The organism is Dactylosporangium maewongense (assembly GCF_039531485.1).
GTDB classification, from domain to species: Bacteria; Actinomycetota; Actinomycetes; order Mycobacteriales; family Micromonosporaceae; genus Dactylosporangium; species Dactylosporangium maewongense.
This window is the reverse complement of the sequence record NZ_BAAAQD010000029.1, coordinates 1-56,348: the sequence shown is the minus strand read 5'-3', so window position 1 is coordinate 56,348 and position 56,348 is coordinate 1. Positions and strand designations below refer to the sequence as shown.

General features: G+C 71.5%; 51 protein-coding genes, 4 tRNA genes and 1 riboswitch (1 of these 56 running past the window's edge). Of the genes, 14 read left to right on the top strand and 41 right to left on the bottom strand.

Annotation, left to right across the window (positions count from 1 at the left end; genetic code table 11):
- A protein-coding gene (gene asnB / locus ABD332_RS48120; protein ID WP_344511738.1) for an asparagine synthase (glutamine-hydrolyzing) crosses the window boundary here: on the top strand, window positions 1-1,338 show its 3' portion. It extends 513 nt beyond the left edge of the window; only the last 1,338 of its 1,851 coding nucleotides appear in the window; its start codon lies beyond the left edge, outside the window; its stop codon occupies window positions 1,336-1,338.
- Here asnB and ABD332_RS48115 read toward each other — a convergent pair.
- The 13 genes from ABD332_RS48115 to ABD332_RS48055 all read right to left on the bottom strand — a co-directional run bounded on the left by ABD332_RS48115 (window position 1,311) and on the right by ABD332_RS48055 (window position 15,751).
- The gene (locus ABD332_RS48115; protein WP_344511736.1) at window positions 1,311-2,063 is read right to left on the bottom strand and encodes a hypothetical protein; all 753 of its coding nucleotides are present in this window, start codon (window positions 2,061-2,063) and stop codon (window positions 1,311-1,313) included. The two genes, asnB and ABD332_RS48115, sit on opposite strands and share 28 nt — an antisense overlap.
- Window positions 2,064-2,141: 78 nt before the next feature.
- Window positions 2,142-3,158: a 4-hydroxy-2-oxovalerate aldolase gene (gene dmpG / locus ABD332_RS48110; protein WP_344511734.1), complete on the bottom strand. Its 1,017-nt coding sequence runs from the start codon at window positions 3,156-3,158 to the stop codon at window positions 2,142-2,144.
- Complete coding sequence (locus ABD332_RS48105) at window positions 3,155-4,072, bottom strand: acetaldehyde dehydrogenase (acetylating) (RefSeq protein WP_344511732.1); 918 nt, start codon at window positions 4,070-4,072, stop codon at window positions 3,155-3,157. The genes dmpG and ABD332_RS48105 overlap by 4 nt, the downstream gene beginning before the upstream one ends.
- Window position 4,073: 1 nt before the next feature.
- The gene (locus tag ABD332_RS48100) at window positions 4,074-4,847 is read right to left on the bottom strand and encodes a 2-keto-4-pentenoate hydratase (RefSeq protein WP_344511730.1); all 774 of its coding nucleotides are present in this window, start codon (window positions 4,845-4,847) and stop codon (window positions 4,074-4,076) included.
- Window positions 4,844-5,692, bottom strand: coding sequence for an alpha/beta fold hydrolase (locus ABD332_RS48095; protein WP_344511728.1), 849 nt, complete (start codon window positions 5,690-5,692; stop codon window positions 4,844-4,846). Before ABD332_RS48095 ends, ABD332_RS48100 begins: the two co-directional genes overlap by 4 nt.
- Window positions 5,693-5,732: 40 nt before the next feature.
- A complete protein-coding gene (locus tag ABD332_RS48090) occupies window positions 5,733-6,950 on the bottom strand; it encodes an ABC transporter substrate-binding protein (protein ID WP_344511726.1) in 1,218 nt (405 codons plus the stop codon).
- 44 nt (window positions 6,951-6,994) lie between these two features.
- The gene (locus ABD332_RS48085) at window positions 6,995-7,714 is read right to left on the bottom strand and encodes an ABC transporter ATP-binding protein (protein ID WP_344511724.1); all 720 of its coding nucleotides are present in this window, start codon (window positions 7,712-7,714) and stop codon (window positions 6,995-6,997) included.
- Window positions 7,711-9,555 (bottom strand): branched-chain amino acid ABC transporter ATP-binding protein/permease, encoded by a 1,845-nt coding sequence (locus tag ABD332_RS48080; RefSeq protein ID WP_344511722.1) that lies wholly within the window; start codon window positions 9,553-9,555, stop codon window positions 7,711-7,713. The genes ABD332_RS48085 and ABD332_RS48080 overlap by 4 nt, the downstream gene beginning before the upstream one ends.
- Window positions 9,552-10,415 (bottom strand): branched-chain amino acid ABC transporter permease, encoded by an 864-nt coding sequence (locus ABD332_RS48075; RefSeq protein ID WP_344511720.1) that lies wholly within the window; start codon window positions 10,413-10,415, stop codon window positions 9,552-9,554. Before ABD332_RS48075 ends, ABD332_RS48080 begins: the two co-directional genes overlap by 4 nt.
- Entirely contained in the window at window positions 10,412-11,245 is an 834-nt protein-coding gene (locus ABD332_RS48070) for a coniferyl-alcohol dehydrogenase (protein ID WP_344511718.1), read from the bottom strand. The genes ABD332_RS48075 and ABD332_RS48070 overlap by 4 nt, the downstream gene beginning before the upstream one ends.
- Window positions 11,242-12,957, bottom strand: coding sequence for an FAD-dependent oxidoreductase (locus tag ABD332_RS48065; protein WP_344511716.1), 1,716 nt, complete (start codon window positions 12,955-12,957; stop codon window positions 11,242-11,244). The genes ABD332_RS48070 and ABD332_RS48065 overlap by 4 nt, the downstream gene beginning before the upstream one ends.
- On the bottom strand, window positions 12,950-14,635 hold the full coding sequence (locus tag ABD332_RS48060) for a bifunctional 3-(3-hydroxy-phenyl)propionate/3-hydroxycinnamic acid hydroxylase (protein WP_344511714.1): 1,686 nt from the start codon (window positions 14,633-14,635) through the stop codon (window positions 12,950-12,952). Before ABD332_RS48060 ends, ABD332_RS48065 begins: the two co-directional genes overlap by 8 nt.
- A 177-nt stretch (window positions 14,636-14,812) precedes the next feature.
- A complete protein-coding gene (locus tag ABD332_RS48055; protein WP_344511712.1) occupies window positions 14,813-15,751 on the bottom strand; it encodes a 3-carboxyethylcatechol 2,3-dioxygenase in 939 nt (312 codons plus the stop codon).
- A 181-nt stretch (window positions 15,752-15,932) separates the two neighbouring features.
- Between ABD332_RS48055 and ABD332_RS48050 the strand changes: the two genes are divergently transcribed.
- On the top strand, window positions 15,933-16,622 hold the full coding sequence (locus ABD332_RS48050; protein WP_344511710.1) for an IclR family transcriptional regulator: 690 nt from the start codon (window positions 15,933-15,935) through the stop codon (window positions 16,620-16,622).
- A 74-nt stretch (window positions 16,623-16,696) separates the two neighbouring features.
- Here the strand turns inward: ABD332_RS48050 and ABD332_RS48045 are convergent, their stop codons facing one another.
- From ABD332_RS48045 to ABD332_RS48030, 4 genes are all read right to left on the bottom strand, one after another.
- On the bottom strand, window positions 16,697-17,497 hold the full coding sequence (locus tag ABD332_RS48045; protein ID WP_344511708.1) for an SDR family NAD(P)-dependent oxidoreductase: 801 nt from the start codon (window positions 17,495-17,497) through the stop codon (window positions 16,697-16,699).
- On the bottom strand, window positions 17,494-18,363 hold the full coding sequence (locus ABD332_RS48040) for an alpha/beta fold hydrolase (RefSeq protein ID WP_344511706.1): 870 nt from the start codon (window positions 18,361-18,363) through the stop codon (window positions 17,494-17,496). The genes ABD332_RS48045 and ABD332_RS48040 overlap by 4 nt, the downstream gene beginning before the upstream one ends.
- Window positions 18,360-19,988, bottom strand: coding sequence for an FAD-dependent oxidoreductase (locus ABD332_RS48035; protein ID WP_344511704.1), 1,629 nt, complete (start codon window positions 19,986-19,988; stop codon window positions 18,360-18,362). Before ABD332_RS48035 ends, ABD332_RS48040 begins: the two co-directional genes overlap by 4 nt.
- A gap of 355 nt (window positions 19,989-20,343) precedes the next feature.
- Window positions 20,344-21,303, bottom strand: a complete 960-nt coding sequence (locus tag ABD332_RS48030) for an EamA family transporter (RefSeq protein ID WP_344511702.1) — start codon at window positions 21,301-21,303, stop codon at window positions 20,344-20,346.
- 77 nt (window positions 21,304-21,380) lie between these two features.
- Between ABD332_RS48030 and ABD332_RS48025 the strand changes: the two genes are divergently transcribed.
- On the top strand, window positions 21,381-21,935 hold the full coding sequence (locus ABD332_RS48025) for a CGNR zinc finger domain-containing protein (RefSeq protein ID WP_344511700.1): 555 nt from the start codon (window positions 21,381-21,383) through the stop codon (window positions 21,933-21,935).
- 287 nt (window positions 21,936-22,222) lie between these two features.
- On the opposite strand, the gene ABD332_RS48020 is transcribed toward ABD332_RS48025, so the two are convergent.
- The 6 genes from ABD332_RS48020 to ABD332_RS47995 form a co-directional block, all read right to left on the bottom strand.
- Window positions 22,223-22,834, bottom strand: coding sequence for a hypothetical protein (locus ABD332_RS48020; protein ID WP_344511698.1), 612 nt, complete (start codon window positions 22,832-22,834; stop codon window positions 22,223-22,225).
- On the bottom strand, window positions 22,824-24,578 hold the full coding sequence (treS, locus tag ABD332_RS48015; protein ID WP_344511696.1) for a maltose alpha-D-glucosyltransferase: 1,755 nt from the start codon (window positions 24,576-24,578) through the stop codon (window positions 22,824-22,826). Before treS ends, ABD332_RS48020 begins: the two co-directional genes overlap by 11 nt.
- Before the next feature lie 92 nt (window positions 24,579-24,670).
- Window positions 24,671-25,588, bottom strand: a complete 918-nt coding sequence (locus tag ABD332_RS48010; protein WP_344511694.1) for a carbohydrate ABC transporter permease — start codon at window positions 25,586-25,588, stop codon at window positions 24,671-24,673.
- Window positions 25,585-26,856 carry a carbohydrate ABC transporter permease gene (locus tag ABD332_RS48005; protein ID WP_344511693.1) on the bottom strand — a complete coding sequence of 424 codons (1,272 nt, stop codon included), beginning with the start codon at window positions 26,854-26,856 and terminating at the stop codon, window positions 25,585-25,587. Before ABD332_RS48005 ends, ABD332_RS48010 begins: the two co-directional genes overlap by 4 nt.
- Entirely contained in the window at window positions 26,856-28,160 is a 1,305-nt protein-coding gene (locus ABD332_RS48000; RefSeq protein WP_344511692.1) for an ABC transporter substrate-binding protein, read from the bottom strand. The genes ABD332_RS48005 and ABD332_RS48000 overlap by 1 nt, the downstream gene beginning before the upstream one ends.
- A 10-nt stretch (window positions 28,161-28,170) precedes the next feature.
- On the bottom strand, window positions 28,171-28,665 hold the full coding sequence (locus ABD332_RS47995; protein WP_344511691.1) for a TOBE domain-containing protein: 495 nt from the start codon (window positions 28,663-28,665) through the stop codon (window positions 28,171-28,173).
- Window positions 28,666-28,934: 269 nt separating this feature from the next.
- Here ABD332_RS47995 and ABD332_RS47990 point away from each other — a divergent pair, with 269 nt between their 5' ends.
- The 6 genes from ABD332_RS47990 to ABD332_RS47965 all read left to right on the top strand — a co-directional run bounded on the left by ABD332_RS47990 (window position 28,935) and on the right by ABD332_RS47965 (window position 33,013).
- A complete protein-coding gene (locus ABD332_RS47990; protein WP_344511689.1) occupies window positions 28,935-30,038 on the top strand; it encodes a uroporphyrinogen-III synthase in 1,104 nt (367 codons plus the stop codon).
- Between the two features lie 346 nt (window positions 30,039-30,384).
- A tRNA-Glu gene (locus ABD332_RS47985) sits at window positions 30,385-30,456 on the top strand.
- Between the two features lie 3 nt (window positions 30,457-30,459).
- Window positions 30,460-30,532 (top strand) — tRNA-Thr (locus ABD332_RS47980).
- Window positions 30,533-30,535: 3 nt separating this feature from the next.
- Window positions 30,536-30,607, top strand: a tRNA-Thr gene (locus ABD332_RS47975).
- Between the two features lie 13 nt (window positions 30,608-30,620).
- A tRNA-OTHER gene (locus ABD332_RS47970) sits at window positions 30,621-30,693 on the top strand.
- Between the two features lies 1 nt (window position 30,694).
- Window positions 30,695-33,013: a hypothetical protein gene (locus ABD332_RS47965; protein ID WP_344511687.1), complete on the top strand. Its 2,319-nt coding sequence runs from the start codon at window positions 30,695-30,697 to the stop codon at window positions 33,011-33,013.
- Window positions 33,014-33,128: 115 nt separating this feature from the next.
- On the opposite strand, the gene ABD332_RS47960 is transcribed toward ABD332_RS47965, so the two are convergent.
- Complete coding sequence (locus tag ABD332_RS47960) at window positions 33,129-34,376, bottom strand: metal-dependent hydrolase family protein (protein WP_344511685.1); 1,248 nt, start codon at window positions 34,374-34,376, stop codon at window positions 33,129-33,131.
- Between the two features lie 192 nt (window positions 34,377-34,568).
- Window positions 34,569-34,745 (bottom strand): hypothetical protein, encoded by a 177-nt coding sequence (locus ABD332_RS47955; RefSeq protein WP_344511683.1) that lies wholly within the window; start codon window positions 34,743-34,745, stop codon window positions 34,569-34,571.
- Between the two features lie 761 nt (window positions 34,746-35,506).
- Between ABD332_RS47955 and ABD332_RS47950 the strand changes: the two genes are divergently transcribed.
- A complete protein-coding gene (locus tag ABD332_RS47950; protein WP_344511681.1) occupies window positions 35,507-37,666 on the top strand; it encodes a LamG-like jellyroll fold domain-containing protein in 2,160 nt (719 codons plus the stop codon).
- A gap of 250 nt (window positions 37,667-37,916) precedes the next feature.
- Here the strand turns inward: ABD332_RS47950 and ABD332_RS47945 are convergent, their stop codons facing one another.
- From ABD332_RS47945 to ABD332_RS47935, 3 genes are all read right to left on the bottom strand, one after another.
- Window positions 37,917-38,651 (bottom strand): DUF305 domain-containing protein, encoded by a 735-nt coding sequence (locus ABD332_RS47945; protein WP_344511679.1) that lies wholly within the window; start codon window positions 38,649-38,651, stop codon window positions 37,917-37,919.
- A 194-nt stretch (window positions 38,652-38,845) separates the two neighbouring features.
- Window positions 38,846-39,028 (bottom strand): hypothetical protein, encoded by a 183-nt coding sequence (locus ABD332_RS47940; protein WP_344511677.1) that lies wholly within the window; start codon window positions 39,026-39,028, stop codon window positions 38,846-38,848.
- A 58-nt stretch (window positions 39,029-39,086) separates the two neighbouring features.
- Window positions 39,087-39,737, bottom strand: a complete 651-nt coding sequence (locus tag ABD332_RS47935; protein WP_344511675.1) for a C39 family peptidase — start codon at window positions 39,735-39,737, stop codon at window positions 39,087-39,089.
- A 439-nt stretch (window positions 39,738-40,176) separates the two neighbouring features.
- A riboswitch (cyclic di-AMP (ydaO/yuaA leader) is annotated at window positions 40,177-40,319 on the bottom strand.
- Window positions 40,320-40,460: 141 nt separating this feature from the next.
- Between ABD332_RS47935 and ABD332_RS47930 the strand changes: the two genes are divergently transcribed.
- Together ABD332_RS47930 and ABD332_RS47925 are read left to right on the top strand one after the other, a co-directional pair.
- Complete coding sequence (locus ABD332_RS47930) at window positions 40,461-41,945, top strand: RNA-guided endonuclease InsQ/TnpB family protein (protein ID WP_344511673.1); 1,485 nt, start codon at window positions 40,461-40,463, stop codon at window positions 41,943-41,945.
- A gap of 203 nt (window positions 41,946-42,148) precedes the next feature.
- On the top strand, window positions 42,149-42,556 hold the full coding sequence (locus ABD332_RS47925; RefSeq protein ID WP_344511670.1) for a DUF6855 family protein: 408 nt from the start codon (window positions 42,149-42,151) through the stop codon (window positions 42,554-42,556).
- 225 nt (window positions 42,557-42,781) lie between these two features.
- Here ABD332_RS47925 and ABD332_RS47920 read toward each other — a convergent pair whose 3' ends face one another.
- The 8 genes from ABD332_RS47920 to ABD332_RS47885 are packed head-to-tail and all read right to left on the bottom strand — an operon-like array spanning window position 42,782 to window position 50,087.
- Complete coding sequence (locus ABD332_RS47920; RefSeq protein WP_344511668.1) at window positions 42,782-43,570, bottom strand: class I SAM-dependent methyltransferase; 789 nt, start codon at window positions 43,568-43,570, stop codon at window positions 42,782-42,784.
- Window positions 43,567-44,289 carry an ABC transporter permease gene (locus ABD332_RS47915; protein WP_344511666.1) on the bottom strand — a complete coding sequence of 241 codons (723 nt, stop codon included), beginning with the start codon at window positions 44,287-44,289 and terminating at the stop codon, window positions 43,567-43,569. The genes ABD332_RS47920 and ABD332_RS47915 overlap by 4 nt, the downstream gene beginning before the upstream one ends.
- A gap of 1 nt (window position 44,290) precedes the next feature.
- Window positions 44,291-45,262: an ABC transporter ATP-binding protein gene (locus tag ABD332_RS47910; RefSeq protein WP_344511664.1), complete on the bottom strand. Its 972-nt coding sequence runs from the start codon at window positions 45,260-45,262 to the stop codon at window positions 44,291-44,293.
- Window positions 45,263-45,276: 14 nt separating this feature from the next.
- On the bottom strand, window positions 45,277-46,038 hold the full coding sequence (locus ABD332_RS47905; protein ID WP_344511662.1) for a CPBP family glutamic-type intramembrane protease: 762 nt from the start codon (window positions 46,036-46,038) through the stop codon (window positions 45,277-45,279).
- On the bottom strand, window positions 46,035-46,694 hold the full coding sequence (locus ABD332_RS47900) for a CPBP family glutamic-type intramembrane protease (RefSeq protein ID WP_344511660.1): 660 nt from the start codon (window positions 46,692-46,694) through the stop codon (window positions 46,035-46,037). Before ABD332_RS47900 ends, ABD332_RS47905 begins: the two co-directional genes overlap by 4 nt.
- A gap of 1 nt (window position 46,695) precedes the next feature.
- The gene (locus tag ABD332_RS47895) at window positions 46,696-48,051 is read right to left on the bottom strand and encodes a YcaO-like family protein (RefSeq protein WP_344511658.1); all 1,356 of its coding nucleotides are present in this window, start codon (window positions 48,049-48,051) and stop codon (window positions 46,696-46,698) included.
- The gene (locus ABD332_RS47890; RefSeq protein WP_344511656.1) at window positions 48,048-49,139 is read right to left on the bottom strand and encodes a TOMM precursor leader peptide-binding protein; all 1,092 of its coding nucleotides are present in this window, start codon (window positions 49,137-49,139) and stop codon (window positions 48,048-48,050) included. Before ABD332_RS47890 ends, ABD332_RS47895 begins: the two co-directional genes overlap by 4 nt.
- Window positions 49,140-49,142: 3 nt before the next feature.
- A complete protein-coding gene (locus tag ABD332_RS47885) occupies window positions 49,143-50,087 on the bottom strand; it encodes a SagB/ThcOx family dehydrogenase (RefSeq protein WP_344511654.1) in 945 nt (314 codons plus the stop codon).
- Between the two features lie 194 nt (window positions 50,088-50,281).
- Between ABD332_RS47885 and ABD332_RS47880 the strand changes: the two genes are divergently transcribed.
- Complete coding sequence (locus ABD332_RS47880; RefSeq protein ID WP_344511652.1) at window positions 50,282-50,410, top strand: hypothetical protein; 129 nt, start codon at window positions 50,282-50,284, stop codon at window positions 50,408-50,410.
- Between the two features lie 224 nt (window positions 50,411-50,634).
- On the opposite strand, the gene ABD332_RS47875 is transcribed toward ABD332_RS47880, so the two are convergent.
- Genes ABD332_RS47875 through ABD332_RS47860 form a run of 4 tightly spaced genes read right to left on the bottom strand, consistent with a single transcriptional unit; the run spans window position 50,635 to window position 54,486 of the window.
- The gene (locus ABD332_RS47875) at window positions 50,635-51,447 is read right to left on the bottom strand and encodes an ABC transporter permease (RefSeq protein ID WP_344511650.1); all 813 of its coding nucleotides are present in this window, start codon (window positions 51,445-51,447) and stop codon (window positions 50,635-50,637) included.
- A complete protein-coding gene (locus tag ABD332_RS47870) occupies window positions 51,444-52,289 on the bottom strand; it encodes an ABC transporter permease (protein WP_344511648.1) in 846 nt (281 codons plus the stop codon). Before ABD332_RS47870 ends, ABD332_RS47875 begins: the two co-directional genes overlap by 4 nt.
- A complete protein-coding gene (locus ABD332_RS47865; protein ID WP_344511646.1) occupies window positions 52,286-53,476 on the bottom strand; it encodes an ABC transporter substrate-binding protein in 1,191 nt (396 codons plus the stop codon). Before ABD332_RS47865 ends, ABD332_RS47870 begins: the two co-directional genes overlap by 4 nt.
- 23 nt (window positions 53,477-53,499) lie before the next feature.
- Window positions 53,500-54,486: an ABC transporter ATP-binding protein gene (locus ABD332_RS47860; RefSeq protein WP_344511644.1), complete on the bottom strand. Its 987-nt coding sequence runs from the start codon at window positions 54,484-54,486 to the stop codon at window positions 53,500-53,502.
- Between the two features lie 120 nt (window positions 54,487-54,606).
- Here ABD332_RS47860 and ABD332_RS47855 point away from each other — a divergent pair, with 120 nt between their 5' ends.
- Complete coding sequence (locus ABD332_RS47855; protein ID WP_344511642.1) at window positions 54,607-56,046, top strand: PucR family transcriptional regulator; 1,440 nt, start codon at window positions 54,607-54,609, stop codon at window positions 56,044-56,046.
- A 109-nt stretch (window positions 56,047-56,155) separates the two neighbouring features.
- Here ABD332_RS47855 and ABD332_RS47850 read toward each other — a convergent pair.
- Window positions 56,156-56,348 (bottom strand): dienelactone hydrolase family protein (locus ABD332_RS47850; protein ID WP_344511640.1); only part of this gene is annotated, 193 nt, incomplete at its 5' end.

Sequence of the window (56,348 nt, the reverse complement as noted above, 5' to 3'; positions counted from 1 at the left end):
CCGGACGTGTCGGCCGAGGTGGATTTTGACGGGCTGCGGGAGCTGCTGGCGCTGGTGAAAACGCCGGGGCACGGCGTCTATCGCGGGGTGCGCGAGGTCCGGCCGGGTCACGTTGTCGTCGTTGACCGGGATGGAACTCGGACGCGCCGCTACTGGGGGCTGTCGGCGCGGCCGCATACGGATGACCTCGACACGACCGTACACACCGTGCGAGACCTGCTGGAAGACATCATCCGTCGGCAGTTGATAGCGGATGTACCGCTGTGCACCCTGCTGTCCGGTGGGCTCGACTCGTCGGCGGTCACCGCGCTCGCCGCTCTCGGGTTGCGGGAACAGGGGCTCGGGTCGGTGCGCTCGTTCGCGGTCGACTTCGTCGGGCAGACTGAGCACTTCCACCCGGACGCGATGCGGCCGGAGCCGGACACGCCCTACGCCCACGAGGTCGCCAAGCACGTCGGCTCCCAGCACGCCGACATCGTGTTGAACAGCGGCGATTTGACGGATTCGTTGTACCGCACGGAGGTCATGGTCGCCAACGACATCCCGACCAGCCTCGGCGACCTGTACACCTCCTTGTTCCTGCTCTTCCGCGCGGTGCGGGAGCACTCGACCGTCGCGTTGTCCGGCGAGTCGGCGGACGAGGTGTTCGGCGGGTACCGCTGGTTCCACGACCCCACCGCGGTCAACGCCGACGGGTTCCCCTGGCTGACCGCGCTGCCGGATCGACCGGGCAGCGCACAGGGGCTGTTCGCCCCGGAGTTGGAGCGCGCGCTGGATCTGGACGGGTACCGGGACGCCGCCTATCGGCAGGCACTGGCCGAGGTCGATCACCTGCCCGACGAGTCGCCGGCCGAGCACCGGATGCGCGAGATCTCCTATCTGCACCTGACCCGATTCCTGCAGATCCTGCTGGACCGCAAGGATCGGATGAGCATGGCGCACGGGCTGGAGGTCCGGGTGCCGTACTGCGACCACCGGCTGGTGGAGTACGTCTACAACACGCCGTGGTCGATGAAGGCATTCGACGGCCGGGAGAAGAGCGTGCTGCGCGCCGCCGTCGCCGACCTGCTGCCCGAGTCGGTTCTGCGCCGGCGGAAGAGCCCGTACCCGTCGACGCAGGATCCGGTGTACGAACAGACGTTGCGCCAGTCGTTGATCGAGGTCGTCGACGACCCGCAGGCACCGATCGCGGACCTGATCAACCCGCCGCGGATCCGCGAGACGCTGGCCGCCCCGCTGGAGGAGAGCGGGTTCGGGATGAGCCGGCGGTCGGTCGAGCTGCTGCTCGGCCTCAACCTGTGGCTGCGCCGCTACCCGGTCCGGCTGGCGCTCACCTGATCGAGGAGAGCCGCGAGCGCAGGGCCGTGCCGACGGGCGGCGAACCGGGACAGTTCCCGCGCCACCAACGGCCGGTACCGGGCGGGCTGTTCGGTGAGCATCCTGTGCAGTCCGGCCAAGGCCCGCCGGCGCACCGGCTCGACCCACTCGACGGCCCGCTCGGCGAGGAACGGTACGTACTCGGGCCGCGGTCGTTCGACCATCGCCGACACTGCGGCTTCGCACACGTGGCCGTCGGGGTGCAAGCTGGCGAGGGCCCGGGTCACCGGGTTGGGACACTTGCGTAGCCGGTCGGCGAAGGGTTGCAGCTCGCGCCGGAGGTCACCGCGCCGGGCGTGGAAGAACAGCCCGTCGATCAGCGCCGGCCGGCTGCTCAGTTGCGCGAGCGCGATCGGTGACCGTCGGCGCAGCGCGGCCAGCAGTTGCCGGTAGCCGTCGAGGTCGTGCCGGGCGGGGCGTTCCGTGAGCCGCCGGAACCGGTCGGCTCGATCCTGCCGGCGTGCGGCGACCCACCTGTGTGCCTGCATGGGGCCCAGCACGACGACGGCGCCGATCGCCAGACAGACCGTGGCGAGTCCCGGGTCGTTCACCCAGATCCGGGCGAACCTGATGACCTGCCACAGGCCCGCCGACATCACCACCCCGATGAGCACCACCGCGACCGCCACCGCCGCCCGGTCTCCCCAGGACGACCTCGCGGCACCGGATCTCGTGCGGGCAGGCATGCGTCGGACCGTACGCGACACGAACTCCCTCAGTCGACAGCCGCCACCTGAGCGCCGCCCGGACCGGACGCCCAGGCGTCAGGCTGACGTGCGGACAGCCGTCATCTCCAGCGCGATGTCGACCAGCATGTCCTCCTGTCCGCCGACGAGCCCGCGCCGGCCCGCCTCCATGAGCAGGCTGCGCGGGTCGACGCCGTACGTCGTCGCCGCCGCTTCCGCGTGGCGCAGGAAGCTCGAGTACACCCCGGCGAACCCCAGCGTCAGGGTCTCCCGGTCGACCCGCACCGGCCGGTCCTGCAGCGGCCGCACGAGGTCGTCGGCCGCGTCCTGCAGCGCCAGGAGGTCACAGCCGACGTCCCAGCCCCGCAGCGTGGCCACGGCGACGAACGGTTCGATGGGGCAGTTGCCCGCACCGGCGCCCTGGCCTGCCAGGGACGCGTCGACGCGGTACACCCCCTCCTCCACCGCGGCGAGGGAGTTCGCGACCGACAGCGACAGGTTCTCGTGCGCGTGGATGCCGACCTGCGTGCCGGCGCCGAGCACCTCCCGGTAGGCCCGGACCCGGGCCCGCACGTCCTCGGTGGTCAGCCGGCCGGCGGAGTCGGTGATGTAGACGCAGTGCGCGCCGTAGGACTCCATCAGCCGGGCCTGGGCGGCCAGCTCGGCCGGCTCCAGCATGTGGCTCATCATGAGGAAGCCGGAGACGTCCATCCCGAGGTCGCGGGCCGCGCCGATGTGCTGGGCGGCGACGTCGGCCTCGGTGCAGTGCGTCGCGACCCGCACCGAGGTGACGCCACGGGCGTGGGCCTCGCGCAGGTCGGCGACGGTGCCGACGCCGGGCAGCAGCAGCGTGGTGATCGTCGCCCGGGACGCGGCGGCGACGGCGGCGTCGATCCACTCCCAGTCGGTGTGGCTGCCGGGGCCGTAGGTGAGGCTCGACCCGGCGAGTCCGTCGCCGTGGGTCACCTCGATCGCTGCCACGCCGGCGCGGTCCAGCGCGCCGACGATCGCGCCGACCCGCTCCGGGCTGATGCGGTGGCGGATGGCGTGCATCCCGTCCCGCAGGGTCACGTCCTGCAGATACATCCCGGTCACGCCGCCACCCCCAGCGCGATGCGCTCGGCGACCCGCATCGCGGCCGAGGTCATGATGTCGAGGTTCCCGGCGTACGCCGGCAGGTAGTGCGCCGCGCCCTCGACCTCCAGGAACACGCTGACCTTCCAGCGGGCCCCGTCGGGCGCGAGGAGGCGCACCTCGTCCGGGTCGACCGCGGTGAACTGCACCGCCTGCTTGAGCCGGTACCCCGGAACGTACGCGGCGACGTCGGCGACCATCCGCTCGATCGACGTGCGGACCTCGTCGTGGTCGGCGTCGCCGATGAGGCACAGCACGGTGTCGCGCATGATGAGCGGCGGGTCGGCCGGGTTGAGGATGATGATCGCCTTGCCGCGGCGGGCCCCGCCGACCGACTCCAGCGCGTGGGCGGTGGTCTCGGTGAACTCGTCGATGTTGGCCCGGGTCCCGGGGCCCGCCGAGCGCGACGCGACGGTGGCGACGATCTCGGCGTAGGCGACCGGTGTGACCCGGGAGACGGCCGCCACGATCGGCACCGTCGCCTGGCCCCCGCAGGTCACCATGTTGATGTTCGGCGCGGCCAGGTGCTGCTCGAGGTTGACCGGCGGGATGACGAACGGGCCCAGCGCCGCCGGGGTCAGGTCGATGATCCGCCGGTTGTGCGGTGCCAGGGCCGCGGCGTTGGCGAGGTGCGCGGCGGCGCTGGTCGCGTCGAGCACGATCTCGACCGAGCCGAACTCCGGCATCCGGATCAGGCCGTCGACCCCGTCGGAGGTGGTGGCCACGCCCATCCGGCGGGCGCGGGCCAGTCCGTCGGACCCGGGATCGATGCCGACCATGGCCGCCACCTCCAGCGGTCCCCCGGCGCGCTTGATCTTGATCATCAGGTCGGTGCCGATGTTGCCCGATCCGATGATCGCTACGTGGTGAGCCATCTCAGCCTTTCTTCGTGAACGTCGCGGACACGCGGCCGAGCGGGCCGATCTCGGCCTCGATCCGGTCGCCGTCGCCGACGGCGACCATGGGCCCGAGTGCGCCGGAGAGCACGATGTCGCCGCGGCGCAGCGGCGCGTGCAGTTCGAGCGCGGTGCGGGCCAGCCAGGTCAGGGCGTTGAGCGGGTCGCCGAGGCAGGCCCGGCCGTCGCCCTCGCTGGCCAGTGCCCCGTTGTGGTACATCCGCATCGGCACGTCGGCGGGGGTGAACTCCTCCAGCCGCAGCGGGATGTCGCCGAGCACGAACACGCCGCTGGAGGCGTTGTCGGCGACGGTGTCGGTGATCCCGATGCGCCATCCGGCGATCCGGCTGTCGACCACCTCGATCGCCGCGACGGCGTGCCCGACCGCCGCCGCCACGGCCACCGGGTCGGCGTCGACGATGTCGGCGGCGAGGACGAAGGCGACCTCCGCCTCGGCCTTGGGCTGCAGCAGCCGCTCCATCGACACCGAAGGCCCGCACAGCATGTCGTCGAAGAGCACCCCGAAGTCGGGCCGGTCGACGCCGACCTGCCGTTGGACGGCCGCGGAGGTCAGGCCGATCTTCCGCCCGACGATCCGTGCCCCGCCGGCCAGCCGCCGGGCGGTGAGGATCGACTGCACCGTGTAGGCGACGCCGATGTCGGTGCCGCCGATGAGGTCGGTGACCGGCTCGCACGGCACGCCGGTGCGCGCCGCCTGCTCGAGCCGGTCGGCCGCCGCGATGACCGGGTTCATGCGGCGACCGCCAGGTGCTCCAGGACGATGCGGTGGAAGGCGTCCGGTTGCTCCCACTGCGGCCAGTGCCCGGCCCGGTCGATGAGCGCGAAGCGGCCGTGCGGCAGCTGTTCGGCCATCTCCAGGCCGGCCGCGGCGGGCCCCGACGGGTCGTCGCTGGTCCACACGACCACGGTCGGCGCCGTGACCGCGCCGAGCTCCGCGGGCGTGATGAGGTTGCGCCGGCGGATGTCGGGGTCCTGCAGGCACAGCAGGTGCCGCATCGACGCGGCGAACCCGGGCTGGGCGTAGATCGCCTGCCGGATCGCCACGAGCTCCTCGGTCACCGACGCCGGCTCGGCCATCAGCCACGCCAGCCGCGCCCGGATGCGCTCCGGGGTCGGGTCGTCGGCCGCGGCCTGGCTGAGGGTCCGGATGCGCTCCATCACCTCCGGCGTCGCCATCGTCCCTCCGGGGGTGTTCAGCACGAGGCGGGCGACCCGGTCCGGGTGGGCCGCGGCGAACTTGACCGCGACCCAGCCGCCCAGCGATTCGCCGCTGAGGTGCGCGCGCTCGACGCCGAGGGTGTCGAGCAGGCTGTGCAGGTGCGTGGTGTAGTCGGCGATCTCGAGGTCACGGGTGGCGAGGGTGGTGCGCCCGTGGCCGGGGAAGTCGTAGGCGATCACCCGGAAGCGTCCGGCGAGCGCCGGCACGTTGCGTGCGTACGCCTCCAGGTGACCGCCCGTGCCGTGCATGAGGACGAGCGGCTCACCCGTGCCGGCCTCCAGCACGCGCGTCGACCACGCTCCGACCTGGACGGTGTGGACGCGGAAGGCGGTCGTGGCAAGGTCGGTCCAGAGTGTCATCGCTGTCCTTTCCGGGCTCTTCGACGGGGACGGAAAGTGGCTAGGAACCGACCTGGTACTGGCCGTTGACCTGGGCGGAGGACGGAATGAACGGGAAGTCGTCCGGCGTCGGCGTCGGCGTGTGCTTGTCCTTCGTGAACGTGTACTGCTTCTCGGTGAGCCAGTACCCGTCGGGGACCTTGAGGTTGTAGACGGCCTGGACCAGCGAGGTGGGCAGGTCCTTGAGCGCGCCGTCGCTCGACGCGGCGGCCGCGATGAGGCGCAGCTGGTCCCAGGCCAGGGACGGCGTCGACAGGCTGTTCTGGATCGGCTGGCCGCCGGAGTACCGGGTGAGGAAGTCCTTGAAGACCGGGGACTGCTGCGCCTCGGGCACGGCGACCTCGACCTTGAACACGAGGATCTCGAGGTTCTTGTTGGCCTCCGGGGAGCCGTACTTGAACGGACCGCCCGCGGTGAGCGACATGCCGCTGCCGGCGATCGTCGGGATGTTCACGGCGCCGGTCTGGACCCGCGCCTGCAGCAGCCGGGTCGCCGCGTCGCCGGTGGTGTCGATGTAGGCGAAGTCGGGGTTGGCGTCGAGCATCCGCCGGTAGGAGACGGACAGGTCGATGTCGGTCGGCACGAACTCGAAGTTCTTCACCTCGATGCCGCTGCCCTCCAGCTGGGTCTTGACCGCCTGGACGACGCCCTTGCCGTACTCGTCCTGGGAGACGAGCAGGCCGAGGCGCTTGGCGCCCTTGGACTCCAGGTGCTTGCGCAGCCCGGTCAGCTGGGCCGCGCTGTTGGGCACGCTCTGGAAGTGGTACGGGTACTTCTGCGGGTCGTTGAGCAGCGGGCTGGCGCCGAAGGCCACGGACGTGATCTTGCTGCGGGTGAGCAGCGGCACCATGGCGAGCGCTTCGGCGCTGGTGCCGCTGGGGATCACGACGTCGGGCAGGTTGTTGCCGGAGAGCTCCTCCTGTAGGAGGCTGACGGCGCGGCGCGCGTCGCCCTGGGAGTCCTTCACCTTGATGACCACGTTGCGGCCCTTGACGCCGCCGTTCTCGTTGATGGACTTGGCGGCCGCGTCGAGCGCCTTGGTGGTGGCCGCGACCGTCGTCGCGGCAGGGCCGGTGACGCCACCGATGAACAGCACGTCGAAGTTCTCGGTGGCGCCCTTGTCGGCGGCGTCGTCGCCGCAGCCCGCGGTGAGCAGGACGAGCGCCGCACCGGCGGCGAGGAGCGAGCGGTATCTGCTGGACCTTCCGGATGACTGCATGACCTTGCCTCTTTCGGGGGGAATGGGGGCGGGGGTGTGGCCCGTCACAAGACGTCCTCGGCCATGTAGGCGCGCTGGATCGCCTCGCGAAGGCCCGTATCGGTGGCGTGACCGGAATGGACGGTGCGGCCGAGGTTGAGGACCACGACCCGGTCGGCCGCGGCGAGCGCGAACTCCACCGCCTGCTCGACCAGCAGGACGGCGAGCCCGCGCGTACGCAGGTCGCGGATGACGTCGAGGACCTGCCCGACGATCGCGGGTGCGAGGCCCGCGGACGGTTCGTCGAGCAGCAGGACCCGGGGGTCGGCGATCAGGGCCTGTGCGATGGCCAGCATCTGCTGCTGGCCGCCGCTGAGCTGCGCGGCCCGGAGCTTGCGCCGCTCGGCGAGCAGCGGGAACCGCTCGTACATCTCCCCCATGAGCTCGCGGCCGCGCGTGGTGCTGCTGGCCGCGTACGTGCCCAGGAGCAGGTTCTCCTCGACCGTGCGGGACCGGAAGATGCGCTTGCCCTCCTGGACGTAGGCAATGCCGGCCCGGGCCCGGCGGTAGGCCGGCATGGTGGCGAGGTCGGCGCCGTCGAGCGTGGCGCGGCCCGACGTGATCCTGTTCAGCCCGGCGATGGCCCGCAGGGTCGTGGTCTTGCCGGCGCCGTTACGGCCCAGCAGCGCGGTGACACTTCCGGCGTCGACGCTGAGGGTGGCGTCGGTGACGACGCGCAGGTCGCCGTAGCCGCAGGCGATGGCCTGCACTTCCAACGTGCTCATGCCTGGCCCGCCTTCTCGCCGGCGGTGCGTTCGGCCGTCACCCGCGTGCCGGTGATCTCGCCGCCCGCACCCAGGTAGGTCCGCACGACCGTGGGGTCGGCGGCGATCTGCGCCGGTGTGCCGGTCGCGATGACCTGCCCCTCGGCCAGCACCACGATGCTGTCCGCGACCGCTTTGACGAGTGAGAAGTTGTGTTCGACGAGGACCACCGTGACGCCGGCGGCCCGCATCTTCGTCAGGACCCGCACCAGGCCCTGGATGTCCTCCTCGTCGAGCCCGGACGCGACCTCGTCCAGCAGCACGAGCGCGCTGCCGCCGGCGATCGCCCGGCCGAGCTCCAGCAGCCGGCGGGTGCCGAGCGCGAGCTCCGCGGCCGGCAGGTCGGCATACCGGTCCAGCCCGAGCGCCCGCATGATCTCGCGGCTGCCGCGGCGCTCCTCGGCGAGCGCCTTCCAGTGCCGCGGCAGCCGCAGCGCGGTGGCCAGCAGGGACACCGGGTGGCTGCCGAGCCGGCCGGTGATGATGGTGTCGGCGACGGTCAGGCCCTGCGGGATCAGCGGGGTCTGGAACGTCCGGCCGACGCCGCGCCTGGCCACCCGGTGTGCGGGGAGGCCGGAGACGACCCGGTCCCCGAGCGTGACCGTGCCCGCGTCGGCGCTGTAGTACCCGGAGATCAGGTTCATGATCGTGGTCTTGCCGGATCCGTTGGGCCCGACGAGTGCCGTGATCTGGCCGGGGAGGGCGTCGAACGACACCCCGTCGACGGCGAGGTTGCCGCCGAACCGTTTGGTGACGCCCCGCACCGCCAGCGGCTGACCGTCGACGGCGGGCAGGTCCACCGCCGTGCCGTCGGCCGCGTGCGGGTCGGCGGTCGCCGCCTCGCGGCGCCGGCGCACCTTGAGCCGGCCGACGAGCCTGGTGGTGACGCCGGCGAGCCCGTTGCGCAGCAGCAGCCCGCCGATGATGAGGAAGACGCCGTACGCGACGAGGGCGTACTTGTCGAAGACGGTCACCCGCAGCGGCCCGATCTGCATGATCGCCGCGCCGATGATCGCCCCGTACACGCTCGTCGGCCCGCCGAGGATGCCGGCGGCCAGGATGATGATCGACAGTTCGAGCCCGAAGGTCAGCGGCGACAGGTAGGCGTCGACGTAGGCGGCGAAGCAACCGGCGATCCCGGCGGGGACCGCGCCGATCGCATACGCGACGATCTTGGTGCCGTGCGGCGAGGTGCCGACGGCGGCGGCGAGGATCGGGCTCTGCTTGAGCACGAGCAGCGACGCGCCGTGCCGGGACACCGCGATGTTGCGGAAGATGACGAACCACAGCGCGGTGACGGCGATGACGACGACGTAGAACGCCGGGCCGTCGAGGTCGATGCCGAAGACCGCCGGTGCCGGGATGCCGATCATTCCCTCGTAGCCGCCGAGGCGGTCGCCGAACGCGTTGACGATCGACGGGATGAGCAGGACCACGAAGAAGGACGTGATCGCGAGGGTCCAGCCGCCGAGGCGCAGCCCGGGCAGCCCGGTGACCACGCCCACGAGCACGGCGACGAGGACGGAGGCCGCCATCGCGACGAGCAGGTCGTTGATCACCGCCGTCGCCAGGTAGCCGGTCGCGTAGGCGCCGGCCGCGTAGATCGGGACCTGCGCCAGTGCCAGTTCGCCGGCGTACCCCAGCGTGAGGTTGAGCCCGCTGACGACCAGGGCGAGGATCGCCACGAGGGTGACGAGCCGCAGTGTCGCGCCGCTCGCGCCGAGCCAGGGCAGGGCGATGATCAGCCCGACCGCGACGGCCCACGCACCGGCCAGGGGGCGTACCGCAGTGCCCTGGGTCATACCGCTCTCACCTTCCGATCGCCGAAGAGTCCTTGCGGGAACGCCAGCAGCACGACCGCGAACACACCGAAGACGACGACGTCGCGGTAGAGCGGCCCGATGTAGCGGGCGCCGAACGCTTCGATGAGGCCGATGCCGAAGGCGGCGATCAGCACCCCGCGGTGGCTGCCGACCCCGCCGAGCACCAGCACGACGAAGCCCTTGACGGCCAGCACCAGCGCCAGCGAGGTCGCGGCGAAGGTCTTGGAGACCAGCAACGGTCCGAGCAGGCCGCCGGCGGCCGACGCCACCGCGAAGCCCCACATCGACAGTCCGCCGACGTTGATGCCGCGCAGCTGCGCCGCTTCGCGGTCGTCGGTCTGGGCCAGTGCCGCAAGGCCGACCCTGGTGCGGTGGGTGATCAGGTGCAGCCCGGCCGCGAGGACGATGGCGGCCGCGACGATGATCAGGTCGAGCGGCTGTGCCCGGCCGCCGAGCAGGACGACGGTCTGTTCCGGTCCGAAGAACGGCACGCGCAGCGCGTCGGTGCCGAAGGCGACGGCGATGACCCCGGTGATGACGGTGGCGACGCCGATCATGGTGACCAGTTCGGCACTGCCGGACGTGTTGCGCAGCGGCCGGATGGCGAACCGTTCCTCGACCAGCCCGACGGCGCCGGCGATGAGTAAGGCGATCAGGAACACCAGCACCGTCGGCAGGCCGCCGATGCTGTGCGCCCAGTACGCCACGAACATCCCGAGGACCATGAGGTTGGCGTGCGCGAAGTTGAGCACGCCGGACGCCAGGAAGGTCACGTTGTAGCCGAGGGCGACCATCGCGTAGATCGCGCCCGTGGTCAGTCCAGCGATGATCTCGGTCAAGGTCGGTCTCCTGACGGTGCGGCGGTGCCGACGCTTCCTGTGCGGTGCGGCAGTTGCCCGGTGGCGACGCCGGCCAGGTATCCGCCGTCGGCCCAGATCACCTGCCCGCTGACGTAGCTGGCGTCGTCGCTGTTGAGGAACGCCAGGACGCTCGCCTGCTCCTCGGGCTCGGCGACCCGGCCCAGCGGCTTCGGGATGGCCTCGAGGAAGGCGTCGCCGCGGGCCGCCCGGGAGGCGTCGAGGATCGGGGTCGCGGTCAGCCCCGGCGCGACGCAGTTGATCCGGATGCCACCGGCGGCGAGCGCGACGGCGCGGGTCATCGTGTACCAGACGATCGCGTCCTTCGAGACGGCGTAGCCGGTGCCGATGTCGGCCGCGTGGTCCCGGCACCAGCGGGTGGCCTCGGCCCGGTCCCGCGTGGCGAGCAGCCCCGCGACCAGCTCGCGCCGCTCCAGGTAGTGCGAGGCGGCGATCGACGCGGTGCTCACCACCGCGGCGCCGGGCTCCATCCGCTCCAGCAGCGCCTCGGTCAGCTCCCTCGTGCCCACGAAGTTGACCCCGACGATCGTTGCCGGGTCGGCGGCGCCGGACAGGCCGGCGACGTTGAACAGCGCGTCGACGGGACCGCCGACCGCCTCGACCGCCGCGCCGATGGAGGCGGAGTCGGCGAGGTCGACGCGGACGAACCGGGCGACCGGCGCTGTCGTCGGGGTCCGGTCCAGGCCGGTCACCCGGGCGCCGCGCCGGTGCAGCAGGTGGACGAGGCGCTCGCCGATGCCCGACGCGCAGCCGGTGACCACGACACTCCGTCCGGCGTATCCCCGGCTCATCCGGTCACCCCGTGCACCGCGATGTCGTTGGCCGCGACGTACGCGAACGTCATCGCCGGGCCGAGGGTGGCGCCCGCTCCCGCGTAGCTGCGGCCCATGATCGTGGCGGCGACGTTGCCGGTCGCGTACAGGCCGGGGATGGCCGCACCGCCGGTGTCCAGTGCGCGGGCGCGCTCGTCGGTCAGCACGCCGCCGTTGGTGCCCAGGTCGGACAGGATCAGGGCGAAGGCGTAGTAGGGGCCGGCGCCGAGGGGTCTGAGGTTGGGCACGGGCAAGGTGATGTCGCTGTAGTAGCGGTCGTACACGCTTTCCCCTCGGTGGAAGTCGTCGTCGCGGCCGGCCTCGGCGAGCGTGTTGTAGCGCTCGGTGGTGCGGCGGAGCCGGTCGGCCGGCACCCCCATCCGCTCGGCGAGCTCGTCGATGCTCCGGCCGGTCACCACCGAGCCCGACGCGAGCCAGGAGCGGGGCAGCTTCCGTCCGGTCGGGACCGGCGCGAAGGGGATTCTGGGCAGCGGCAGGTGCCCGAAGACGACGTAGCGCCGCCAGCACCAGTCGTCGGTGATGAGCCAGGACGGGATGTGCCGGACGCCGGCCGCCTCGCCGGCGATCATCGCGTGGCCGAAGTCCTCGTAGGGTGCGGCCTCGTTGATGTACCGGTCGCCCGCGCCGTTGACGATGAACTGGGCCGGCATCATCCGCTCGTTGAGGCTGAACTGCACCCGCCCGCCGCCCCAGGCCACCGCCGGGTACCACCAGGCGTTGTCCATGAGCGCGGTGTCCGCGCCGGCAGCCTGGGCGGCGACGATGCCGTCGCCGGTGTTGGTGGTGGCACCGAGGCTCAGGGTGGGGTCGGCGAATGGCTGGTGCGTGCGGCGCAGCGCCGGGTCGTGGTCGAACCCGCCGGAGGCCAGGATGACGCCGCCCCGGGCGCGGACCCGCCGCACCGTCCCGCGGTGGCTGACCTCGGCGCCGACGACCCGGCCGGTCCCGTCGGTGATCAGCGACGTCATCGGTGCTTCCAGCCACAGGTCGAGCCGCTTCTCGCGGAACGCGAGCATCAGCCGGGCCATCAGGGCCTGGCCCATGGTCACGACCCGCTCGCCGGACAGCCGCGCGCGCACCATCCGCCAGAGCAGGCGGAGGAAGACCCGCTTGCCCTTCCAGGTCTGCCGCAGCCGGTAGAAGTCGACGAGCTCGTTGGGCCCGATCCAGAAGCCGCTCGGCGCGACGGCGTGCGGGGGCAGCAGGAGCGCGGCGTCCGCGCCGAGCCGACGCAGGTCGATCGGCGGGATGTTGATCACGCTGCCCTCGGTGGAGCCGCCGGGCGCCTCGGGGTAGTAGTCGGGGTAGCCGGGCTTCCACACGAACTGGAGGTGTTCGCTGGTGCCCTCCAGGAAGGTGAGCATGGCGGCGGCGTGCTCCAGGTAGGCCTGGAGCCGGGCCTCGCTCACCGTGCCCTCGGTGATGTGCCGCAGGTAGGTGAGGGCGTCGTCGCGGTCCAGGTGGACGCCGGCCCGGGTCTGCGCCGGCGCGCCCGGCACCCACAGCCCGCCGCCGGACAGTGCGCTGGAGCCACCGAACCGGTCGGCCTTCTCGACCACCAGCGTCGACAGTCCACGTGCGTCGGCGGTGAGCGCCGCGGTCAGCCCGCCGGCACCCGAGCCGACGACCAGGACGTCGACCGTGTGGTCGTACCCGTTGCGATCAGCCATGATCGGTCACCTCCACCGTGGCCCGGCGCGGCCCGCTGAGGACCAGCGCGTTCGCGAGCTTTCGCGACACCTCCGACGCCTCCTGCGCGATCGACGCGGCGGCCACGCAGCGGTCGGGGCGCAGGAACACCACCGACTCGGTGTGCGTGTCGAACCACGTCTTCAGGCGGCCGAGATCGCCGACGACGAGGACCTCCGGCGGGAAGGTGGTGCGGCCGAGCTGCTCCTTCGGCACGATCGCGACCAGCCGGGCGCCGAGCCCGCGCCACATGTGCAGCGCCTCGTCGTCGAGGATCGCCGTCGGGTCGTTGTTCCAGCACAGCACGGCGAACCAGGCGCCGAGGGCGTCGTCGAGCAACACCGTGCCCTCGAGGGTCTCCACCTGCGGCTGGATGAAGAGCCGGCCGACCGGCGACTGCGGGCTCGCCGCCGGCACGATCGCGCCGCTCTCGTACCGTGGCATGGGTTTGAAGCGCATCTCGACGATGTAGCGCTTGAGCGACGGCAGCAGCGACGCGGCGCCGGCCACCCGGTCGCGCAGCCATGCCAGGGGGCGGCTGCGGATCGAGATGATGCGGCCGACCGTGGTCGACAGGTCGATCATCGCCTTGGCGTGTCCCCGGCGCTCCGCGTCATACGTGCCGAGCAGGTCCTCGCCGCAGTGCCCGGCCACGACCGCGGCCAGCTTCCAGCCGAGGTTCATCGCGTCGCGGATGCCGCTGTTGTACCCCTGCCCCTGCCAGACCGGCATGAGGTGCGCGGCGTCGCCGGCGATCAGGACGCGGCCCTTGCGGAAGGTGCCGGCGATGCGCGAGTGGTGCGTGTAGACGCGGTGCCGGATGATGTGGACCTCCGCCGGCCGGGGCACGAACGGTGCGAGGAGCCGGTGCAGGAACTCGGGGCGCTCGACCTGCTCGTCGGTCTCCTCGGCCATCACCATGAACTCGAAGCGGCGGATGCCGTGCGCGATCGAGATGGACGCGAACGGCCGGGCCGGATCGGCGCCCACGTAGCTGTTCGGCGAGCCCAGCGGGTCGTTCTCGATGTCGACGACGACCCAGCGGGTCGAGGAGGTCGTGCCCTCGAAGGTCGTGCCGAGCAGCTGCCTGGTGCTGCTGCGGCCGCCGTCGCAGCCGACGAGGTACCGCGCCCGCACCTCCCGGGCCTCGCCGCCGGTCCCCTGCAGCCGCACGGTCACCGCGTCGCCGCCGGGCTCGTACGACTCCATCCGCAGCTGCCAGGCGACCTCGACCGACGCGTGCCGCACCAGACCGGCGAGCAGCTCCGCGTCCACGAGCGGCTGGACGAAGCCGCTGCGCTTGGGCCAGCCGAAGTCCTGGCCGCTGGGTGCGATCTCGGCGAGCAGCCGGCCTTTGCCGTTGACGAAGCGGAGAATCTGGTTGGGGATGGTGTGCCGCTGGACCTGCGTGGCGAGCCCGATGGACTGGAACGTGCGCAGGGACTCGTCGTCGATCCCGACCCCGCGGGGATAGTCGATCAGGGCGGCCCGCTCGTCGACGACGAGCACCTGGATGCCTCTCGCGCCGAGGATGTTCGCCAGGGTCAGCCCGACGGGGCCGGCGCCGACCACGACGACGTCGACGCGGCCACCGGCGGTGTCCAGCTGCGGGACATCTGCGGGCTCGTGCGTCACGGCGGGGAACTCAACGTCGCGCATCTTCACCTCGTGTATCTATCGCACATGTTGTTGCGATAGTCGAACGTTAACGAGCGACATCCCGAGCCGTCAAGGGATCATTTCGAGCCGTTCTCCGCAGGTCACGCAGGGTGCACGGGCAGCGTGAGGCGCCGCCCCACGGCCGGGCCGTGAGGCGGCTTCTCCGTCAGCCCCCGGTCAGCGGGGCAGTGCCGTGGTGGTGGCGAAGCCGGCGAACCACTCGGGGATCGCGCGGTAGTAGCGGGAGCGGACCTCGTAGGGGCCCTGCGCGGCCAGGGCGGCGTACGCGGCGATCCAGGTTCGGACCTCGTGCGCCGAATGGCCGCCCTCCTCGACGAACCAGTCGTTGCCGCGACCGTCCAGGGCGGCGAAGTCGCCCGCGGCGAGGGAGTCCAGGACGAGCGCGTCCCACGCCGGATTGAGCGGGCGGAACGGGCCACGGCCCGCCGCGAAGTCACGGGCCGCCGCAATGGTCCGGCCCTCGCGCTGCGCCCGCTGCTCCCGGGTCGGGTTGCGACCGTGCTTCAACCGCTCGACCACCTCGGGCGGCGCCTCCGCCAGCCGGGGCACCGGCGGGTCGTGCGACAGCCCGCCCGAGCCGACGACGAGGACGCGGCGGCCGAGCTCCCGCACCGCCTCCCCCACCGCGGCGCCCAGCAGCCGGGCCCGCACGGCGGGCCCGAGCGGCTCCGCGACGCAGTTGATGAAGACCGGGACCACCGGGACCGCGGTCAGGGACGCGAAGAGGAAGGTCAGCGGCTGCACGAGCCCGTGGTCGACCTGCATGTCCTCGGAGACGGCGACGTCGACGCCGGCGTCGAGCACGGCGGTGGCGATGGCGTAAGCGGTGTCGCGGTCGACGTCGAGCGGGCCCGACGGCAGCCCGTAGTCACCCACCGAACTCGCCGCCGCCCCGACGCAGAACGACGGCATCATGTCGTAGAGGAAGCCGTTGTAGTGGTCGGGGGCGAAGACGACCACCAGGTCCGGGGCGAAGCCGGTGACGAACGCGCGGGCCTCGGCGAGCACCCCGTCGACCTCGGCCCGCACCTGCGGATCCGGGTCGTGGAGGCCGATCAGCGGCGAGTGGGATGTCGTACACAGCGCGAGTGGCATGGCGGGTCCCCTCTCGACCCGAGATGGGTCGGGGTGTATCGTTATTTACATCAGCCTGCTCGTTATTTGTACGAAGGTTACGCACGGCCGGTAGAGCCGGTCAACGGCAGACACCTCCCGTGGGAAGCTGTGGGTCCGCCCGCCAGCGTCCGGCGGACCGGCTCGATCAAGGGGATGTGGCATGACGGAACAGTCGACGGGGCGCACCCAGGTGGGCAGCCAGACCCTCGCCCGCGGGCTGCGTGCGTTGCTCTCGGTGGTCGAGTCGCCCAACGGCGTGACCATCCAGCAGCTCGCCACGGAGCTGGGCGTCCACCGCTCGATCGCCTACCGGCTCCTGCAGACCCTCGCCGACTTCGGCTTCGTCAGCCAGAGCGCCGACAGCTTCTACCGGGCCGGTCCCCGCCTCGCCACCCTCGCCGACGCGTACCTGCCCACCCTGCGGGAGCTCGCGATTCCGGTCATGCGGGAGGTGGCCGACGAGCTCGGCTGCACCGTGTCCCTCTTCGTCGCCAACGGCGCGGAAGCGGTGTCGATCGAGCTGGTCGAGCCGACGACCACGTCGCACCACATCGCCTTCAAGGCCGGGATGCGCACCCCCATCAACCGCGGCGCGGCCGGCTACGCGCTGCTGGCCGCCGGGCCGCAGGTGGCCGGCGAGCCGGCCGAGGTTGCGCTGGCCCGCGAGCGCGGCTACGCCACCAGCGTCGGCGAGATCGAGATCGGCTGCTACGGCGTCGCGGCGCCAATCCCGAACTGCAGCCCGCGCGCCTGCCTCAATCTCATCACCTACCGCGAGGACCAGGCCAAGGCCGCCGAGGCGTCCATCCTCGCGGCGGCCCGCCAGGTCGGCGAGGCGCTGCCAGGCTGAGACTCGGTCCACCGCGGGTCGCCGCGGGCCCGCCGGGCGCGATCAGCGCGACCCGCGGCCGGACCACACGGCCGTCACGAAGCCGCCGGCAGCGCCAGCGGCCAGGTGTTCGTGAGACCGCCGTCGACGACGAGGTCGTGGCCCGTCACGTGGCCGGCCAGCCGGCAGGACAGGAACAGCACGGCGGCGGCGATGTCGCCCGGCTGCGCGAGTTTGCGCAGCGGCGTGCGCTCGGCGTTCGCGCGGTTCGCGCTGACGTACCGGGGGTCGGCCACCATCCGTGGAGTGAGCGTGGCGCCTGGCGACACCGCGTTCACCCGGATCCCGTGCGGTCCGAGCTCGACCGCGGCCGTGCGGACCATCGAGAGCAGCGCGGCCTTCGCCATCCCGTACAGGCCGTGGCCCGGGGCGCTGGTGAACGCGGACACGGACGCGATGTAGGTCAGCGATCCTCCGCCGGCCCGCCGCAGATACGGCACCGAGGTCCGCAGGACTCGCACGGCCTGCGCGGCGACCACGTCGCTCTGCCATCGCCAGTCGTCGTCACCGGCGTCGGGCAGCGGCTTCCACCGCACGAGGCCCACGACGTCGGTGACCCCGTCGACACGGCCGAACCTGCGCTCGGCGTCGGCCAGCACGCCGGCGAACTCATCCGGGGCGGTGATGTCGCAGACCGCGGCGGCGCCACCGACCTCCGCGGCGACCGCGGCGGCCTGGTCCTCGTCCACGTCGACGCACACGACGACGGCGCCGGCGGCCGCGAGCGCCCGGGCGGACTCCCGGCCGATGCCCGGCCCGACGCCGACGACCACGTGGACCCGGCCGTCGAGCCGGATGAGGTCCGTGTAGTCGCCGGTCTGCGGCGGCCCGCTCATCCTGGACCACCCGTGACCGCGCCGCCGCCCGGGCCGGCCAGGAAGTCGAGCAGCAGCCGGTTGACCACGGCCGGCCGCTCGATCTGCGGGCAGTGACCGGCATCCTCGACGACGACGCTGCGGCCGGCGCGGACCTGACCGGCCAGCTGCCCGGCCCAGCCGGCCGGCTTGAGCTTGTCGGCGCCACCCTCGACGAACAGGGCCGGGACGGTGATCCGGCCGTAGTCCGGCGCTCCGCGCGCAGGGGCGGCGGCGGGGGCGGCGGCGCCCGGCCGGCGGAAGCGGGCGGCGGCGATGGCCTCCCAGGCTCCGGGCGCCGTGCTGGACTCGAACCGCCGCCGCACGTAGTCGTCGTCGGCGGGGTAGGCGGGGTCGTGGAACAGCGCCGCGACCAGGCGGCGCATGGCCGGTAGGGTGGCGTCGTAGTCGTAGAGCGCGTCGACGTGCTCGTTGCTCAGGATTTCTCCCCCACCGCAGATGGCGACGATGCCCCGGGCGGGCAGCATCGGGGCGTCGGAGGTGGCGTCGGCGAGCAGGTTCACCGCGCCCATGGAGTTGCCGACGAACGTCGCGGACTCGATGCCCAGCGCCTCGCAGAGGCGGGCGACGTGCCGGATCCGCATCCGCCTGCCGTCGACGAAGTCGATCACCTTGGCGGTCCGGCCGTAGCCGAGCTGGTCCGGGGCGACCACGCGGTGCCGGTCCGCCAGCGCCGCGATGGTGCGCTCCCACCCAAGCTCGGCGTCGGCGCCGAACTCCCCGCCGTGCAGGAGCACCACGGGCTCGCCCTCGCCCGCCTCCAGGAACCCGGTCGTGAGGCCGTCCACGACGATCGTTCGGCGGTGGACCGCCGGCTGCCGCGTCATGCCATCGGCGCTTTCGAACCGGTGACGGCGTGGTGCGCGGCGCGGTGCCCCCAGGTGAGGGCCGGTCCGATGGTGCCGCCGGCGCCGCCGTACGCCATGCCGGTGGTCCCGGCCATGGCGTTGCCGGCCGCGTACAGGTTGCCGATCGGCTGCCCGTCGAGGTTGAGGACCTGCGCGTTGTCGTCGGTGCGCGGGCCGCCCTTGGTGCCCATGCAGCCGATGTCGACCCGCACGGCGTAGAACGGTGCCGAGTCGATCGGACCGAGGGTCCGCGCCGCGACGGTCGGGGCGGTGGTGTCGCCCCAGTGCCCGTCGTAGGCGCTCTGCCCGCGCCCGAAGTCCGGGTCACGCAACTGCTGGACGTGCCCGTTCCACGACTCGACGGTCGCCCGCAGCGCCGGGCCGTCGATGCCGGCGGCGCCGGCGAGCTCGGCGATGCTCGCGGACCGGTGGAACCAGGCCGGCACCGGGTCGTCGGCGGTGACGCCGAGGAACCCGTAGCGCACGAGATGCTCGTGGTCGAACACGATCCAGGCCGGCAGGTTCGGGTACTCGAACCGCGCGGGGTCGAACTGGTGGAACGCGCCGCCGAGGCTGTGGTAGTCGCCGGCCTCGTTGGCGAAGCGCCGCCCGTGCCGGTTGACCATGATGGTGCGCGGGCGGGTGCGCTCCAGCCTGACGCTGCGGTGCCGCTGCTCGCCGCCGAACGTGTCGCCCGGGATCCGCACGATCGGCACCCACCAGGCCTCGGCCATGTTCCCGAGGGCGGCCCCGGCCCGCATCGCCATCCGCAGGCCGTCGCCCACGTTGTTCGGCGGAGAGGTAGGGCCGTTCATCGGCCCCCGCAGGAACGCCTTGACGAGGGCACGATCCCACTCGAACCCGCCGGTGGCGATGACGACGCCCCGCCGGGCGTGCACGACCCGGCGCCCGTGCGGCCCTTCGACGACGACGCCGGTCACGGTGTTGCCCTGCACGACGAGGTCGACCGCGCGGGTGGAGGTCTGCGGCTCGACGCCGAGGTCCAGCAGCCCGCGCAGCAGCGCGGCGACCAGCGCGGCGCCGGCGACACGGACGTCACCGGCGACGCCGTCACTCGCGGTGGCGCGGTCGCCCCAGATCCGTGCCCGCGTCTCGGCGTCGAAGCCGACGTTGCTGTAGTCGTCGGGGAACGCGGTCACCCGGTCGACCCACTCGCCGAGGCGGGCGGCGTCGAACGGCGCGGGGCTCAGCGACCGGCCGCCTTCGGGTTTGCCGCCGGGCAGCTCGGGTTTGTAGTCGGGGAACCCGGCGGTGACCGACAGCCGCAGTGGCGTGTGCGTCTCCAGGAACTCGACGGCGACCGGGGCGGAGCGCACGAACACCTCCGCGAGGTGCTCGTCGATCGTGCCGTTGGACAGCGCGCCCAGGTAGGCCAGCGCGTCCCGGGTCGGCAGCGGCACCGGCGCGTCCGGGCGCTCGTGGGCGGGGACCCACACAACACCGCCGGACACGGCCGTGGTCCCGCCCACGGTCGGGGTCTTCTCGAACATCCCGACCGAGGCGCCCAGCGCCGCGGCCGTGACCGCGGCGGCGAGGCCGCCCGCGCCGGTGCCCAGCACCACGACATCGTAGGTGTCAGTCATATGGCGGTACTCCGTTCCCGTGTCCCGGATCAGAGGTTGTGCAACTATAGTGCGCGCAAGCGCTATATCTACACACCCTCCGTGCCGGCGCGCAGGTTGTCAACCCGGCGGGAGGCCAGACTTCCCGGCGGGGACGCGCCGGTCGATACCCGGCAACCGCTTTGACCGCAACCTGCCATCGACATGCGGCCCCGGCTACGGAACGCGACATCGTCGCCCACCACGAGCTGCTGCGAGCCGACCTGACCAGGTGGGAGAGCTCAGCCGCGCGATGGACCTGGAGCAGGACGGACGCGGCCGTGGGGCTCGGCTCAGGATCGGGGTCGGCACCGCGTCGGCATGCCGGCGTCGTCGCTCAGGCCACGGGCACCGGGTCGGTCGGCTTTGCCGACGGCGTCTGCGGCTCGGGGGTGCGGAACTCGTCGATGCGGACCAGCACGACGCCGCCGATGATGAGCAGGCCGCCGACCAGCTGGATCATGCTGGGCAACTCGCCCAGGACCGCCCAGGCGATGAGGACGGCGAACATGACTTCGGTCAGCCCGACGAATGAGGACAGTCGGGCGCCGAGGATGCGGGCCGCGCCGATGCCGGCGACGTAGGACACGACGGCCGCCACGATCGACAGCCCGGCGAGGGGTACCAGCCAGCTGACCTTGTGGTCGGCGAAGGTCACCGGGCCGAACGTGGCGTGCAGGGGCATCGCTCCGGCGGCACCGAGCGCGAGGAGTGCGAGCGCACCGGCTGCCATGCCGCCGCTGGCGAGCGCGACCGAGGGCAGTTCGTTGTCGGTGCGCGCGGAAAGGACGAAGTAGCCGGCGAGGCCGACGGCGGCGCCCAGGCCCCACAGGACACCGACCGGGTCGAGGTCGGCGTTGCCGGTGAGGTCGAGGACGAAGACGAGCCCGAGCACGGCGGTGACGGCGCCGGCGACGGTGAGCCGGCGGGGACGCTGCCCGTGCGCGGCCCACATCCAGCCGACGACGAGGATGATCCCGAGGTACTCCAGCAGCAGCGCCACCCCGATCGGCAGGTACTGCACGGCGTTGAAGAAGCAGGCCTGGGCGGCGCCGACGGCGAGGATGCCGAACAGGCCGAGCGTGCCGAGGTTGCGGCGCAGCACGTGCCAGCGGCCGCGCAGCGCGAGCACGGCCGGGACGGCCAGAATGAGGGCGGCGACCCCGACGCGGGCGGCGACGGCGGCCCCGGCCGACCAGCCGGCGTCGATGAGCGACCGGGCGAACGTGCCGGACGTCGCGAACGTGACGGCGGACAACAGGGCCAGCCCCAGCCCGGCGGTGTGTCGGCGCTGCATGACGCCCCCCTCGGTCGATGTCATGAGCTATAGCGGCTACACTCATGACACTAGGTACACGGGCGACAGGGGTCAAGATGGTTTTCGCTCATGACACCGAGATCGCGCTCATCGCTGCCGCCGCACTGATCAACACCGACGGCAGCGACGGCGAGCTGCTGGGTGACGTCGCCGCGCTCGACGCGTTCTTCGCCGAGCAGGGCTGGACCGGTCGGCACGAGCGCACCGACGCCGAACTGGCGGACGTCAGGGCGCTGCGGCCACGGCTGCGCGAGCTCTGGCATGCCGAGGAGGACCGCGTCGTCGGCATCGTCAACCAGCTGCTCCGTGCGGGGCAGGCGTTGCCGCAGCTGGTCAAGCACGACGGGTATGCGTACCACCTGCACGCCACGCCGTCCGACGCGCCGCTGGCCGACCGCATGGCCGTCGAGGCCGCGATGGCCTTTGTCGACGTGGTCCGCGGCAACGAGCTGAGCCGGCTGCGCGTGTGCGCCTACCCGGGCTGCGGCGATGTCTTCGTCGACCTGTCCAAGAACCGCTCGAAACGCTTCTGCGACAACAGCTGTGGGAACAAGGCGGCGGTCGGCGCGTACCGGGCCCGCAAGGCCGCCGCCGGCGGTGCCGACGGCTGACCTCACGTGACCGCCCGGTCCGGTCCTCCGCCAACTGGTTGCCGAGGTTCGTCAGCGACAGTGCCAGGTTGCGCCGATGGGTCCGCGGGTCCGCACCGGCGAGGACGCGATACAGCTCGGTCGCCTCCGCCACGAGCCGGTGCGCCCGCTCGCGCTGACCGTGTACCCCCGAGAACGAGGCCGAAGTGCTGCAGTGCGGCCGCCACGTGCGGCAGGTACCGGCGATCGGCACCGGACAGCTGCCGGTAGACGTCGACCGCCTCCATCGCGGCGGTGGCCGGCACCGTTCAGGACGCGGCCCGTGTGGTGGAGCGCAGCGTCACCGCGCCGCGTCCGCCGACGGAGAGGATCTGCCGGCCCCGGCCCGTGTGCGCCTCGCAGGTGACGCCGAGGACCTGCGCGGAGCGCATCAGCAGCCGCAACGACCGGCCGTCGGGTGCCCGCAGCCGCAGCCCCGCCCGGGAGTGCCGCGGCGCCCCGGTCAGCAGCGCGCACCGCCAGACCGCCACGGCCCGGGTCCGCAGGCGTGTCTCGTCCGCGGCACCGTCGCCGAGCAGCAGGTCGGCGGCCCGGGTCCACTCGTCCTGCAAGCGGGCCAGGACGCTGCCGGGTTCGGCCGCCGCGACGTCCACGACGAACGTCTCGTAGCGGCGGCGGATGCCCGCCTCCCGGCGGCCCGTCCAGCAGTCGACCTCGGGCACGGCCCGTATCACCTCGGCGAACCTGGCCGCCGCGTACTCGGCCTCGAACTCCACCCGCAGTGGCGCGCCGTCCCACGCGGCGGCGACCACCTCCCAGTCTGTGCGCCGCCGCGCCGCCGTCGCATGGCGCAGCGGCGCGGTCCCGGCCAGCAGCAGCAGGCTCGCCTCGAACAGGTCGGCGGTGTCCTCATCGGCCACGGGCACCGCCCCGGTTCCGGCCCGGCGCGACGATGCGGAACCAGTACGAGCCGTAACCGGGCAGGGTCAGCAGGTACGGCCGCCGCCCGATGCTCGGGAACGTCGTGTCGCCGGTCAGCTCCACCGGCACGTGACCGGCGAACAGGTCACCGAGCGGCAGCTGCACCGGCTGCGGGTGCCGGGACAGGTTGTGCACGCACAACAGCACCTCCTCGGCGCTGTCAGCAGCGTGACCGGCAGCGGTCCGCGTGACGGTCTCGTCGCGGTACCGGCGCAGGAACGCGAGCACGGCGCCGTTGGTGCCGGTCAGCTCGGTGAAGTCGCCGAGGGCGAACGCCGTGTGCCGCTTGCGGATCGCCAGCATCTTGCGGGTCCAGTGCAGCAGCGACGCCGGCTCCTCCATCTGCCGCTCGACGTTGACCGACTGGTAGCCGTACACCCAGCCGTTGTTCATCGGCAGGTACAGCCGGCTCGGGTCGCTGCGGGAGAACCCGCCGTTGCGGTCGACGTTCCACTGCATCGGGGTCCGCACCCCGTCGCGGTCGCCGAGGTAGACGTTGTCGCCCATCCCGATCTCGTCGCCGTAGTAGATGACCGGCGACCCCGGTAACGACAGCAGCAGCGACGTGAACAGCTCGATCTGGTTCCGGTCGTTGCCGAGCATCGGCGCGAGCCGCCGCCGGATGCCGAGGTTGAGCCGCATCCTGGGGTCCTGGGCGTACTCGCTGTACAGATAGTCGCGCTCCTCGTCGGTGACCATCTCCAGGGTCAGCTCGTCGTGGTTGCGCAGGAACGTGCCCCACTGGCAGTTGTCGGGGATCGCCGGGGTCTGCGCGAGGATCTCCGAGATCGGCACCCGGGACTCGCGGCGGACCGCCATGAAGATGCGGGGCATCAGCGGGAAGTGGAACGCCATGTGGCACTCGTCGCCGACGGTGGCGTCGCCGAAGTACTCCACGAGGTCCGTCGGCCACAGGTTCGCCTCGGCGAGCAGGACCGTGCCCGGGTACTCGTCGTCGACGATCTTCCGGATGCGTCTGAGGTACTCGTGCGTCTCCGGCAGGCCGGCGCACTCGGTGCCCTCACGGGCGAACAGGTAGGGCGCCGCGTCGAGCCGGAACCCGTCGATGCCGAGGTCGAGCCAGAAGCGCACGACGTCGAGCATGGTGTCGGCGACGACGGGGTTGTCGTAGTTGAGGTCCGGCTGGTGGTGGAAGAAACGGTGGAAGTAGAACTGCTGCCGTACCGGGTCGAACGTCCAGTTCGACGTCTCGGTGTCGGCGAAGATGATCCGGGCGTCGGGGTAGCCGGTGTCGTCGTCCCGCCACATGTAGAAGTCGCCGTAGGGGCCGGACGGGTCGGTGCGGGACTCCTGGAACCACTGGTGGGCGTCGGAGGTGTGGTTGAGGACGAGGTCGGTGATGACCCGGATGCCGCGGGCGTGCGCCTCGTCGAGCAGGGTCACGAAGTCCTCGACGGTGCCGTACTCGGGGCTGATCGCGGTGTAGTCGCTGATGTCGTACCCGCCGTCGCGGCGCGGCGAGTCGTAGAACGGTGGCAGCCAGATGCAGTCGACGCCGAGCCACTGCAGGTAGTCCAGTTTGGACACCAGGCCGAGCAGGTCACCGCAGCCGTCGTCGTTGGAGTCGAAGCACGCCTGGGTGAGGACCTCGTAGAACACGGCTCGCCGGAACCAGTCGGGTTGGACCGGCAGCCGCCGGGCGGTGCGGGTGTGCTGGTGCATCGTCGTTCCCGTCGAATGGGTGGGGTGGGGACGCAGCACGGCCGGCGGGTCGTCGTCGACCGGCCGCCGCGGGCGGGGAACAGGTGGCGTCGTTACCGGGGCGAGCCGGCCACGGTGCTTTGCAGGAAGAACCGTTGGAACAGGAAGAAGACCAGCAGCGGCACGGCCATCGAGACGAACGCACCGGGTGCGATGACGTCCACATTGGACGGGAAGGAGCGCATCTGCTCCTGCAGCGCCAGGGTGATCGGCGCGTTGTCGGGCCGGGCGAAGACCAGTGCGACGATGAGGTCGTTCCACACCCACACGAACTCGAACACCGCCAGCGACGCCAGCGCCGGCCGGGCCAGCGGCAGCACGATCCGGCGGAGGATCACGGCCTCGCTGCCACCGTCGATGCGGGCGGCCTCGATGAGGTCCGGCGGGATGGCCAGGTAGAAGTTGCGCAGGAGCAGGACGGCGAACGGAAGCCCGAACGCGACGTGGAACGCGACGACCGCGGGGATGGTGCCGGCGACACCGAACGCGTCGAACAGCCGCGCATCGGGGATCAGTGCCGTCTGGACGGGGACGGCGACGAGCCCGGCCAGGCTCAGCATGACGGCGTGCCGGCCCCGGAACGCCAGCCACGCCAGCGGGTACGCGGCGACGGCGCCGATCGCCACGACGAGGACGGTCGCCGGGACCGAGATCAGCACGGTGTTCCACAAGGCGTGGGTCAGCCGGCCGTCGGCGACGAGACCGCGGTAGTTGCGCAGGGTGAGCTGGGTGGGCTCGGTCAGGACGGTCCACCAGCCGGCGCCACTGTTGGCGGCGGGGCCGCGCAGGCTGACGGTCGCGAGCCCGACGGTGGGGACGAGCCACCACAGTCCGACGGCGAACAGGGTGACCTGCGCGGCCGTCACGGCGAAGCGGCGCGCGGCCCGGGCGGTGCGGCTCGGCGCGGGCGGGGGTGGTTCGGTCCCGGCGGGCACGAGCTCGGGTGCCTCGACCGCGGCGAACAGGCTCATGGTTCGCTCCTTCGCAGCCGGTGCACGTTGTACAGCACCCCGGGCAGCACCAGGACGAGCAGCAGCACGCCGAGGGCGCTGCCGCGGCCGATGTGGTCGAAGGACGACCGCCACATCTCCAGCGCGACGACCGACGCCGAACCCTGCGCGGACTCGGGGGCGAGCACCAGGACGAGGTCGAACACCTTGAGGACGTTGACGGTCAGGGTGACGAGGATGACCACGACGACGGGCCGCATCATGGGGACGGTGACGCGGCGCAGGATCTGCCACTCCCCCGCGCCATCGGTGCGGGCAGCCTCGAGGGTCTCCTTCGGGATGCCCGCGAGCCCCGCGGTGATCAGGACCATCGCGAACCCGGCCCAGATCCACACGTACGCACCGATGAGCGCCGGGGTGATCAGTGCCGGGCCGAGCCAGGTGAGGCCCGCGAACGGGGCGGTGAAGTTGTCCGCGGCGAGCCGCACGACGTAGCCGCCGCCGCGCAACTGCGGCACGCTGAAGGTGCCGTCGGCGGCGGTGCGGGTCCGGGCGACGACGGCGCCGTCGCGGATCACCTCGACCGCCATGTCCGGCAGTCCCCGCTCGCCGGTGTCGATGGCGCCGGACCGGCCGCCGACTGCGGTGAAGTCGGACCACACCACGCCGTGCACGCCGGCGCCGCCGTCCCCACCGGTGCCGGCCTGCCGGGCCTGCGTCGGCAGTCGCTGCGGTGCCAGCCCGACCAGCGGCAGGAGCACGTTCTCGCCGGCGGTGACCGTGCCAGCGGTCTGCAGCGCCCCGCCCGCCGGCACGAGCGCCCGTTCGTCGCGTGGGCGCGCGCCGTGGTACTGCGACGGCGGCCGCACCGCGTCGTGGGCGGTGACGACGGCGGCGTTGAGCGCACCGCGGTCGGGGCTCTCGTCGTACACGAGGCGGAACGCGACACCGGCGGAGACCAGCGAGATCGCCATCGGCATGAACAGCACCACCCGGACCGCGGTGGCACCGCGGACCCGCTGGGCGAGGAACGCGACCAGCAGCCCGACGGCCAGGACCAGGTTCGGCGCCACGACGATCCAGATGGCGTTGTTGAGCAGCGCCCGGCGGATCTGCGGGGTGGTGAGGATGTCGGCGTAGTTGGCGGCGCCGACGGCGGTTCGGCCGCCGGCGTCGTGGAAGCTCAGCCACAGTGTCTGCCCGATCGGGTAGACGAGCAGCACGGCGACGATCACGACGGCGGGCGCCAGGAACCACGCCGCGGTCGAGAACTTGGCGGTGCGCCCCATCACGCCGCCCCGTACGCCTTCGCCGCGGCGTCCTCGAGCCGGGCCGCGACCACCGCCGGGTCGCTCGCCGGTGCGGCGAGGTACGCCTGGAGCAGCCGCCACATGGACGCGCCGTTGCCGCCGCCGAAGCTGCGGGGTGTCATGTCGGACAGGTCGAAGCGCAGCGTCTCCGCGTGCAGCAGCGTCTCAGCGAGCTCCCGGGTGGTCGCGTCGGGGTAGACGGCCGTGTCCAGGTTCCGGTTCACCGACAGGAACCCGCCCCGCCCCGCCATGATCGCGGCCGCCTCCGGCGACGCCAGGTATGCCATGAGATCCATCGTCACCGGCCGGTCCGTGAACGCCACGGCGGCGTCACCGCCGGCGACGACCATGTGGCCGGTCCCGGCGAGCGACGGCCACGCGAAGTGCCGGGCGCCGCTGCCGACCCGGTACACGCCGAGCTTGGCGATCTCGGTGGTGACGAAGTCCGCCTCGTACAGCATGGCCGAGGTCGGCCTCGCGCCGAAGACGTCCGCGACCGAACGGGTGAACGTCGTCTGCAGCGCGACCTTGGGGCCGCCCTGCAGGAACTGCGGCGCCGCCCAGTAGCGGCCCATGGTGCGCAGCGCCTCGACCACGGTCGGGTCCGTCCACGGCAGTTCGTGCGCGGCCAGTTGGTCGTACCGCTGCGGGCCGGCGAGCTGCAGGTAGACGTTCTCGAACCAGTCGGTGAGCGGCCAGCCGTCGGCGCCCGGGACCGTCATCGCCGGTGTGCCGGAGTCGACCAGGGTCTGCGACACCTCGGTCAGCTCGTCGAGGGTGGCCGGTGGGCCCACCCCCGCGGCGGCGAACGCGTCGGCGCGGTACCAGATGACGGACTTGTTCGCGGCCTTGAAGTAGACGCCGTAGAGCTGCCCGCCGACGGTGCCGAGCTGCTGCCACTGCGGCGAGAAGTTCGCCCGGACCGCGGCGGCGACCGCTCCCGTGACGGGCTTCGCCGCGCCGCTCGCGGCGTACTGGGCGAGCACTCCCGGCTGCGGGATCATCGCGACGTCCGGTGGGTTGCCGCTGCCGAGCCGGGACGACACCAGCACGCTGAGGTCGCTGCCGCCGGAGGTGTACCGCACCCGCGCGCCGGTCTGGTCGCCGAAGGCCCGCAGGACCCGTTCGAAGTTCGCCTGCTCGGCGCCGGTCCAGCTGCCCACCACCTCGACCGACTGCCCGGTGTAGCGGCCCGTCGCGGCGGCCGCGCCGGCCGAGCAGCCGGCGGCGAGCAGCAGGGTGCAGCACAGCCCGGCGGCGGTGCCGCGCCACCGTCTCAGCATCGCGGCCTCGTCACCGCGGGTCGCTGTCGGCGGTGAACACCCGCAGGTGCCGGAGGTCGACGGCGAGCATGACCGCGTCGCCGGCCTCGGCGGTGCTGCGCGGGTCCACGCGCGCCGCCAGTCTCGGTGCCGGCTGCCAGCCGGCCGCGTCGGCCACCTCGACGTCCAGGATGCGGTCCGAACCGTCCACCCGGACGGCTCGGACGGTGCCGTGCAGCACTGACGCCGTCCGGCCGGCACGGCCCGCTCCGGGCGGTAGCCCGACGGACGCGTCGTGCAGGTGCTCGGGCCGGATCTCGACGAGCACGCGCCGGCTGCTGTACTGCTGCTGCAGGTGCGTCTGGTCGAGGTGGCGCCGCAGCCCCGGGACCGGCATCTGCTGGCCGCACACCTCGAGCGTGAGGCTGCCGCCGTGGTCGATGAGGACGGCGGCGAAGAGGTTCACCGGCTGCCGCGCGGCGGAGCCCAGGTCGGCCTCCCGGACCAGCAGCGTGTTGTGTCCCATCCGCACCCCCTCGATCGACGTGCCCGCGTGTCACCACGAGTGTTCGTCCTCAGCGGCGGCGCGCACCAGGGTTCGCGGCGGCGTGTGACCCTTCTGCAAAGCGCCTCACAAGATCACTAATGACCGGGCCCGCCGATCCCCGACCGCGTCCACCTGCACGGCCGGCCCGCCCCGATGATCGACACCCGACCGGATGTTGCCAAACAGTGACCTACGACCATCCGACGGCATACGATCCGGACCCGGCCGGACCCGGAAAGGAGGTCGCGGTGCAGCACCCGGCGGACCCGTCGCTGCTGGCCGGCTTCACCGTCGCCGTGATCAGCCACCGGCGCCGGCACCGCCTCGCCGACCTCCTCGAGGGCCACGGCGCCCGGATCGTCTCCGTCCAGGGTGTCCGTGCGGTCCCGCAGCCCGACCGTGCCGCGATCACCCGGGCCACGACCGAGGTCCTCGCCGGGCCTGTCGACGACGTCCTCGCCGCCTCCGCCGGCGGGATACGCGCGTGGCTGCAGGCGGTCCCCGACCCGGAGCGCCTGCTGCGGGTGCTGCGCACCGCCCGCCTGCTCGCCGCCGACGCCCGCGCCGCCGACGCCCTGCGCGGCTTCGGACTCCGGGACATCCTGTCGACCACCGCCGGGTCCGCCGACGAGCTCTTCCGCCACCTGCTGACCCACGCCCCGGCCGGGCGGCACGTGGTGGCCCAGCTCGACGCGCCGGTGCAGGCCGAGGCGTGCGAGACACTGCGACACCGGGGCGCCGCCGTGGTGGAGGTGCCGACGTTCCGGTCCGAGCCGCCGAACGACGTGGTCGGCCTGCGCCGGGCGGTCGAGCTGATCAGCCGCCGCCAGCTCGACGCGGTCGCCTGGCTGGACCCGCTCTCGACCGGACACGTGCTGCGATTCGCCGCGGACCACGGCCGGCTGCCGGCGCTGACCGACCAGCTCGGCACCCACGTCGTCACCGTCAGCCGAGGCCCGCTCGCGGCCGGGGTGCTGCGCCGGCACGGTGTGGCACCGTCGGTGCCGCCGCTGCCGTTCGACGAGGAGACGGCCGCGCTGCTGGCCAGGTCGGTGCTGGACCGGGCGGTGCACGCCACCGTCGGCGCCCTGACCCTGGAGGTGCGCGGGCACGCGATCCTGCTCGACGGCCGGCTGTACCCGGTCCAGCAGGGACCCGTCGACGTGCTGCGGGCGCTCGCCCGGGCGCCGGGCGACGTGCTGTCCAGCGCCGACCTCCGCCAGCAGGTCCCCGGCCTGACCAACGTGGACGACCATGCGATCGAGATGGCGGTGTCGCGGCTGCGCCGGTCGGTCCCCGGCGTCGAACTGATCCACACCGTGATCAAACGCGGCTACCGCCTCGCCGTCTGATCCGTCAGCCATCGGATGCGCTTCGAGCAGGCCGGGCGACGTCTCCCGCACAACTGCCGCCGCGCTTCGCTGCATGGCGGCGGGCGGGCAGGGTGCTATGCGCTGGTGCAGGTCAGCGTCGGTGTCGTCGCGGCTCCGGTGCCGAGCAGACCGAAGGTGGTCGACGCCCCGGCCGCCACGGCGCCGGTCTGGCGATGACGACCGCCGTGGCCAGGGCGGCCAGCGCGAGCCCGGACACGGCCGCCGCGATCGTGCGGGGCTTCAAGCTGTATGTCTTCACGAATGCGTCTCCGTAACGAAAACGGGACGACCGGAGAGCACCAGGCTTGTATGGTCGGGATCGCGACGACGTGGAGCTCGGCAGCAGAGCACCGGGCTCTCAACCCGGAGGGCGCGGGTGCAGGTCCCGCCGCGTCGGCCTCGACATGAAGCTCAGTCAGCAGAGCACCGGGCTTGTAACCCGGAGGGTGCGGGTGCGACTCCCGCCATGTCGGCAGCGACGTGTAGCTCAGTCAGGAGAGCGCCGGCTCGTAACCCGGTGGGTGCGGGTGCGACTCCCGCCACGTCGGCGACGCACGACGACAGCGTGTAGCTCAACGAGACAGAGCGCCGGGCTTGGCCCCGGTGGGTGCGGGTGCGAGGCCCGCCACGCTGGCATGGCCGCGAACACCGACCCCACCCCGGACCCGACCACCTCCCCCACGGGGGCACCGACCGGCGTCAACCTCGGCTACGCCGTGGACCAGCTGGCGCGGGCGCTCGTCACCGCGACGACGCACGAGGACGCTGACACGCGCCGCCGGGCCGACCGCCGCATGGAGCGGTGGGGCGCCGTGCTGCGCGGCGTCCTGGACGGGAAGCTGACGATCGGATCCCGCACACCGGTCAAGGACCTGCCGGCGTGGGTCACGCCGGGTGTCGTCCGGGGTGGCTTCGCAACCGGGTCGGCGGCCGCCGAGGGCCCGTTGCTGCCGCACGAGCAGGCGCTCGCCACGAGGATGCGTGTCGCCGCCGACCGAGCGGAGTTGTTCCGCCACCACCTGAGCAAGCACGGCCTGACCGATCTGTGGACGCTGCTGGACACCGGCGCGTACCGGGTGGACCTGCCGGAGGAGGCGGCCCTGCTCACCGTCGCGTGGCTGGTCCGGGCCGGTGACGACGAGGCCGCGTCGGCGGTCGTGGAGGAGATCGCGCCGTTCGCCGGGCGGCTGCGGTTCGCGCCGCAGCCGGCGGACTCCGCGCCGGCCGACCCGTCGATCGTGTGGCGGCACAGCGCGGGCGAGGTCCGGGAGGAGCTTGCCGCCCGCCGCCCCAACCCGCAGATCGAGGCGATGCGCGAGGCGCTCACGGTCTGGAACCCGTTCGCCGACGAACTGCTCACCCACTGGCTCGCCACCGTCGTCGACGGCCGGGTCGCCGAGCGGGCCGACGAGGCCTGGACGGCCCGTTCCCGCACGCTGCTGGCGCGTTACACCGCACTCACCGACCGGCACCAGCACTGCACGAAGCACCGCAACCGCAAGCAGAACCTCGCCATTCTGCGCAACGCCCTCGCCGAGCACCTCACCGGGCAAGGTCTCGACCCGCGCACCCGGGGATTGCTGCAGCACGCGGTCGACAGCATGGTGCGCCGTCGTGGTGCGCCCGGCTCACCGGCGCACACCGCGCTGCGCGCCGAGCAGGCTGCCATCGGCGCCGTGCCGACCCACCACGGGATCGCCCGGGTCGTCGTCGCGCGCCTGGCCGCCCTGCCGCAGGACGTCGGGGTCAGCGACGTCGACGCCGTCCTGCGGCCGGTCGAGGCCGGCGAGGCACCCGATGCGGCGATCCCGGTCGGAACAGCCGTCCCCGACGCGTTCGGCACCGCCGTGCGTCGCGCCGCCGCCGGCACCGTCGAGGAGCTCCTCGACGCCGGTGTCGTCCCGTCGGCCGAGGTCCTGGCCGTGCTCGTGCCGCAGCTGGCGGCGGCCAGCACCGCCGCCGCATACCGTGACCCGGCGCTGCAGCAGCTGATGACGGCGACCTACCGCGCCTTCCGCAACCGCCGGTCGCTGCTGCTGCTCAACCTCGAACACCAGGTGCGCCTGGAGGAACTGCCGTGGGTGCGGGCGGTGCAGGCCCACCGGCACGCCGACGCCGACACGCGCGGTGCCGCAGCCGGAGCCCTGCGCCGGCTCGGCGAACTCACCCTGGATGCGTTTCCGGCGACTGTACTGCCGAACCCGCTGGTCCGTGAGCTCAGCGCGCTCGGGGCCGAGACCGGTCTGCGGCTGCCCTGGGTCGAGGAGCTGGCAGCCGACATCTTCATGGGGACGTTCTCCGGCAAGTACCTCGCCGCCGCGCAGATCGCCGGCGGTCTGCTCACCGGCAGCCTGTACGAGCGCTACTACGGCATCGACTACGCCGCCCTCACGGCTGTCGACGACGTCCGCAACGGAAGGTACGGCGCCCGGACGTCGCCGACGTTCGACGCGCTGTGCGGCGAGCGGGCGCGGGCGAGCGGATCGACCGGTTCGGGCTCGGTCGCCGCCAACGGCACGGTGATCGAGCAGGCGCAGATCCTCACCACCCACAACCTCGCCACCCTCGTCGGGCCGGCCGGCGTCCGTCCGGCCGGCGACTGGGCGACGCTGGCGTGGCGGGCATACGTGAAGGCGAAGACCCTCGCAGCGCAGGTGCCGGCCAGCCCACATCCGCTGCCGATCGTCAAGGACATCGCGTACGCCTGGCGCCACCTCGTGTTCTACCTGTCGATGCCCGGAGCCGATCCCGCCGAGTTCGTCCGGACGGTCCGCAGCGACGCCGACGGTCTGCCGTTCCACGTGCAGATCCGGCTCCAGCCCGCGATCGGCGGCCTCGAGCACGTCGTCACCGGCGGGACGTTCCCCCCTGACGGTACGGCGGCTCCGGACCGCCGGCGGCTGCTCGGCTGGTCGACCCGCGGCCACTGGATGCTGCCTTCACGGTCCGCCTGACCACGGGCACCGCCGAGCAGTCTGACCGCAGCGAAAGAAGGCCGGCTCACAGGCCCTGTGCAGGAATTGGCACGGCACAGGGAGTTCGGCAGTGTACGTCGATCAGCCGCATGGTTCATGCCATGGCGACTGGGCGATGTACCACGCCGTCGTGCATGACGAAGTCGACACCACTGGTGGCGTCGATGTCGTCGAACGGGTTGCCGCGGACGGCGATCAGGTCTGCGGTGGCACCGGGCCGGATCCGGCCGAGATCGGGCCGTTGCAGCAGGTCGGCAGCGGTACTGGTGGCGGCACGCAGCGCCCGTAGCGGGCTGATGCCGGTGTGCACCATGGCGGGGAACTCTCTCCAGTTCCGATGATGGGGGAACATGCCGGCGTCGGTACCGAAGGCGATCTGCACGTCGCTGGCGGCGACGTTGCGGGCGCTGTCACGCAGCTGGTCCGCATAGCGTCTGAACTTCTCCCGCTCGTCGGGGTCTTTGCCCCGCCAGTAGTCCTCGTCGTCGAGGTGGTCCAGCGCGTCGGCGACCATGAACTGGGTGGGAACGAGAAACACCCCGCGCCGTTGCATCAACGACAGGGTCTCGGCAGAGGCAAGGTTGCCGTGCTCGACGGAGCGCACCCCGGCCCGGACCGCACGGGCGACACCTTCGTCGCCGTAGGCGTGCGGGGTGCACGGAACGCCCAGGTCGGTGGCGGTGGCCACCAGGGCATCCATCTCCTGCTGGGTATACGTGGCCTGCCCGGGGTCGTCGGTGGGCGTGCCGAAACCGCCGGTGGCACCGAACTTGATCCAGTCCGCGCCGGTGCGGATCTCCTCGCGCACGGCGCGGGTCAGGGCGGCGGCGCCGTCGGCAAGCACGCCGATCTCGCGGCCGTATTCGGGTGCGAGCAGGGTGGAGATGTCCCCGTGGGCGCCGCGAGCCGAGATCAGATGTGGCGCCACGAGCATGCGCGGCCCGATGATCAGGCCGTTGGCGAGGGCGTCGCGGAGGTAGATCGTGATCGGCTCGGCGGCGAAGGTGGCCAGGTCGCGCACGGTGGTGAACCCGCGGTCGAGCAGATCCCGCAGCACCGGCAGGGCCCGCAGGGTGATGACCGTGGCCGGGTCGGCCACGAACGCGGTGAGCAGTGCCGACGGATCCACCGTGGTATGCATGTGGCAGTCGATGAAGCCCGGCAGCAGCAGGCGGTCGCCGAGGTCGACCACCTGCCCGGTGCCACGCCCGACCCGGTCGCCGACCTCGACGATGCGCCCGCCGCGAACCAGGACCTCGGTGTGGCCGGACGGTGTTTCGGCCAGCCCGTCCCAGCACCGCTCCGCTACCAGTACGGTTTCGGTCGAGGTGTTCGCTTTCATGGCGTCTCCGTGGTTCGTGCGCCCGTATGACACTTCCCGCCCACTCTCGGGGTATGCGGGCCCGCGTGGCTTTTCAACCGCTGGTGTTGGTCGCCCTGGACGATCACTGTCGCCACCGTCGGGGCAGGCGAACGGTGCGGCGACCAGGGGCCGACCGCCTCGCGGAGCGACAGCGGTCGGCCCTGGAGGCCATCAGCAGTTGATGGTGAGGGTTGACGACCACTTGTAGTTGACGCCGTTCTTCTGGAGCAGCGCCCGGTAGTCATGCGTGCCGTCGCAGTCCCACCATGCGGTCTTCGAACCGTCGTTGCTCCAACGCGAGGTCCTGTCGAGCTCCTCCCAGCCGTACCAGCGGGACCGGAAGAGCACGACCTCCCATGGTCCAGTGCCGCAGCCCTGGGTCGCACCCGTGGAGTACACCCAGTAGTTGCCGGAGATCGTGCCACGGGCAGGGTTTGCAATGGTGGCACTGCAGGCAGCGCTAGCCGGAGATGCGGTAGCGACGGTGAGGCCTGCTGCGGCAAGGGCGCAGGTGATGAACGACATGACGACTCGTCGACTGACTCTTCCCACCGGGAATCCCTTTCATCGGGGCGACCGGCATCGGGCCGGTTCGCCTTGTTGTTCTTGATTCGCGGCCCCTGGTTGGTGCCGCTGGGGTTGCCCGATCAGCATGTGGGCGGCCTGGGTTGTCCGACACTGCTCGCTGCGCCAGACAAACAAGGTCGGACAATCCCGTCGCAGCAGCTGGGTGCCCGCTGGCCTCGGGCCGGTACCAGCCCACGGAGAGCTCGAACCAGTGCAGCCGTCGAGAGGCGCGCACCGGGCAAACACCGTCCACAGAGGACGGATCGGCACCGTGAAGATCGGCAGTCAAGTGGTGGGCCGGGCGATGCACCATGCGAACCGCCGCACCATCGCCATCCAGTATCTGTTCACGTATGAGAACTCGATAGATTTTGGTTCGAGTACATAGACGCAGTTCGCGCTTTTGTGTTAAGAAGTGTTCACGTTCAGTCCTACTGGTGGTGGTATCCGCCATGCCGAACCCCAAGGGATGTCTCATGAAAGTGCGCCGCTGGTCCTCCCCGTTTCCCCTCTTCGCGCATACCGATCGATGGCGGGGGCGAGTGTTCGCCCCGCTCGCTGCGGCGTTCGTCGCGTCGGTCATGCTTGCCGGATCGGCGGCGTCCGCTGCTGCCAACGCCGGCGCGCTAGCGGCTCCGGCCGACGACGGCCGGCTCACCGTGCTGCTGTTCTACAAGACCAACTTCCACGCCTCCAACGTGCAGGCCCGGCAGGCCGTGCGTGACCTGGCCACCCAGCTCGGCACGCAGTACAACCAGCCGGTCGACATCCAGGAGACCGACGACCCCGCGGCCTTCACCACCGCGAACCTCGCCACCAAGGACACCGTGGTCTTCGCGCAAACCGGTGGCGTGCTGTTCGACGCGGCCCAGCGCAGCGCGCTGGAGGCCTACATCCGCGGTGGCGGCGGCTACATGGGCATGCACTACGCCGGATGGTCGGTCGGTCAGAGCGAGCACGACGTCAACCCGTTCTACTACCGCCTCGTCGGCGCCGTCTCCGAGGGGCACCCGGAGAACCCCGGCGTTCGCCCCGGTCGCGTGTTCGTCTCGGACGCCAGCCACCCGCTGGTCCAGGGCGTCACCGCCTCGATCACCCGCAGCGACGAGTGGTACGACTGGGTGGTCAACCCCGCACCCAACGTCCGCACCCTGATCGAGGCCGACGAGTCGTCCTACGGCGGCGGCGCCAACGGCTCCCCGCACCCGCTCACCTGGTGCCAGAAGATCGACTCCGGCCGCTCCTGGTACACCTCCATGGGCCACGAGGGCACCGCCTACAGCGAGCCCTACATGCGCGCCCAGATGAAGAACGGCCTCGCCTACGCCGCCGGGCTGCTGAGCGCCGACTGCTCCCCGCCGCCGCCGGCCGCCGGTGTCCCGATCCGTTACGAGTTCGAGGAAGGCACGGGCACCACGGGCGCCAACACCGGCACCGTCGGCTCGGTCGGCGCGGCCGTCCTGACCGGCACCACCGGCTGGTCGACCAACGGCATCCTCGGCAAGGCGATCAACCTGCCCGGCGGTAGCACCGCCAACGCGGTCGACCTGCCGGACAACCTGCTGCAGAACGCGACGAACTTCACCACCGGGTTCTGGGTGCGCCCCGACACCAAGAGCAACTGGACCAGCATGTTCCACATCGGCGACGGGCTGGGCTCCGCCGGGAGCTACTTCCACATCCAGATGCAGACCCAGGCAAGCGGCAACACCGGGCTCGCCGCCACCTTCAAGGCGAAGACCGGTCCCGAGGAGCGGGTCTATGCCACTCCTGTCCGGGACGTGGTCGCCGGCCAGTGGAACCACGTGGCCTTCACCCGTCAGGGCTCGACCGGCACGCTGTACCTCAACGGCGTGGCGATCGCGACCCGCACGGACCTGACGGTCACCATGGCCGGCATCGGCCCGACAGCCAACAACTGGCTGGGCCGCAACGGGTACGGCGACGCCGCGTTCGACGGTCTGATCGACGACGTCCGGGTGTACACGTCAACGCTGAACGCCGCGCAGGTGACGGCGATGTACAACGAAGGCAGCGCCGTCCGCTACACCTTCAACGAGAACACCGGCACCGCCGCCGCGAACTCGGGCACGAAGACGTCGGTCGGTGCGGCCACCCTGCAGGGCACGACGTCCTGGGCAGCCGGCCGGTTCGGCAGCGCGGTGTCGCTGCCGGGCGGCGCCGCCAACTCGGGCAACCAGGTCAAGCTGCCCGACAACATCCAGTCCGGACTTACCAACCAGTTCGCCGTGTCCTTCTGGGCGCGTCCGGACACCCTCCCGAACTGGGTGCCGCTGCTGCAGATCGGCAGCAGCACGGACACGTTCTTCCTGCTCCAGTCGGGCACGAACAGCGGAACCACCGGCTTCGGCGCCACCTTCAAGGCGGCCGGAAACCCGGCACAGGAGCGCCTCACGCTCGGTTCCGGCCGCGACCTGCCGCTCAACCAGTGGACCCATGTGGTGTTCACGATGAACGGCTCGACCGGCAAGATCTACTTCAATGGCGTGCTCCAGGGCACCCGTACCAACTTCCCCATCGGCATCGGCAACGTGGGCGTGGGCGGCAACACCACGGCCAACCTCATCGGCGGGACGAGCTGGGGCGACCCCCGATTCGACGGTCTGATCGACGACTTCCGCCTGTACGGCTACGAGCTCAGCGCCGACCACGTGACGCAGCTGTACTCGGGTCGCCGGTGAGCACGCTGTTCTAGTGGGAGCATCCACGCCCGCGCCCGGTCGGACTGACGGCTCCCGTCTGAGCGATGGCACCCGCCAGCGAACAGCCGGGTCACAATCCGAGTGAGCGTGGAATACATGACGACGTGGGCCCCAGGATCTCTCCCGGGGCCCACGTTCGTACTGATCGGGTATGAGCCGCATCGCGAGGTGGGTCTCCACGTGCTGGGAGAGCAGGAGGACGCCGACGTCGGGGAAAGCGGACGAGGCTTTACTGCGACTGGCCGGCCATCTGCCGCATCGCAGCGATCTCGGCCTGCTGTGTCTTCACGATACGGCCGGCGAGAGCCTTGGCGTCCGGGTTGGTTCCATGGGTCAGCTCCGCCTGGGCCATCGTGACCGCTCCCTGGTGGTGAACGATCATCATCTGGAGAAACAGCTTGTCGAAGTCGGTGCCGGTCGCCGCCTTGAGCTTTGCCATGTCTGCGCTCGACATCATGCCCGGCATCGTCGGCATCCCGCTGGGCATCATCCCGCTCGGCATCATCCCGCTCGGCATCATCCCGCTCGGCATCATCCCGCTTGGCATCATGCCGTTCGGCGATGCTCCATGCGGCATCATGTTGCTCGGCATGCAATGCATCTCGGGACAGCTCGGCATCGTGGTCGGCTGGCCCCAGGCGACCAGCCAGCCCTTCATTGTCGCGATCTCCGCCTTCTGCCCGGTACTGATCTTGGCGGCGAGTTGTTTGACGTCCGGATCAGTCGCCTTCGTCTCGGCGAGGGCGGCCATCTCCACGGCTTGCTCGTGATGCGGGATCATCATCCGGACGAACACCGCGTCGACGTTGTTGAAGGTGGGGTTGACGCTGACGCTGACGCTGCCGTTGTTCGGTGCCGTAGGACTACCGCCACCGCTTGCGGTGTCACTGCAAGCGGTGAGCGCGACGGTGACAGTGAGGGCGACGCCCACCAGCACGGCGCTGCCTCGGGTGTAATGCCTCATGGCGCACAGACTCTTTCGACTCGGTGTGGTGAGCTGCATCGCCCTGAGCGGCTACCCCTGTGATGCGGTCATACCGAACGCGGGCGTCATCGCCCGGACGGCGTGACCTCGGCGCTGCAATCCGTTCCACAGCCGGACTCGACGCAATCCCACACTCCCGGGCATCCACGGCATGCTTCCCGAACCGGGTGGCGTTATGCGAGCTCCACACCACCGACCAGGAACTCACCCGGCAGCCTGACCGGTCGCCGCTTCAGTGCGGGTCGATGGCTGAGCATGCCCATCGCCGCCCCGCCCGGCAACGCGCCGCGCAGACTGCCACCGGACACCCACATCGTGACCACGAACAGGACGCTGGACGCCAGGACTGAGCCCACGACGGCCGGCCACCACGACGCCGCCCTGCCACCGTCAGTTGATCGGCGATGCCGGGAATCAATACGAGTAGCCGCGCGAGGAGATCCAGTCGGCCAGCTTGGGAGTGCTCAGCCAGTAGGTGCCGTCCCCGCTCGGGTCGGCCGGGTCGGCGATCTTCACCGTCCCGCCGCCGTCACGGTATCCGACGACCGTCAGGTAGTGACCGCCTTCGTAGGCGTGCACGGCACCGGCGGTGTCGGTCACGTGTCCGGCGATGTTTGCCACGATTGCCCGTCCGCCGCCGACCGTGGTCAGCACGTCGGTCTGAAGCTGCGCGGCCTGCGCGGGCGTTGCCGGGTAGACCGGGATCTCTCTGGTCTGGTACAGCGTGCGGCCGTGCCCGAGCACCTGGTTGAGTACGCGGGTGGTGTCGAGGGCCGAGTTCGTCCCGTTGGTGGTGGTGCCCAGCATGGCCGCGGCCTCGTCCTGACTGACGGCGTGGCCGGCTGCCGTGAGCGCGATCCGGGTGGCCGCCGGCCCGCAGAAGTAGTAGTTCGGCTGCAGCTGGAACTGGTACTTGAGGAGCATCGTCGTCGGCGCGGACGGCGCCGCCCCGTCGGCCTTCGGTGGTTTCGTGGTCAGCGCCGCGCCCGCCGCTGCGGTGCGCCCAGACGGCGGATCGCCGAGCTGGCTGAGCACGATGCCGGCCACGGCCGCCGCGGCGAGCATCACGCACATGGTCACCGCCATCCGCGGCCGGCGGATATCCCCGGCGCGGTGGGACTGCGGCTGTACGGATTCAAGGTTCACAACGAGTCTCCAGTAGCCCGGAGCAGGGCGATCGATACGGGCATGACGTGCGACGACACGCGATGCACAGCCATCGGGCAGCAAGAAGTGACGTGCGCGGCGCGAACGCGCAGCGCACAGGCCAGCTCGCCACCTCAGCAGCCGGACGGATGGCGCACAGGCCACGGGCCTGCGGCTCCCTGCCGCACTGCGTCAGTAGCCGCTGCAAACGGAGCGGCCGGCACCTACGCGACTGTGACCACCCGCAGCGTGACAGCAGGCGGCACTAGCGTCCTGTTGACGCCGCTCGGCGCGCGGACGAGCAGGCACGCGCCCTGCGAGGACCTCGGCGATGGGGGTAACGGCTGTGCACAGACACTTCTCCTTACGCGTCCGCCTACCGGGTCAGCTGACGGATTCGGGCGCGAAGGTCGCCCTACCACAGGCCGTCGGCCCGCGGATTCACCCCAGACATGCGGTGGGTCCCCGGCTCGTGCGTGCACGACTCAGCGAGCCTGCCCGGCGTCACCTGCTGTGAGCATGAACCGGACCAAGCGACCCATGACGTTACGCAAGGGGCACTGCCATGGCAAGGCCCGCTAGTGCTGTGTCCACGAACGTTGGCCGGGATTTTCTGTCGTACCCCTGTGCTTGAGTGTTCGTATGCCTCGCCGTCGTGATCCTGCTGCTGCCCGGGTGGTGCACCGCACCTGCCGGGTCGGGTTGCGGGTCACGCGTGGTCAGAGGGAGCGGTGTTTCGGGCTGCTGCGCTCGGCCGGCGACGTGTGGGCGTGTGTGCTGGAGGTCAACCACTGGCGGTGGCGGCATCAGGCGCCGCCGGTGGTGTCGTATCAGGCACTGTGCCGGGAGCTGTCCACGGCCGGTCCAGGCACCTTCGGTGACCTGGACACGACCGGGGCCCGGTCGGTGCTACGCCGGTACTCCGACGCCTGGTTCACGGCGGCGAAACGCCGCAAGGCCGGTGACCTGTCCGCACGGTTCCCGCGCAAGCGGCGCGGTCTGCTGCCGGTCCGCTACTACCACGGCACGTTCACCTTGGACGGGCGGCGACTGCGGCTACCGACCGCGAAGGGTGCGGCGCCGTTGTGGCTGCGCCTGGACCGGGCGGTGCCGTACCCGGTCGAGCAGGTCCGGTCCGTGGCCCTGCTGGCCGAGGGCGGGCGGTTGTGGGTCGAGGTCACCGCCGAGGTTCCCGTCACCGTGTATCCGGCCGACGCAGGTCCGGACCCGGCTCGGGTCGCTGGCGTCGACCTCGGTGTCATCCACCCCTACGCGGTTGCTGGCGCTGACGGGCACGGGCTGCTCGTTTCCGCACGCGCGGTCCGCGCCGAGCACCGTATGCATCTCTCCGACACCAGGCACCGCCGCCGGGCGACCGCCGCCCGGGCCCCGAAACCCGGGCAGCGCGGGTCACGGCGGTGGCGCAAGACCTGTCGCCGTGCCCGCCTCGTCGAGGGCCGGCACCGGCGCCGGGTCCGGCAGGCGCAGCATGAGGCGGCGAAGACCGTGATCGGCTGGGCGGTGCAGCGGCGGGTCGGGACCCTGACCGTCGGCGACCCCCGCGGCGTGCTCAACCTCCCCGCAGGGCGCCGGCACCACCTGCGGCTACGCCAGTGGCAGATCGGCCGCGCCATCGCAGTGCTGCGGGACAAGGCCGAACTCGCCGGCATCACCGTCCACCTCGTCGACGAACGCGGCACCTCATCAACCTGCCCCACCTGCCGCAAGAAGATCACCAAACCGGCCGGGCGGACCATGACCTGCCGGCACTGCAACCTCACCGGGCACCGCGACCTGTTCGCGGCCGCCACCATCGCCACCCGCACCCCCAACCACCCGGGCGGGAACCCCACGGGCGGCGGCACCAGCACCCCAGCAGCAGTAGTGCTGCCGCAGGTGCTTACGCACCGTCGAGCAGGACGACACCTCCCCGGTGCCGGACTGTCCCGGCGTGACCCACGCCGACCCCCACCACGCCATCACGCCGCCACACCCGGCGACGCGACGGTGAACACGATGGGGGCGGCGACAGGAGTCAGTTGGCCGGCTGAGGCCCGCCCCACCACGGTGGGGAGTCGCTCGACCGCACCCGTGCGGCGAGGAACCACAACACCACCAACCCGGTGAACGTTAGTGGTCACAGCACTAGCTGGAAGAAGCCGCACATCATCACTGTTCGGACCGACTACTCAATACGTTGACAGCATCGCGGCATGGGTCGGTTCAAGCGATCTCAGGGTCCCACGATCGGCTGCCGCGGAGGCCATCCCGGCCCGGGCATGACGGCACGGGTCTAGAGTGCGAGTCGAACGCGCGGACGGGAGGCGGTCATGCCGGCTGGAACGAAGGACGACCCGTGGGTGCTGAAGACCCCGCCCGGGTCGTCGGAGTACACCATGTACCGCGACGAGGCCGCCAACCCGCCCGCCCTCGTGTGCCAGGTCGGCTCGACCAAGCTGACGTACCAGCTGCGGGCGGTCGAGGATCTGCATGCGTGGCTGCGCGAGCAGGGCGACTGGGTGCCGCTCGGCGCCGCCGACGAGAACAAGCCCGCCGCCGACGGCACCGTCGAGGCGTGGGGCCGTTCGGAGGACAACCCGGTCGGCGGCTGGTACGGGCTGCGCAAGGGCTACCGGGGCCGGTTCGGAATGTACCTGCCGCCGCTGCTGGAGGTGCTCGGCCTGGCCGAGCTGACGCACGATGCCCGCAACAACCGGATGCGCGCCGTCACGGAGTGAGGATCCGCTTGAGGCGGGCCAGATCTTTCTGGTTGGCCCGGCGCATCGCCGCGGCCATCACCGACGCGGTGACCTTGCCGAAAAGGGCCCAGCGCCGGCGTCCCCCCGTGCCTCACGAGCAGGACCGGCCCGCGAACCGACGCCGCCGCCCAGGCCGCCCGCCGAAGCGGAGGCGGGCCTGACGCCCGAGATCCCCGAGCCACGCGACCCGTTCCAGCGCCGGACTCAGCCGCCGCGGCGAGGTTCGAGGGCGACCACGCCGTCGACGAGCGTACGGCTGGAGGCGCCGTACCGGGGTCGCGGCACCGGCAGGGCCCGGTAGGCCACGACCCGCCAGCCCGGTTCCTCCAGCGGCGTCAGTGAGTCCAGCCCGAAGAGCGCCAGCCCACCGGGGACGCGCTGGGCAAGGGTCTGCATCTGCCTGGCGGAGTCCGCGCTGACGATGTCGGCGATCCAGTGCGCGGCGCCGGTCCGGCTCGCGAGCGTGGCCGCCAGCGCCGTGACTGCTCCGGCCGGCAGGTACACCAGCAGGCCCTCGGTGAGCACGATCACGTCGCCGGATCGTCCCGTCTCGTCCACCACGGCGCTCACCGCGGTCTCGTCGCGGACGTCCAGGCCGACCCGCCTTACCGGGCAGCTGTGCGGCCGGCCGTGCAGGGTCCGGTCCTTCAGCTCGACGACGGCGGGGTCGTCGGCCTCGACCAGCTCGCGGCATCCGGGCAGTCGCATCCGGTACGGCCGCGTGCAGAAGCCGGCCCCGAAGTTCACCACCGCGGCCCCCGGCCGTCGCTCGAGCGCATCGACGAGCATGCGGTCGATGAGGACGGTACGGGCGACAACCTCGTCCCGCCCGGCGTCGGCGAGCCGCGCGATCGGCGCCGCCGCAGCGGTCGGCGTGAACAGCTCGGCGAGCGGGTCCGACACCCGGGGGCGCGGAAGGCGGCTCTCCGCGGCCCGGCAGGCCGCCGCTGCGTACGCGGTGGCCTGCACGGTCCGGTCGACGAGGGGGTTCATTCCCAGCGGAACAGCCAGGCGGCGCCGGCGGCGCAGACCACCACGGTGCCGCCCAGCACCGCGACATCGACGCCGATGGAGTCGCCTCGGTCCAGCCACGCCCATTGCAGCGCGTCGATCGCGTACGTCAACGGAAGGGCGTCGCTGATCTTGCGCATCCAGTCGGGCATCAGCTCGAGCGGGACGGTGGCGCCCGTCAGGAAAATCATCGGGAAGTACACCAGGTTGGCGATGACCAGGGCCGTCTGCTCGCTTCTGGCGATGGAGGCGATCAGCAGGCCGATGCCGAACATGGCGGCGCCGGAAAGCAGCGCCAGACCGGCGAACGCGAACGTCCGCTCCGGCGCGTGCAGACCGAACACGAGCGAGCCGACGACGACGAGCAGGGCGATGCCCAGCACGCAGATGACGATGTTGATCAGCAGCTGTGCGGTGAGGAAGACGGTCGGCCGGGCGGGGGTGCCCCGCAGCCGGCGCAGAAACCCGCGGGAGCGGTACTCGACCATGCCCAGCGGGAAGCTCATCAGCCCGGCGACGGCGAGGACGAGGCCGACGTAGGCGGGCACGGACACGTCGACGGTGCCGAGGCCGTCCCACAGGTCGGACGGCTTGTTGCCGTAGATGCCGCCGAAGATGCCCAGCACCATGACCGGGAACACGAGGCCGAAGAACAGCGGCGGGAAGTTGCGCAGCATTCGCCTCGACTCGAACGCCAGCACGCTAGGAAACATCGACGTTGTCCGCTTCGCTCGAGGCCGTTCCGGCGGCCTGCCCGGTCAGGTTCAGGTACGCGTCGTCCAGCGAGGCCGGCAGCTCCCGCGCGGTGGTGCCGTGTTCGGCCAGGACCCGGTCGACGTCCCCGCGGCGCGCCGGTTGCACCTCGAGCATCAGCCGCTGCCCGGCCGGCTCCACCCGCACCCCGGAACCCAGCCCGGTGAGACTTTCGGCCAGCTTCCGGTTGCCGCCGGCGCCGTCGAGCACGAGCCGGGCCGAGTCGCCGGCGTGGTCCCGGATCAGCTCGGTGGGTGTGCCGGTGGCTACGACGCGGCCCTTGAGCAGCACGTTGACCCGGTCGCAGAGGTACTCGACCTCCTCCATGTGATGCGAGGTGATCACGATGGTGAGGCCGTCGCCGTTGCGGCGGCGCAGCTCGTCCCAGACCATGCGCCGGGCGGCCGGGTCCAGGCCGTTGGTCAGCTCGTCGAGGAAGACCACCTGCGGGTTGTTCAGCAGCGCCAGAATCAGTGACAGCCGCTGCTGCTGCCCGCCTGACAGTTTGACGACCTGGCTGCGCCGCTGCCCGCTCAGGCCGAACAGTTCGAGCAGCTCGATGTGATCGGCCGGGTCGGGGTAGAACGACGCGAAGAGCCGGCAGATCTCCTCGACCGTGGCGCGGGGCGGGTAGACGAGCTGCTGGAGCTGAATGCCGGCGATGCGGGTCATCCGCGTACGGTCGGTGGCCGGGTCGAAGCCGCCGACGCGGATCGTGCCCGTGGCCGGTTTCCGCAGCCCTTCGATGCACTCCAGCAACGACGTCTTGCCGGAGCCGTTGGGGCCGATCACGCCTACGACCTGGCCCTTGTCGGCGCTCAGGTCGACACCGTCGACGGCGACCAGGTCACCGTAGCGGACGGTGATGTTCCGGGCGTCGACGAATGGCTCGGCGGCGCTTGCTTCTGCTTCTTGACTCACCGTTGTCGGCCTCCTCATCGGGGCACTGCGGCCGCGACGGGAGCGACCCGGCGCGAGCTGGTCTGGGTGTAGTAGGCGGCGAACGAGGCATGCACCGCGATCGCCGGAAGGACGCTGCCCTCGACGATCACCAGCAGCCCGCACACCACCGCGAGCACCACACTGGACAGCGCGAGCACGGTGGCCTGCAGGGCCGTCTCGGTCAGCAGGACCTGGCCGACGGTGAAGGTCGCGCCGCTGATCGCGATGGCGGCCCACACCGGTGTGTGGCTGGCCAGCAGGCCGCCGAGGAAGACACCGCGGAAGTAGAACTCCTCGACGGCGGCGCTGGTCGCCGGGACGATGTACCGCCATGCCCGGGGTAGCGCCAGGATCTCGGCGATCCAGCGGACGCCGGTGACCGCGCCGGGCACGTCGGTGCGGGGTCGCACGGCATAGAGGATGGACATGGCGAATGCGGTCAGCGCGCTGGCGCCGGCGGCGGTCAGCACCAGCAGACCGATGTCGTGCGGGGTGACGTGCCAGGCGAGCAGGGTGGCCACGTCGAGGCCGCCCCAGTACATCACGAGGATCGACGCAAGGACGCCGCCGGCCAGGTACACCAGGGTGCCCAGGATCGGGAACACGTATCGGCCGGGCAGCCCCGTGCGGCTGGCGACGGCCAGGCGTACCCGTTGGCGGGTACGGTTGCGCCGGAAGGGCAGCCGGTACAGCGCGAGCCAGGCCGCGGTCGCCGCGACAGCGACGGCGGTGAACGCCGCCGCGTCGCGGGTCACGACGGCTCCCGGCGCCGCAGCACGGTGAGCACGACCACGTTCTGCACCGCGTGCGCCACCATCGGCACGAGCACGTTGTCGCCTCCCAGCAGGTACAGCAGGCCGAACCCGATGCCGGTCAAGGTCTTCTGCGCGACGGTCATGGCGCCGAAGTAGAGGTGGTTGAGGCCGTACACGACGGCGGTGACCAACAGCGCCGCGGCGGCCGGCCAGCCCAGGACAACTCCCAGCAGGTGTAGTCCCACGCCCCGGAACAGCACCTCCTCGGCAGCGGCGACGCCGACCGCGGCCAGCACCACCCAGACCGATCCGCCGCCCGCGAGCCGGTGCAGCGCGATGCCGGCCAGTCGCCGGTGCCGGACCGCCAGCCATGCGGCGCCGGTGGCCCATTCCAGCACCGGGGCAAGGCACCCGAACGCCACCGCGGCGGCGTACCAGCGCCAACCGACGGGCGAGGACAGGTCCCACCGCATCGGCGCGAGCGTGGCGACCAGCGCCGCCATGGCCATCAGCGCCACGGCGAACACCAGCTGCCCGCGCACGACCGGGTCGAGTCTGCGCGGCGCCGCGCCGCGAGCGCCGGTGCCGCCGAGCACTCCGGACAGGGTCAGCCGGAACGCCTGCGCCGGGAACGCCGCGCAGAGCAGTACCAGCACGCTAAGGCAGAGGGTGCGGGTGGACATTCGTCACTCCGCCGTGCGCGACCATGCGCGGATGCGCCTTCGGCGGCATCCCGGGCAGGCACATGCTGAGCAGTTCGGGGATGAGGACGCGAACCACTTTCCAGTCGGTGCCGGCCAGTTCCGGCGGTGTGATGTCGAGGTAGGTCGCCCAGCGGCTCACCCCGGCCACCATCTCGAGCAGCGACTCGAGCGTCGACGCTCCGGCCAGCGGGGCGATCTCGGAGAGCTTCACGGACCCGCTGAACCGCTCGGCGACGATGGCGCGCTTGTGCTCCGCGTCCTGCGGTCCGGCGTAGAACAACACGTTGGAGTCGAGGTCCAGGTACGGCGAGGAATTCGTCGCCGCGTGCACCGCCGTCGTGTCGAAGATGGCGCTGTACATGCCGAGGCCGAGGATGGCCGCGCTCTCCATCGCTCCGCGCAACAGCGCCGAGCGCGGGTCGGCGTCGCCCTGCACCCCGAAACTGAGCATCGGCAGCGCGTCGGTCTTGCGGTCCATGTACACGCCGATGGTCGGCAGTGGGAGGTCGGGTCGGGTCAGGTGGATCGCCCGGACCCGGTAGTCGGCATCCGGCCCGAGGTTCATCGTGGCCAGCACCCGCAGCGCGTCCTCGTCGTCGACGACGACCTGCGGACACGGATTCGGGGTGTACCAGTTGAGAATGAACGAGTCGATCTGCACCGCCTCGATCAACGCGTTGCGCAGCGCGTTCTCCAGGCTCACGTGTGCCGCCGTGCCGGTCGAGAACGACGGGGTGAAGAGCAGGTCGCCGTGCGCCGCCGAGGTGGTGAAACCGAGGAAGAACAGCTGCGCGGGGACCCAGAGGTCCTCCCCCGGCCGGGTCAGCGCCGGGCAACGCACCCACGCGATGACGTCGTCCTCCGTGGGCGGGCGGTCGGCGTACCGGTGCAGCCGCGAGGCCAGGGTGCGCTGCTGTTCCGGACCGAGGATGCCCAGGTACTCCAGTGGCATGCACTCGCCCTCGGCCGACAGCTCGCGCCGTGAGGCGTACCGGAAATCCTGGTCGAACAGGCGGATCGCGACCATCGCGGCGTATCGCTCGACGCTTTCCCCCATCATCTTGATCATGGCCTCTTCCTGGTACAGGCCGTACCCGCTCAGGTGGTACTGCACCTGCAGATGCGGGTCACCCATGATCAGGCGGTGGTAGTGCGGCATGGTCGCCGTCATCGCCCGCATCCGGGGCTCGCCCGGGATGTCGGCGACGGCGACGAAGAACCCCGGCATGATGCCGGTCTGGTTCGCCCCCAGGTGCTTGTACCGCCGCAGCAGCCGCGTCATCGGCGGGTAGTGCGACACTGCGCTCATCGCAGCACCCCGGACACGATCCGGTCCACGGCCGCCCGGCTGTTGAAGTTGATCTCGCGGATCCGCTGGCGGGACACCTTGCCGCAGCCCGGGCAGGCGGGCATGCGCAGCAGGTCCTGCGTCTGGATCTCCAGCGTGGGCAGATGCACGCCGAGCACCCGGCCCGACAGCCGCGACACGCCCACCGTCGCGTGCAGGTATCCCTCGGTCAGCGCCAGCGTGGTCAGTAGGCTCATCATGGGCGCGTCCGCGGCGCGCGGTGCCGCGGACCCGACCGGCGAGCGGGCGAAGTCGTGATAGGACACGTGGTCCTCCAGCCGCGCCAGCGCCCGCTGCTCGAAGCACTCGAAGCAGCCGGTGTGCGGGGACTTCAGGCCCACCACGGACACGAACGGCCCGTCGATGAACGCGCACACCCACGGCACGTCGCGGCCTTCCAGCACACGATTGATGTTGCGCAGCAACGGCAGCGACGGTCGCTGCAGGCACGTCACCAGCGCCGCCGAGCCGGTCAGCGCCGGAGTCAGGTCGGCCATGGCCTGCTCGGTGGCCAGGCCGTCGATACGGGACGTGAGGTCGGCGCTCGAAAGGCGCTCGACCGTCTCCGGGGCGAGCGGCGCCAGCCGCAGCCGCATCCCGGCCGCCAGGTGCTCGGCCTGCGCCGTGGCCGCGGCGGAGTCCGACAGGAAGGCGACCTCACCGCTCGGCGGCTCGCCGTCCCCCGGGTACGGCGACACCATCCGGCCCAGCAGCGCCGCGGTCACCGCATCCTGGCTGTCGCGCTCACGCGCGGGCACGAACAATCCGGCCTGTGCCAGGTCGGCGAAGAGGCGCTCGATGTTGGCCGACTCGATCGGTAGCAGCCCCGGATCCAGATGGTCGGCGACGCGCACCGGCCCGGCGGCCGCCGCGCGCAGCGCGGCGCGCACGGTGGCCCCCACCGCCGGCGACTCGCGGCTGACGTCGATCACCGCCTCCTCGAAGTTCCACACCCCGGTGCGGATCCGGAAGCGGCCGGCGCTGTCCTCCACCAACCGCGCCGTGCTTGCCAGCAGGTAACTGTCCATCATGGACTCGTCTGCGCTCACCGACTACTCTCCCTGCCCGACCACGCTCACGTGCACGACGTGGCTGGTCAGGCCGTCCAGGTCCAGCATCTTCTCGATCGTCTGCTTGTCGTAGCCACCCTGGTCACAGCCGGCCAGGCCGAGCGCCGTGCGGGCCAGGTGCAGGTTCTGCAGGATGGCGCCGACTTCGATGAGCCCGAACACGACACCCCCGTCGCCGTACTTGCGCGAGTTGTCGTAGAGGTTGTACACGAACGTCAGGACGAACCCGCTGCGCTCGACGTCCAGGTCGGGCGAGCGCAGCACCTGTGCCGGCGACAGCTGCGGATGCGGCGCGACCGGCGAAAGACCGTGGGCGTACGGCAGGTACTCGTACGCGCCGGGGGCGAGCCCCGCGACGTTGAAGGCATGGACGTACAGCGTTACCGGGTAGAGACCACCGCCGGAGGCGACGGTGCGCAGCCCGATCACGCCGTGCGGGTCGGCCGGATTGCCGTACGGCAGGCTGCCGGTGGCACCCTGGCAGTGGAACAGCAGCGCCGACAGGTCGGCCAGCGAGATCGGCTCGCCGCTGAACAGGCGGGTGCTGCGCCGCTCGGTGACGACCGCGGTCAGTCCCGCACGGATGGGTTTCGCGGCGGGCAGCTTGACGACGTCACGCAGGTCTTCCTCAAGGTCGGCGTGGCAGGAGGACAGGACCGCATCCGGCTCGTAGAACCTGCCGATGCCCATCTGGAAGCCCAGCCGAGCGTTGTCCGTGCGGTAGTTGAGCAGGAGTTCCTCGCCGGCGAAGGCGTCATCCCCGGTCGCCCATCGGCCCCGCACCACGGAGTCTGGGGTCCGGACGACCGTGGATGACGTATAGATCGAGACAATCGTGTGCTGCATCGCGAAGCTGCCGACCGCCCGGAGGTAGTCGTGGTCCTTGAGCGCTTCCTCGACTTCTTCCCTGGTGCGGCGGTAGGGCATGTCACTCCGATGCGAGCGCGGACAGGGAGGTGACCGGCAGCGGCCGGATCACCAGGAGCAGCAACTGGAGCAGCAGCAGTTGCCGCCGCCGCACGTGGTGGAGGCACCCGGAGCGACCGTGACGGTCAGCCCACCGGTAGCCGTGGTGCCGATCTGGCCGGAGAAGCTGAGCAAGACTGGTTTCCCTTCACTGGTTGGGCGCATGGGCCGGCGACTACCACGAACAGCAACTGGTGCAGCAGCAGTTGCCGCCGCCGCACGTGGTGGAGGCACCCGGAGCGACCGTGACGGTCAGCCCACCGGTGGCCGTCGTGCCGATCTGACCCGAAAAGCTGAGCATGCGATTCACCTCCCAACGACGAATTGACGACATCGATCGATGCGATTTCGTCGGCCGCACGGTAACATGCGCATCAGAGGCGTATCCAGGATGTACTTTCACTGGTCAATGTGCATGGAGCACACGGGCCACGACTGTTCATCCGGCGTACACACCTCCGCCGAGACCTGCGCACGAACCGCAAACAGGCCGCGGCGAGCCTGACGACTACAGCCGGCCGCCGGTCGTGTCGGAGGAGAGTCGCTGGGCCAGGTACACGGGGATGATCGACGCGACGATGAGCACCGCGGCCACGACGTTGATGACCGGGGCCTGGTTCGGGCGGAACAGGTTGTTGAAGATCCAGATCGGTAGGGTCTCGGTGCCGGGGCCGGCGGTGAACGTGGTGACCACGATCTCGTCGAAGCTCAGCGCGAACGCCAGCAGGCCGCCGGCGAACAGGGCGGAGCGCAGCAGCGGGAACGTGACGTAGCGGAAGGTCTGGCCGGGGCGGGCGCCGAGGTCCGCGGACGCCTCCTCGTAGGAGGCGCCGGTGCGGCGCAGGCGGGCGAGCACGTTGTTGTACACGACGACGACGCAGAACGTGGCGTGGCCGATCACCACCGACAGCAGGCCCTTGCCGACGCCCAGCGGCTCGACGACCGAGCGGAACGCGGTGTCCAGCGCGATGCCGGTGACGATGCCGGGCAGCGCGATCGGCAGCAGCACGAGCAGCGAGACCGCCTCGCGGCCGAAGAAGCGGTACCGCTGCACCGCGAACGCCACCATCGTGCCGAGGACCAGGGCGACCAGGGTGGCGCCGAGGCCGGCCTGCAGCGACGTCCACAGCGCCGAGCGCAGGCCGCTGCTGTCCCACGCCCTCGACCACCAGCCGAACGTGAACGATCGCGGCGGGAAGGCGAACGTGCGGTCGGCGTTGAAGGAGTTCAGCAGCACCAGCGCCAGCGGCACGTACACGAACGCCAGGCCGAGGGCGGTGACGGCGCCGAGGACCCAGCGGGCGGTGCGGGAGAGCGTCATAGGTTCTCCAGGGCTCCGGTGCGGCGTACCGCGAGCAGGTACACCAGCATGACGAGCGCCGGGATGGTGGCCAGGGCGGCGGAGAACGGCAGGTCGTTGGCGGCGCCGATGTTCGCGTACACGAGGTTGCCGATCAGCTGGCTCTTGCCGCCGACGATCTGCACGGTGATGTAGTCACCCAGCGACAGCGAGAACGTGAAGATCGAGCCGGCCACGATCGATGGCACCAGCATCGGCAGCACCACCGAGCGCAACGTGCGCCCGGGCCGGCCGCCCAGGTCCGCCGACGCCTCCAGCAGCGAGTCGGGCAGCCGGTCCAGGCCCGCGTAGACGGGCAGGATCATGTACGGCAGCCACATGTAGGACAGCACGAGCACGGTCGCCGGCAGCCCGTAGCCGGGGCCGCCGAAGATCCGGTCCAACGGGCCGTCGTTGGCCAGCATGACCCGCCACGCGTACGCCTTGACCAGGTAGCTCGCCCACAGCGGGGTGACCACGGCGACGAGGAGGATCCGGCGGTACCGCGCCGGCGCCACCTTCGCCATGAAGAACGCCATCGGCACGGCGAGGACCGCGTCGATGAGCGTGACGGCGGCGGCCACTCCCACGCTGCGCAGCACGACGTTGCGGTACACGGGCTCGGTCAGGATCGTGCGGAAGTTGTCCAGCGTGCTCTCGTGCACGACCTCGCCGGTGAAGGTGTTGACCTGCCACAGCGACGAGGTGAGCAGCACCGCGAGGGACCCGAGGTAGGCCACGACGAGCCAGGCCAGCGGCGCCGAGAGCAGCGCCGCCAGCCTCGCCCGCGGGTGGCGGTGGAAGAACCCTGCGATGACCGTCATCCCTTGATGCTCGTCCAGGCCTTGGTCCACTCGCTGTAGTCCTTGCACTTCACGTCGGTGCGACCGTCGACGCAGTCGGCGACCGGGGTCGTCCAGTACCAGACCTGGCCGTAGTACGACTCGTCGTCGGCGTGGTAGGTGGTGCAGTGCTGCGGGTCGGCGGTCTTGGCGCAGGCCAGCTTGTTCGACGGCGCCTCACCGAACCATTCGGCGACGGCGGCGTTGGCCTCAGGGGAGATGATGTGGTTCATCCACAGGTACCCGCAGTTCGGGTGCTTCGCCTTGGCCGCGATCATCCAGGTGTCGGACCAGCCGGTCGCGCCCTCGCTGGGCAGGATCGCCTCGACGGGCGCCTTGTCGGCCTCGGCGAGGTTGGCGATGACCTGCCAGGTGGTGCCGAGCACGGAGTTGCCGGCCTTGAACGCCTGCACCTCCTTGGTGTAGTCCGACCAGTACTCGCCGATGACCTTCTGCTGGCCCTTGAGCAGGTCCACGGCCGCGGTGAACTGCTTGTCGTCCAGCGCGTACGGGTTCTTGATGCCCAGTTCCGGCTTGTGCTTCATGAGGTACAGCGCGGCGTCGGCGATGTAGATCGGCGAGTCGTAGGCGGTGACCTTGCCCTTGTACGGGGAGTTGGCGTCGAAGACCACGTCCCACGAGGTCGGCGCCGGCTTGACCACGTCGGTGCGGTACATGAGCAGGTTCGCGCCGCGGCCGTGCGGGACGCCGTAGGACGCGCCGCCGACGGAGTTCCACGCCTTGTTCTTCAGCCCGTCGAAGACGTCCTTGTAGTTGGGCACCAGGTCGGTGTTGACCGGCGCGACCACGCCGCCGTAGATGAGGCGCAGGGAGGCGTCGCCGGAGGCGGAGACCACGTCGTAGTCGCCGGTCTTCATGAGCGTCACCATCTCGTCGGACGTGCCGGCGACCTTCACGTTGGCCTTGCAGCCGGTCTGCTTCTCGAACGGGGTGACCCAGTCGACCTTCGGGTCGTTGCTGCCGTTCTCGGCGTACCCGGCCCACGCCACGATGTTCACCGCGCCTTCGCCGGCCCCGAGGCTCGCCAGCTTGTCGATCTTCGGCAGCTGGGCTCCGGCGGGCCCGGCCGGCGCGTTGCTCTGCTTGGCGTCGTCCCCGCAGGCGGCGAGGGCCAGCACGGTCGCGAATACGGCGATGTATCGGCGCATGCCTTCTCCTTGATTCGAGCGCGTCAGTCGAGCGCGATGAGGTCGGAGGAGCTCCAGGTGAGGCGGACCGCCTGGCCGCGCAGCGCGGGCAGTCCGGGTGCGGAGGTGAGCAGCACGACCATGCGGGGTCCGGCGTCGAGGTCGACGACCAGGCGGGTGAAGGCGCCGGCGTACACCACCTCGGCGACCTTGCCGGCGGCCGCGCAGTCGCCGTCGCCGTCGAGGCGGATCTTCTCGGGCCGCAGCGAGAACGTGCCGGACCGGCCGATGACGTCGGCGCCGGCGAACTGGTTCGAGGTACCGACGAACCCGGCCACGAACGGGGACGCCGGGCGCTCGTAGAGCTCGGCCGGCGCGGCCACCTGCTCGACCCGCCCGCCGGAGAAGACGGCGACGCGGTCGCTCATCGTCAGCGCCTCCTCCTGGTCGTGCGTGACGAACACGAACGTGATGCCGACCTGCCGCTGCAGGGCCTTGAGCTCGACCTGCATCTCCTCGCGCAGCTTGAGGTCCAGCGCGCCGAGCGGCTCGTCGAGCAGCAGCACCTTCGGCCGGTTCACCAGCGCCCGCGCCAGGGCCACCCGCTGCCGCTGCCCGCCGGACAGCTGCGCGGGGCGCCGGGCGCCGTAGCCCTCCAGGCGCACCGAGCGCAGCGCCTCCTCGGCCCGCTCGTGCCGCTCCCGCCGGCCGGTGCCGCGCACGCGCAGCCCGTAGGCGACGTTGTCCAGCACCGACATGTGCGGGAACAGCGCATAGTCCTGGAAGACCGTGTTGACGTCGCGCTCGTACGGCGGGCGCCGCGTGACGTCCACCCCGGCGAGTTCGACGGTGCCGGCGGTCGGCGACTCGAAGCCCGCGATGAGGCGCAGTACCGTCGTCTTGCCGGAGCCGCTCGGCCCGAGCATGGAGAAGAACTCGCCGTCCGCGATCTCCAGGTCGACCCCGTCGACGGCGTTGACCACGCCGAACGACTTGCGCAGCCCGGTCAGCCGGATCGCCGGTCCGCTCATGCCAGCACCTCCGCTTCCCTGCGGCTGGGTTGACGGAACCGTAGGGAAATCGGGCACCGACTCCAATGGACAGATGTACAGCGCTTCAGCAAATCGTTGTGCAGCAGTACAGTCACGCCCGTGAGCGTGCGCCTCGCGGACCTCCTCGCCGACGACGGGCTGAGCCTCGTCGTGCGGGCCGGTTCGCGTGCCGACCTGCAGCGGGAGGTCCGCTGGTGCGCCGTGACCGAGCTCGACGACCCCCGGCACTGGCTGCAGGGCGGCGAGCTCGTGCTCACGACCGGCCTGCGTCAGCGCACCGCCGCCGCCCAGCGGCAGTTCGTGCGCCGGGTCGCCGAGCGCGCGGTCGCCGCGATCGGCTTCGGCACCGGGCTCACCCACCGGGTCGTGCCGGCGGCGACGATCGCCGCCGCCGAAATCGCCGGGCTGCCGATCCTCGAGGTGCCGTACGAGACCCCGTTCATCGCCGTCGACCGGCTCGTCGCCGACCGGGTCTTCGCCGCGCACTACGGCCGGCAGCGGGCGCTGCTGCGCATGCACGACGAGCTGACCCGGGCGCTGCTGTCCGGCGGCGGCCTCGCCGGCATGGTGGATGCGCTGCGGCGCATGGTCGGCGCACCGATCGGCGTCGTGGACGCCTACGGCCACGTCTTCGCCTCCGCGCCGCCGGGCCTCCCGTGGCCGTCCGGCGCCGCCCGGCAGGACCTCGTCGAGGTCGGCGGAACGGTCGAGGCGGCGCTGTGCACCGGGCCGGTCGCCGGCGGCCAGGACGACATCCTGCCCTACGCGGCCAGCCTCGTCGGCCTGGAGCTGGCCCGCCGCCAGGCCGTCCTCGCCGGCCGGCGGGAGCTCATCGGCCACCTCGTCGAGGACATCGTGCGGACCACGATCGCCCCCGCGGAGGCCGAGCGGCGGCTGCTCGCGTTCGGCGTGGACGTCTCCCACCCGTACACCGTCGTCCTCGCCACCTCGCCCGACGTCGCCGGCCTGCGGGCCCTGCCCGGCAGCGTCTACCCCCTCGCCGAGACCGGGGTCGAGCCGGTCGCCACCGCCCACCTCGACGACCACCTGGTGGTGCTCGTCGGCCGCTCGCCCAGCGCCGCGGACGTCGCCGCCAAGACCCTCGCCTACGTCGCACAGCTCGGCGACGGCGCCCGGGTCGGCGTCGGCGGCGCCTACAGCGGCGTGCACGGGCTGCGCTGGAGCTTCTACGAGGCCCGCGAGGCACTCAGCCGCGGGCCCGGCGTCAACGGCCGGGAGCCGCTCTCCCTACCGGGCCTGCTGCTGGCCAGCGACGACCTACCCCTGGCCGACCTCGGCCGGGAGGTCCTCGCGCCGCTGCTGGACTTCGACACCGCCTCGGGCGCGGCCCTGGTCGAGACGCTGCGGGTGTACCTCGAGGAGGACGGCTCGGTCGCGAAGGTCGCCGCCCGCCTCTACGTGCACCGCAACACCGTGCGCTACCGCCTCGAGCAGATCGAGCGGCTCACCGGCAGGCGGCTCACCTCGACCGCCGACCGCGTGCAGCTGTGGCTCGCTCTGCACGCGGTGTCACTCTGACACGGTCAGCAGCCGTTCGCGGATGTCCCGGTAGCCGACGGCGCGTCTTCTTACGGTCTCCACACCGGACTGCACCGCATCGGCAGCGGCTACAACTATCGAAAGATCCTTAGAAGACCTCGTCCAGGAAGGCCGTCAGCTCGCGCCAGCTGCGGGCGTCGGCCGCCGGGTGATGCGCGCCGCCCGGCAGGGTGAATCCGTGCTCGGCGCCGGAGTACGTGATGACCTGCCAGTCCAGGTCGGGGCGGGTGCGCAGCTCGTCCTGGAAGGCCGCCACCGCCTCGTCGGGCACCACCGGGTCG

Coding starts and splice junctions, on each gene's coding strand:
- ABD332_RS48115 (WP_344511736.1), bottom strand. CDS start 2,063: ATGCCTGCCCGCACGAGATCCGGTGCCGCGAGGTCGTCCTGGGGAGAC.
- ABD332_RS48105 (WP_344511732.1), bottom strand. CDS start 4,072: ATGGCTCACCACGTAGCGATCATCGGATCGGGCAACATCGGCACCGAC.
- ABD332_RS48100 (WP_344511730.1), bottom strand. CDS start 4,847: ATGAACCCGGTCATCGCGGCGGCCGACCGGCTCGAGCAGGCGGCGCGC.
- ABD332_RS48095 (WP_344511728.1), bottom strand. CDS start 5,692: ATGACACTCTGGACCGACCTTGCCACGACCGCCTTCCGCGTCCACACC.
- ABD332_RS48090 (WP_344511726.1), bottom strand. CDS start 6,950: ATGCAGTCATCCGGAAGGTCCAGCAGATACCGCTCGCTCCTCGCCGCC.
- ABD332_RS48085 (WP_344511724.1), bottom strand. CDS start 7,714: ATGAGCACGTTGGAAGTGCAGGCCATCGCCTGCGGCTACGGCGACCTG.
- ABD332_RS48080 (WP_344511722.1), bottom strand. CDS start 9,555: ATGACCCAGGGCACTGCGGTACGCCCCCTGGCCGGTGCGTGGGCCGTC.
- ABD332_RS48070 (WP_344511718.1), bottom strand. CDS start 11,245: ATGAGCCGGGGATACGCCGGACGGAGTGTCGTGGTCACCGGCTGCGCG.
- ABD332_RS48065 (WP_344511716.1), bottom strand. CDS start 12,957: ATGGCTGATCGCAACGGGTACGACCACACGGTCGACGTCCTGGTCGTC.
- ABD332_RS48060 (WP_344511714.1), bottom strand. CDS start 14,635: ATGCGCGACGTTGAGTTCCCCGCCGTGACGCACGAGCCCGCAGATGTC.
- ABD332_RS48055 (WP_344511712.1), bottom strand. CDS start 15,751: ATGCCACTCGCGCTGTGTACGACATCCCACTCGCCGCTGATCGGCCTC.
- ABD332_RS48050 (WP_344511710.1), top strand. CDS start 15,933: ATGACGGAACAGTCGACGGGGCGCACCCAGGTGGGCAGCCAGACCCTC.
- ABD332_RS48045 (WP_344511708.1), bottom strand. CDS start 17,497: ATGAGCGGGCCGCCGCAGACCGGCGACTACACGGACCTCATCCGGCTC.
- ABD332_RS48040 (WP_344511706.1), bottom strand. CDS start 18,363: ATGACGCGGCAGCCGGCGGTCCACCGCCGAACGATCGTCGTGGACGGC.
- ABD332_RS48035 (WP_344511704.1), bottom strand. CDS start 19,988: ATGACTGACACCTACGATGTCGTGGTGCTGGGCACCGGCGCGGGCGGC.
- ABD332_RS48030 (WP_344511702.1), bottom strand. CDS start 21,303: ATGCAGCGCCGACACACCGCCGGGCTGGGGCTGGCCCTGTTGTCCGCC.
- ABD332_RS48025 (WP_344511700.1), top strand. CDS start 21,381: ATGGTTTTCGCTCATGACACCGAGATCGCGCTCATCGCTGCCGCCGCA.
- treS (WP_344511696.1), bottom strand. CDS start 24,578: ATGCACCAGCACACCCGCACCGCCCGGCGGCTGCCGGTCCAACCCGAC.
- ABD332_RS48010 (WP_344511694.1), bottom strand. CDS start 25,588: ATGAGCCTGTTCGCCGCGGTCGAGGCACCCGAGCTCGTGCCCGCCGGG.
- ABD332_RS48005 (WP_344511693.1), bottom strand. CDS start 26,856: ATGGGGCGCACCGCCAAGTTCTCGACCGCGGCGTGGTTCCTGGCGCCC.
- ABD332_RS48000 (WP_344511692.1), bottom strand. CDS start 28,160: ATGCTGAGACGGTGGCGCGGCACCGCCGCCGGGCTGTGCTGCACCCTG.
- ABD332_RS47995 (WP_344511691.1), bottom strand. CDS start 28,665: ATGGGACACAACACGCTGCTGGTCCGGGAGGCCGACCTGGGCTCCGCC.
- ABD332_RS47965 (WP_344511687.1), top strand. CDS start 30,695: ATGGCCGCGAACACCGACCCCACCCCGGACCCGACCACCTCCCCCACG.
- ABD332_RS47960 (WP_344511685.1), bottom strand. CDS start 34,376: ATGAAAGCGAACACCTCGACCGAAACCGTACTGGTAGCGGAGCGGTGC.
- ABD332_RS47945 (WP_344511679.1), bottom strand. CDS start 38,651: ATGAGGCATTACACCCGAGGCAGCGCCGTGCTGGTGGGCGTCGCCCTC.
- ABD332_RS47935 (WP_344511675.1), bottom strand. CDS start 39,737: ATGCTCGCCGCGGCGGCCGTGGCCGGCATCGTGCTCAGCCAGCTCGGC.
- ABD332_RS47930 (WP_344511673.1), top strand. CDS start 40,461: ATGCCTCGCCGTCGTGATCCTGCTGCTGCCCGGGTGGTGCACCGCACC.
- ABD332_RS47925 (WP_344511670.1), top strand. CDS start 42,149: ATGCCGGCTGGAACGAAGGACGACCCGTGGGTGCTGAAGACCCCGCCC.
- ABD332_RS47920 (WP_344511668.1), bottom strand. CDS start 43,570: ATGAACCCCCTCGTCGACCGGACCGTGCAGGCCACCGCGTACGCAGCG.
- ABD332_RS47895 (WP_344511658.1), bottom strand. CDS start 48,051: ATGAGCGCAGTGTCGCACTACCCGCCGATGACGCGGCTGCTGCGGCGG.
- ABD332_RS47885 (WP_344511654.1), bottom strand. CDS start 50,087: ATGCCCTACCGCCGCACCAGGGAAGAAGTCGAGGAAGCGCTCAAGGAC.
- ABD332_RS47875 (WP_344511650.1), bottom strand. CDS start 51,447: ATGACGCTCTCCCGCACCGCCCGCTGGGTCCTCGGCGCCGTCACCGCC.
- ABD332_RS47870 (WP_344511648.1), bottom strand. CDS start 52,289: ATGACGGTCATCGCAGGGTTCTTCCACCGCCACCCGCGGGCGAGGCTG.
- ABD332_RS47865 (WP_344511646.1), bottom strand. CDS start 53,476: ATGCGCCGATACATCGCCGTATTCGCGACCGTGCTGGCCCTCGCCGCC.
- ABD332_RS47860 (WP_344511644.1), bottom strand. CDS start 54,486: ATGAGCGGACCGGCGATCCGGCTGACCGGGCTGCGCAAGTCGTTCGGC.